General features: G+C 62.2%; 59 protein-coding genes and 2 pseudogenes (1 of these 61 running past the window's edge). 22 read left to right on the plus strand and 39 right to left on the minus strand.

Features of this window, described 5'->3' with window-relative positions; translation table 11 throughout:
• The 3 genes from cax to AC0L2Z_RS18455 form a co-directional block, all read right to left on the minus strand.
• On the minus strand, positions 1 to 128 hold the beginning of the coding sequence (cax, locus tag AC0L2Z_RS18445; protein WP_128177060.1) for a calcium/proton exchanger. 961 nt of this gene lie to the left of the window's left edge; the window shows 128 of its 1089 coding nt (coding positions 1–128); the start codon lies at positions 126 to 128; its stop codon lies beyond the left edge, outside the window.
• On the minus strand, positions 100 to 405 hold the full coding sequence (locus tag AC0L2Z_RS18450) for a potassium channel family protein (protein WP_353842969.1): 306 nt from the start codon (positions 403 to 405) through the stop codon (positions 100 to 102). The genes cax and AC0L2Z_RS18450 overlap by 29 nt, the downstream gene beginning before the upstream one ends.
• Positions 406 to 534: 129 nt before the next feature.
• Entirely contained in the window at positions 535 to 732 is a 198-nt protein-coding gene (locus AC0L2Z_RS18455) for an aspartate-alanine antiporter-like transporter (protein WP_287171649.1), read from the minus strand.
• A 614-nt stretch (positions 733 to 1346) separates the two neighbouring features.
• Between AC0L2Z_RS18455 and AC0L2Z_RS18460 the strand changes: the two genes are divergently transcribed.
• The 5 genes from AC0L2Z_RS18460 (at position 1347) to AC0L2Z_RS18480 (ending at position 5655) form a co-directional block, all read left to right on the plus strand.
• Positions 1347 to 1853 carry a hypothetical protein gene (locus AC0L2Z_RS18460; RefSeq protein ID WP_353827865.1) on the plus strand — a complete coding sequence of 169 codons (507 nt, stop codon included), beginning with the start codon at positions 1347 to 1349 and terminating at the stop codon, positions 1851 to 1853.
• 30 nt (positions 1854 to 1883) lie between these two features.
• Positions 1884 to 3281, plus strand: coding sequence for a DUF3300 domain-containing protein (locus AC0L2Z_RS18465; RefSeq protein ID WP_128177058.1), 1398 nt, complete (start codon positions 1884 to 1886; stop codon positions 3279 to 3281).
• Positions 3282 to 3329: 48 nt separating this feature from the next.
• Positions 3330 to 4280 carry a DUF2950 domain-containing protein gene (locus tag AC0L2Z_RS18470; RefSeq protein ID WP_473628958.1) on the plus strand — a complete coding sequence of 317 codons (951 nt, stop codon included), beginning with the start codon at positions 3330 to 3332 and terminating at the stop codon, positions 4278 to 4280.
• Between the two features lie 79 nt (positions 4281 to 4359).
• A complete protein-coding gene (locus AC0L2Z_RS18475; RefSeq protein ID WP_473628959.1) occupies positions 4360 to 5196 on the plus strand; it encodes a universal stress protein in 837 nt (278 codons plus the stop codon).
• Positions 5197 to 5316: 120 nt separating this feature from the next.
• Positions 5317 to 5655, plus strand: coding sequence for a hypothetical protein (locus AC0L2Z_RS18480; protein WP_473628960.1), 339 nt, complete (start codon positions 5317 to 5319; stop codon positions 5653 to 5655).
• Between the two features lie 146 nt (positions 5656 to 5801).
• On the opposite strand, the gene AC0L2Z_RS18485 is transcribed toward AC0L2Z_RS18480, so the two are convergent.
• From AC0L2Z_RS18485 to AC0L2Z_RS18505, 5 genes are all read right to left on the minus strand, one after another.
• Positions 5802 to 7037 carry an HlyD family secretion protein gene (locus AC0L2Z_RS18485; protein WP_473628961.1) on the minus strand — a complete coding sequence of 412 codons (1236 nt, stop codon included), beginning with the start codon at positions 7035 to 7037 and terminating at the stop codon, positions 5802 to 5804.
• A complete protein-coding gene (locus AC0L2Z_RS18490; protein ID WP_287171584.1) occupies positions 7034 to 7588 on the minus strand; it encodes a hypothetical protein in 555 nt (184 codons plus the stop codon). The genes AC0L2Z_RS18485 and AC0L2Z_RS18490 overlap by 4 nt, the downstream gene beginning before the upstream one ends.
• Positions 7589 to 7987: 399 nt before the next feature.
• The gene (ccoS, locus tag AC0L2Z_RS18495) at positions 7988 to 8149 is read right to left on the minus strand and encodes a cbb3-type cytochrome oxidase assembly protein CcoS (RefSeq protein WP_128247209.1); all 162 of its coding nucleotides are present in this window, start codon (positions 8147 to 8149) and stop codon (positions 7988 to 7990) included.
• Positions 8146 to 9345, minus strand: a complete 1200-nt coding sequence (locus AC0L2Z_RS18500) for an HAD-IC family P-type ATPase (RefSeq protein WP_473628962.1) — start codon at positions 9343 to 9345, stop codon at positions 8146 to 8148. The genes ccoS and AC0L2Z_RS18500 overlap by 4 nt, the downstream gene beginning before the upstream one ends.
• Positions 9346 to 9349: 4 nt before the next feature.
• Complete coding sequence (locus tag AC0L2Z_RS18505) at positions 9350 to 10168, minus strand: DUF2189 domain-containing protein (RefSeq protein ID WP_473628963.1); 819 nt, start codon at positions 10166 to 10168, stop codon at positions 9350 to 9352.
• 299 nt (positions 10169 to 10467) lie between these two features.
• On the opposite strand from AC0L2Z_RS18505, the gene petA reads away from it, so the two are divergent.
• The 4 genes from petA to AC0L2Z_RS18525 all read left to right on the plus strand — a co-directional run bounded on the left by petA (position 10468) and on the right by AC0L2Z_RS18525 (position 14086).
• Entirely contained in the window at positions 10468 to 11028 is a 561-nt protein-coding gene (gene petA, locus AC0L2Z_RS18510; RefSeq protein WP_027151039.1) for a ubiquinol-cytochrome c reductase iron-sulfur subunit, read from the plus strand.
• Positions 11029 to 11045: 17 nt separating this feature from the next.
• On the plus strand, positions 11046 to 12350 hold the full coding sequence (locus tag AC0L2Z_RS18515; protein ID WP_128177051.1) for a cytochrome b: 1305 nt from the start codon (positions 11046 to 11048) through the stop codon (positions 12348 to 12350).
• An 89-nt stretch (positions 12351 to 12439) separates the two neighbouring features.
• Complete coding sequence (locus tag AC0L2Z_RS18520) at positions 12440 to 13312, plus strand: cytochrome c1 (RefSeq protein ID WP_287137019.1); 873 nt, start codon at positions 12440 to 12442, stop codon at positions 13310 to 13312.
• Positions 13313 to 13540: 228 nt separating this feature from the next.
• Positions 13541 to 14086, plus strand: coding sequence for an adenine phosphoribosyltransferase (locus AC0L2Z_RS18525; protein WP_091598429.1), 546 nt, complete (start codon positions 13541 to 13543; stop codon positions 14084 to 14086).
• A 164-nt stretch (positions 14087 to 14250) separates the two neighbouring features.
• Here AC0L2Z_RS18525 and AC0L2Z_RS18530 read toward each other — a convergent pair whose 3' ends face one another.
• The 7 genes from AC0L2Z_RS18530 to AC0L2Z_RS18560 all read right to left on the minus strand — a co-directional run bounded on the left by AC0L2Z_RS18530 (position 14251) and on the right by AC0L2Z_RS18560 (position 20002).
• Positions 14251 to 14721: a MaoC family dehydratase gene (locus AC0L2Z_RS18530; RefSeq protein WP_023799902.1), complete on the minus strand. Its 471-nt coding sequence runs from the start codon at positions 14719 to 14721 to the stop codon at positions 14251 to 14253.
• The gene (locus AC0L2Z_RS18535) at positions 14718 to 15215 is read right to left on the minus strand and encodes a MaoC family dehydratase (protein ID WP_473628964.1); all 498 of its coding nucleotides are present in this window, start codon (positions 15213 to 15215) and stop codon (positions 14718 to 14720) included. Before AC0L2Z_RS18535 ends, AC0L2Z_RS18530 begins: the two co-directional genes overlap by 4 nt.
• 125 nt (positions 15216 to 15340) lie before the next feature.
• Positions 15341 to 16315 (minus strand): magnesium/cobalt transporter CorA, encoded by a 975-nt coding sequence (gene corA, locus AC0L2Z_RS18540; protein ID WP_023799900.1) that lies wholly within the window; start codon positions 16313 to 16315, stop codon positions 15341 to 15343.
• A gap of 266 nt (positions 16316 to 16581) precedes the next feature.
• Positions 16582 to 17685: a redox-regulated ATPase YchF gene (ychF, locus tag AC0L2Z_RS18545; RefSeq protein WP_091598417.1), complete on the minus strand. Its 1104-nt coding sequence runs from the start codon at positions 17683 to 17685 to the stop codon at positions 16582 to 16584.
• Between the two features lie 97 nt (positions 17686 to 17782).
• Positions 17783 to 18508, minus strand: coding sequence for an aminoacyl-tRNA hydrolase (pth, locus tag AC0L2Z_RS18550; RefSeq protein WP_128169725.1), 726 nt, complete (start codon positions 18506 to 18508; stop codon positions 17783 to 17785).
• Between the two features lie 22 nt (positions 18509 to 18530).
• A complete protein-coding gene (locus AC0L2Z_RS18555) occupies positions 18531 to 19172 on the minus strand; it encodes a 50S ribosomal protein L25/general stress protein Ctc (RefSeq protein WP_023799895.1) in 642 nt (213 codons plus the stop codon).
• Between the two features lie 101 nt (positions 19173 to 19273).
• Entirely contained in the window at positions 19274 to 20002 is a 729-nt protein-coding gene (locus AC0L2Z_RS18560; protein ID WP_473628965.1) for a DUF2938 family protein, read from the minus strand.
• 105 nt (positions 20003 to 20107) lie between these two features.
• On the opposite strand from AC0L2Z_RS18560, the gene AC0L2Z_RS18565 reads away from it, so the two are divergent.
• Both AC0L2Z_RS18565 and AC0L2Z_RS18570 read left to right on the plus strand, forming a co-directional pair.
• Positions 20108 to 20785, plus strand: coding sequence for an ArsR/SmtB family transcription factor (locus tag AC0L2Z_RS18565; RefSeq protein WP_473628966.1), 678 nt, complete (start codon positions 20108 to 20110; stop codon positions 20783 to 20785).
• 245 nt (positions 20786 to 21030) lie between these two features.
• Entirely contained in the window at positions 21031 to 21456 is a 426-nt protein-coding gene (locus tag AC0L2Z_RS18570; RefSeq protein ID WP_473628967.1) for a TetR/AcrR family transcriptional regulator C-terminal domain-containing protein, read from the plus strand.
• Positions 21457 to 21535: 79 nt separating this feature from the next.
• Here AC0L2Z_RS18570 and AC0L2Z_RS18575 read toward each other — a convergent pair whose 3' ends face one another.
• Positions 21536 to 22786, minus strand: coding sequence for an MFS transporter (locus AC0L2Z_RS18575; protein WP_287180827.1), 1251 nt, complete (start codon positions 22784 to 22786; stop codon positions 21536 to 21538).
• Between the two features lie 131 nt (positions 22787 to 22917).
• Here AC0L2Z_RS18575 and AC0L2Z_RS18580 point away from each other — a divergent pair, with 131 nt between their 5' ends.
• Positions 22918 to 23784 (plus strand): AraC family transcriptional regulator, encoded by an 867-nt coding sequence (locus tag AC0L2Z_RS18580; protein WP_473532587.1) that lies wholly within the window; start codon positions 22918 to 22920, stop codon positions 23782 to 23784.
• 85 nt (positions 23785 to 23869) lie between these two features.
• Here AC0L2Z_RS18580 and AC0L2Z_RS18585 read toward each other — a convergent pair whose 3' ends face one another.
• The 7 genes and pseudogenes from AC0L2Z_RS18585 to AC0L2Z_RS18615 form a co-directional block, all read right to left on the minus strand.
• Positions 23870 to 24805 (minus strand): ribose-phosphate pyrophosphokinase, encoded by a 936-nt coding sequence (locus AC0L2Z_RS18585; RefSeq protein ID WP_023799890.1) that lies wholly within the window; start codon positions 24803 to 24805, stop codon positions 23870 to 23872.
• Between the two features lie 165 nt (positions 24806 to 24970).
• A complete protein-coding gene (locus AC0L2Z_RS18590) occupies positions 24971 to 25594 on the minus strand; it encodes a hypothetical protein (protein WP_473535073.1) in 624 nt (207 codons plus the stop codon).
• 54 nt (positions 25595 to 25648) lie between these two features.
• Positions 25649 to 26800 (minus strand): M24 family metallopeptidase, encoded by a 1152-nt coding sequence (locus AC0L2Z_RS18595; RefSeq protein WP_023799888.1) that lies wholly within the window; start codon positions 26798 to 26800, stop codon positions 25649 to 25651.
• Positions 26800 to 27594 carry a peptidoglycan editing factor PgeF gene (gene pgeF, locus AC0L2Z_RS18600; protein ID WP_473628968.1) on the minus strand — a complete coding sequence of 265 codons (795 nt, stop codon included), beginning with the start codon at positions 27592 to 27594 and terminating at the stop codon, positions 26800 to 26802. The genes AC0L2Z_RS18595 and pgeF overlap by 1 nt, the downstream gene beginning before the upstream one ends.
• Before the next feature lie 111 nt (positions 27595 to 27705).
• Positions 27706 to 28794: a class I SAM-dependent methyltransferase gene (locus AC0L2Z_RS18605; protein WP_287295684.1), complete on the minus strand. Its 1089-nt coding sequence runs from the start codon at positions 28792 to 28794 to the stop codon at positions 27706 to 27708.
• Positions 28791 to 29645 carry a prolipoprotein diacylglyceryl transferase gene (gene lgt, locus AC0L2Z_RS18610; protein ID WP_287280390.1) on the minus strand — a complete coding sequence of 285 codons (855 nt, stop codon included), beginning with the start codon at positions 29643 to 29645 and terminating at the stop codon, positions 28791 to 28793. The genes AC0L2Z_RS18605 and lgt overlap by 4 nt, the downstream gene beginning before the upstream one ends.
• A gap of 126 nt (positions 29646 to 29771) precedes the next feature.
• Positions 29772 to 29909 (minus strand): annotated as a pseudogene (locus AC0L2Z_RS18615) (type II toxin-antitoxin system ParD family antitoxin); the annotation flags it as partial.
• 175 nt (positions 29910 to 30084) lie between these two features.
• On the opposite strand from AC0L2Z_RS18615, the gene AC0L2Z_RS18620 reads away from it, so the two are divergent.
• The 4 genes from AC0L2Z_RS18620 to AC0L2Z_RS18635 all read left to right on the plus strand — a co-directional run bounded on the left by AC0L2Z_RS18620 (position 30085) and on the right by AC0L2Z_RS18635 (position 32357).
• Positions 30085 to 30387, plus strand: a complete 303-nt coding sequence (locus AC0L2Z_RS18620; RefSeq protein ID WP_287120876.1) for an accessory factor UbiK family protein — start codon at positions 30085 to 30087, stop codon at positions 30385 to 30387.
• 311 nt (positions 30388 to 30698) lie between these two features.
• Positions 30699 to 31199: a type III secretion system chaperone family protein gene (locus AC0L2Z_RS18625; RefSeq protein WP_006202532.1), complete on the plus strand. Its 501-nt coding sequence runs from the start codon at positions 30699 to 30701 to the stop codon at positions 31197 to 31199.
• A 17-nt stretch (positions 31200 to 31216) separates the two neighbouring features.
• Positions 31217 to 31576, plus strand: a complete 360-nt coding sequence (locus AC0L2Z_RS18630; protein WP_473628969.1) for a tRNA-binding protein — start codon at positions 31217 to 31219, stop codon at positions 31574 to 31576.
• A 337-nt stretch (positions 31577 to 31913) separates the two neighbouring features.
• Positions 31914 to 32357, plus strand: a complete 444-nt coding sequence (locus AC0L2Z_RS18635) for a YybH family protein (RefSeq protein ID WP_023799881.1) — start codon at positions 31914 to 31916, stop codon at positions 32355 to 32357.
• 239 nt (positions 32358 to 32596) lie between these two features.
• Here AC0L2Z_RS18635 and AC0L2Z_RS18640 read toward each other — a convergent pair whose 3' ends face one another.
• The 4 genes from AC0L2Z_RS18640 to AC0L2Z_RS18655 all read right to left on the minus strand — a co-directional run bounded on the left by AC0L2Z_RS18640 (position 32597) and on the right by AC0L2Z_RS18655 (position 36658).
• Positions 32597 to 33682 carry a glycosyltransferase family 4 protein gene (locus AC0L2Z_RS18640; protein WP_287288711.1) on the minus strand — a complete coding sequence of 362 codons (1086 nt, stop codon included), beginning with the start codon at positions 33680 to 33682 and terminating at the stop codon, positions 32597 to 32599.
• Between the two features lie 270 nt (positions 33683 to 33952).
• A complete protein-coding gene (locus tag AC0L2Z_RS18645) occupies positions 33953 to 35365 on the minus strand; it encodes an ATP-binding protein (RefSeq protein ID WP_128169736.1) in 1413 nt (470 codons plus the stop codon).
• 53 nt (positions 35366 to 35418) lie between these two features.
• Positions 35419 to 36138, minus strand: coding sequence for a response regulator (locus AC0L2Z_RS18650; RefSeq protein WP_036261013.1), 720 nt, complete (start codon positions 36136 to 36138; stop codon positions 35419 to 35421).
• Positions 36125 to 36658 carry a MarR family winged helix-turn-helix transcriptional regulator gene (locus AC0L2Z_RS18655; protein WP_031255243.1) on the minus strand — a complete coding sequence of 178 codons (534 nt, stop codon included), beginning with the start codon at positions 36656 to 36658 and terminating at the stop codon, positions 36125 to 36127. Before AC0L2Z_RS18655 ends, AC0L2Z_RS18650 begins: the two co-directional genes overlap by 14 nt.
• Positions 36659 to 36901: 243 nt before the next feature.
• Between AC0L2Z_RS18655 and AC0L2Z_RS18660 the strand changes: the two genes are divergently transcribed.
• The 3 genes from AC0L2Z_RS18660 (at position 36902) to AC0L2Z_RS18670 (ending at position 39161) form a co-directional block, all read left to right on the plus strand.
• Positions 36902 to 37795, plus strand: a complete 894-nt coding sequence (locus AC0L2Z_RS18660) for a branched-chain amino acid aminotransferase (RefSeq protein WP_091598375.1) — start codon at positions 36902 to 36904, stop codon at positions 37793 to 37795.
• 146 nt (positions 37796 to 37941) lie between these two features.
• Positions 37942 to 38259, plus strand: coding sequence for a hypothetical protein (locus AC0L2Z_RS18665; protein WP_473628970.1), 318 nt, complete (start codon positions 37942 to 37944; stop codon positions 38257 to 38259).
• Between the two features lie 260 nt (positions 38260 to 38519).
• Positions 38520 to 39161, plus strand: a complete 642-nt coding sequence (locus AC0L2Z_RS18670; RefSeq protein WP_473628971.1) for an MBL fold metallo-hydrolase — start codon at positions 38520 to 38522, stop codon at positions 39159 to 39161.
• A gap of 113 nt (positions 39162 to 39274) precedes the next feature.
• Here the strand turns inward: AC0L2Z_RS18670 and AC0L2Z_RS18675 are convergent, their stop codons facing one another.
• From AC0L2Z_RS18675 to AC0L2Z_RS18685, 3 genes are all read right to left on the minus strand, one after another.
• Positions 39275 to 39691, minus strand: a complete 417-nt coding sequence (locus tag AC0L2Z_RS18675; RefSeq protein ID WP_473628972.1) for a BA14K family protein — start codon at positions 39689 to 39691, stop codon at positions 39275 to 39277.
• A 243-nt stretch (positions 39692 to 39934) separates the two neighbouring features.
• A complete protein-coding gene (locus AC0L2Z_RS18680; RefSeq protein WP_006202521.1) occupies positions 39935 to 40147 on the minus strand; it encodes a cold-shock protein in 213 nt (70 codons plus the stop codon).
• Between the two features lie 255 nt (positions 40148 to 40402).
• On the minus strand, positions 40403 to 40615 hold the full coding sequence (locus AC0L2Z_RS18685; protein ID WP_023799871.1) for a cold-shock protein: 213 nt from the start codon (positions 40613 to 40615) through the stop codon (positions 40403 to 40405).
• A gap of 510 nt (positions 40616 to 41125) precedes the next feature.
• On the opposite strand from AC0L2Z_RS18685, the gene AC0L2Z_RS18690 reads away from it, so the two are divergent.
• Positions 41126 to 41527: a Kazal-type serine protease inhibitor family protein gene (locus tag AC0L2Z_RS18690; RefSeq protein WP_023799870.1), complete on the plus strand. Its 402-nt coding sequence runs from the start codon at positions 41126 to 41128 to the stop codon at positions 41525 to 41527.
• An 87-nt stretch (positions 41528 to 41614) separates the two neighbouring features.
• Here the strand turns inward: AC0L2Z_RS18690 and AC0L2Z_RS18695 are convergent, their stop codons facing one another.
• From AC0L2Z_RS18695 to AC0L2Z_RS18710, 4 genes are all read right to left on the minus strand, one after another.
• Positions 41615 to 43168 (minus strand): EAL domain-containing protein, encoded by a 1554-nt coding sequence (locus AC0L2Z_RS18695; RefSeq protein ID WP_473628973.1) that lies wholly within the window; start codon positions 43166 to 43168, stop codon positions 41615 to 41617.
• 169 nt (positions 43169 to 43337) lie between these two features.
• A complete protein-coding gene (locus AC0L2Z_RS18700; RefSeq protein ID WP_473628974.1) occupies positions 43338 to 43475 on the minus strand; it encodes a hypothetical protein in 138 nt (45 codons plus the stop codon).
• 50 nt (positions 43476 to 43525) lie between these two features.
• Positions 43526 to 43774, minus strand: coding sequence for a hypothetical protein (locus AC0L2Z_RS18705; protein WP_128169625.1), 249 nt, complete (start codon positions 43772 to 43774; stop codon positions 43526 to 43528).
• Positions 43771 to 44037 (minus strand): hypothetical protein, encoded by a 267-nt coding sequence (locus tag AC0L2Z_RS18710; RefSeq protein ID WP_287233126.1) that lies wholly within the window; start codon positions 44035 to 44037, stop codon positions 43771 to 43773. The genes AC0L2Z_RS18705 and AC0L2Z_RS18710 overlap by 4 nt, the downstream gene beginning before the upstream one ends.
• A 383-nt stretch (positions 44038 to 44420) precedes the next feature.
• Between AC0L2Z_RS18710 and AC0L2Z_RS18715 the strand changes: the two genes are divergently transcribed.
• Together AC0L2Z_RS18715 and AC0L2Z_RS18720 are read left to right on the plus strand one after the other, a co-directional pair.
• Positions 44421 to 44615 (plus strand): hypothetical protein, encoded by a 195-nt coding sequence (locus AC0L2Z_RS18715; RefSeq protein WP_023799864.1) that lies wholly within the window; start codon positions 44421 to 44423, stop codon positions 44613 to 44615.
• Between the two features lie 246 nt (positions 44616 to 44861).
• Positions 44862 to 46445, plus strand: a complete 1584-nt coding sequence (locus AC0L2Z_RS18720; RefSeq protein WP_473628975.1) for a tetratricopeptide repeat-containing sulfotransferase family protein — start codon at positions 44862 to 44864, stop codon at positions 46443 to 46445.
• A 7-nt stretch (positions 46446 to 46452) separates the two neighbouring features.
• Here the strand turns inward: AC0L2Z_RS18720 and AC0L2Z_RS18725 are convergent, their stop codons facing one another.
• The 5 genes and pseudogenes from AC0L2Z_RS18725 to AC0L2Z_RS18745 all read right to left on the minus strand — a co-directional run.
• Positions 46453 to 46806: a DUF1428 domain-containing protein gene (locus AC0L2Z_RS18725; protein ID WP_287233122.1), complete on the minus strand. Its 354-nt coding sequence runs from the start codon at positions 46804 to 46806 to the stop codon at positions 46453 to 46455.
• 186 nt (positions 46807 to 46992) lie between these two features.
• A complete protein-coding gene (locus AC0L2Z_RS18730; protein ID WP_287233120.1) occupies positions 46993 to 47421 on the minus strand; it encodes a VOC family protein in 429 nt (142 codons plus the stop codon).
• 189 nt (positions 47422 to 47610) lie between these two features.
• Complete coding sequence (locus AC0L2Z_RS18735; RefSeq protein WP_023799860.1) at positions 47611 to 47796, minus strand: hypothetical protein; 186 nt, start codon at positions 47794 to 47796, stop codon at positions 47611 to 47613.
• Positions 47797 to 47899: 103 nt separating this feature from the next.
• On the minus strand, positions 47900 to 49429 hold the full coding sequence (locus AC0L2Z_RS18740) for an ABC-F family ATP-binding cassette domain-containing protein (RefSeq protein WP_473628976.1): 1530 nt from the start codon (positions 49427 to 49429) through the stop codon (positions 47900 to 47902).
• Between the two features lie 439 nt (positions 49430 to 49868).
• Positions 49869 to 50315 (minus strand): annotated as a pseudogene (locus AC0L2Z_RS18745) (excinuclease ABC subunit UvrB); the annotation flags it as partial.
• Positions 50316 to 50509 lie beyond the last annotated feature (194 nt).

Consider the following 50509-nt stretch of genomic DNA (forward strand, 5'->3'; position numbering starts at 1 on the left):
AGCACAGAGAGCACAAAGAGCAGCGTGTGCGCTTCCGGCTCCAATTGCCGGACGACGAATACCACCGGAACAAACGCCAAAAGCCAGAGAACGACGTTGCTACGGATCTCTTTGATCAAGGGGCCCATTTCCAGCCTCGTTCAGGAGATTGCGGTCAGCCGCCCTCAGCGCCTGCACGGCGACCGCCGCAATGAGGCCTGTCATCACTATGCCGGCAAAACCGATTGCTATCGCCAGTAACCTCGTCAGAAGGTGCTGCGGCGAGAAATCGCCGTAGCCGATCGTAAGACCGGTCACGAAGGTGAAGTACAGAGCTTCGTCGACGCGCCAATTTTCAATACGCCCGATGATCAGCCCGCATCCCGCCATGGCGAGAAGGATGCCGGAGAAGATCGGCCAGACCACGCGAAGCTGCTGCACGAGCGCATAAAAGAAGCTGCGTCTCAACTGCCGCGATCGGGGCTTGCCGGGTAATCCTACTGCCACCGAAGTCCCTTTCTCAGGTCGGATTTCAGTTCGCCATCACGCCCACGATCACCGTCCCCCAGTTGTGAGCAGGATATGGCCGATCGGAACCGCCGGCGTATAGCCAAGGACGGCAACCGGACTACCCGAGCGGTCCTGCACCGCCGCCATGCCGGCGGTCATGGTCTGCGCCCCAGCCAGTCCCCCGAGGAGCAGTATGGGGTTCAAACGGAGCAGGTAGTGCCCGAGGTACAGTCCCGGCCCCACCGAAGAGAGGGAAGCGCATACGCAGATGCCCGACAACCAGTCCTGCCAGCAGCGCCCTCAGCGACGGAGAAATCGTGATCCCAAGCTGGCTAACGATGACGGCTGCAATGGGGGTCGCTGTTACCGCTCCTAGGCCGAGATCTTCATCCATAAAGGGGCAGAAATAATAGCAAATGGCTAGAGACATGAAGGTCAAGATTTCAGGACAGCTGCGAAGCGTGCTTACAAACCCATTCTACCACGATACCCTCCTGTTGCAGGTTCAATACTAGAACAAGCGGCCAGAAGTTCTCCGACTGCTTCCGCCGCTAAGGTAAATTGTATGATAATTATCCTAATGAAACCGCTGATTGTAATTTCAGTTAGTTTGAAGTCGTACAATACACCCTTGCGTGCCTTATTTCAAGGTGTTATCATGGAACAACTGTATCGCTATGTTATTGAAGTCTCGATTTTTTTGACGTAGACTACTACTATGGTTAAATTTTAACAGCAGACGTGAGCGAGCGCGGAGGGGCGTAATTCAAAGCTTATTTTAATTATGGTGTGTCTAAAAACTGCGCGAGAAAGTAGTTTGATAGTAGAGAGTTGAGGGCCATTGAAGGGGTGTTCCTGTGGCGCATCAATTTTCCAGTGAGTTTGGCTCTGTTCAGAGCTTGAAGCGACGGCTCACCCCGTGTGACCGGTTAAACCATATCGATGCCGCGCAAACGGTTTCCAGTGCAAGCCATATTCGCGAAGGCTCCGACAGCGGTGGCGCGGCCGGAATGCCCGACCGATGCAGATCGGACGCGCAAGGACCGCCTCTGGATGTTCAGCCCAACGCGAATTCTGCGGCGTACTGCGGAACCCTCGATTTCGAGTTCTGGCTGCGCAAATACCAAGGCGAGGAAATGGTTACGTGGCTGAAGAAGAGCGTTCATCCACTGGACCTGGTCTATCGCCTGGCGGAGGACCACTCGATCGTGCTGCTCAATGGCGGGGGTTTCGATGCTCCCAACTGGAGCGTGCGTGTCTCCTTCGTCAATCTCCAGGACGATATCCATGACGACATAGGTCGCGCCGTCCGCGCGGTTGGGCGGAGCTACGTCGACACTTTCAACACCGTGCAAAAGAAATAGCTCGGCGATCGCTACCGTAGGAGCAGCCAGATGACCCATTGTTCCAGGTTCGGCCTCGTTTCAGTCGGCCTTGCGGCCCTCCTGATGCTTTCGCCGGCGGTGGGTGCGCCAGCCTACGCACAAACGCCCACGCCCACTCCCCGACCGGCGGTCGACAGCGAACCGGCCGCCGCCACCGAGGAGCCTGCTCCTCTCACGCTCGACGAGTTGAAGGTCCTGACCGCGCCGATCGCGCTTTATCCTGACGATCTCGTCGCGCTCACCATCGCGGCTTCGCTCTATCCGCTACAGATCGTGCAGGCGGCCCGCTTTCTCGACGAAAAGGCGAAGTCTCCCGACCTCGAGCCGAGCGACAAATGGGATGGCAGCGTGATCTCGCTGCTCAATTATCCCAAGATCGTGAAGATGATGAACGACGATCTGGAGTGGACCGAACAGTTGGGCAATGCGGCCGCCAACCAGCAGAAGGATTTGCTCGTCGCCATCCAGCAGTTGCGCGACGAGGCGGTCGCCAAGGACTACCTGAAGACGACGGAGCAGGTGCAGGTTGTCAACGAAGGCGACAATGTCGTGATCAGGTCTGCCGATCCGCAGACCGTCTATATCCCGACCTATCCCCCCGAAATGCTGTACGAGCCCGACTACGTCATAGCGGGCGACCCGATCGCCTACGACCCGTACCCCTCCTATTACTATCCGACAGCGCCCTACTGGGCCGCGCTTGCTACCGGTGCGATGTGGGCCGCAGTGGTCGACTGGGACGACTGGGGAACCTGGGGCGGCGACGTGGATCTCGACGTCGATATCGGCGACAACATCGATATCGATTTCGACAATATCGACATCGACAATATCGACATCGACAGGCTGAAGGACCTCGACCTCAAGAACATCGACCGCGACAAGATCAATCTCAAGAACGCGAACATCGACCGCGACAAGCTCAAGCAGAACCTGAAGAGCAAGGACTTCAACAACATTGCCAGCAAGGCGAAGGACCGCCGGGAGTCGGGCAAGGGCAAGCAGGCGCGGGCGCATGACCTCAAGGGGAAGGATGTCCGCAAGAATGTCGCCGAAGGTTTGAAGGACCGGCCGCAGGCCAAGCTGCCGAAGTCGGGGACCAAGCGGCCCGATGCAAAACGCGTCTCGGACCAGCACAGGAAGGCGAAACCGGCGGCCAACAAACCTGCGGCGAAGAAAGTCGCTCAGAAGAAGTCCTCCAGGAAAAAGCCGGCTGCGCGCGCCGACAATCGTCCGCGCAAGCCGTCGGCGATGGGGAATCCGCGACCTGGCAGGGTTGCGACCAACCATTCGAACCGCGGTGGCTATAGCCGGGGTGGCGGCCATCGCCAGGTGCAGAGCAGAGGTGGAAGAGGAGGGGGCGGAGGCGGACGAGGCGGAGGCGGACGAGGCGGAGGACGCCGGTAGCAACTGCCGTATCGTGTGCGACATCCGGCTTATTTCAGGAACATGATCATGATCCGATACCTCATTACCGCAACTCTCGCACTTTCGCTCGGCGTTCCCGCACTTTCGGCCGGCGGCGCCCAGGAAGCACAGACCAGCACCACGCAGGATTTCGATGCCTTCATCGGCGAGACGCCCACGCCGTTCGCAACAGTCGACGAACTCGTCGAGGCGTTCCGCAAAGCGCTGGAGGAAGATGACAAGGAGGCCGTCGCCTCGCTTCTCGGACTGTCGCCCAGCGAAGTGCTGAAGTCGAAGGAAGTGGAGGCGAGCTTTCCGGAAATCCGCGAAGAGGCGGCGAAGGGCATCGCCGTCAAGGAACTGGCACCCGACCGCCGCTCGCTTCTTCTTGGTAAACAGGTATGGCCGTTTCCATTCCCTGTCGTGCAGACAGAGGGCAAATGGGCGTTCGATACCATCGCCGGGCTGGAAGAAGTCATCAACCGCAGGATCGGCGAGAACGAGCTGACCACCGTCGCCAACCTGCGCGCCTATGTCGACGCCCAGGAGGATTACAAGGAAACCGACTGGGATGAGGATGGCGTCGGCGAATATGCTCAGAAGCTGATCAGTACGCCCGGGACATATGACGGGCTCTACTGGGAACCCGGCGACGGCGTGCCGGAAAGCCCGTTCGGTTCGCTGATCAGCCAGGCCGAGTTGGCGACGGCCGCCGAGGACGGCTATTTCGGATACCGCTACCGCATATTGAACGGCCAAGGCGCGAACGTCGCCGGCGGCCAGTACGACTACGTCATCAACGGCAACATGATCGCCGGCTTTGGGCTGATCGCGATGCCTGCCGAATACGACCGCACAGGCATCATGACCTTCGTCGTAAACCAGCACGGCACAGTCTACGAAAAGGACCTGGGGCCCGATACGGCGGCGCTCGCCGAAAAGATCACGGCATTCGATCCCGACGACAGTTGGGCCGTGGTCAACGATCCGGGCGAGTGAGCAGGCCCATGCACATCGCGGATGCGTGCCTTGGGACTAGACGGCTGTCGCGTACCCTGCATTCAGAAGGTGGCCCCTAGTGAAAACGATAGCCCTGCTTCCTGTTATCACCTATCCCGAACCCAACCCTGAAATGGTAGTGCCCAGGGCGGTCGCGATGGCGGCGGCCCTCGGTGCGCAACTGCATGCGTTGGCCATCAACGTAGAGATCCGAAACATCTCGAATGCGCTGTCGCGGAGGCTGGTCGACGTCCCCAAAATGACGCGGGAGGCCGAAGCGCTGTGCCGGGATCGCGGCGAAGCGTTTCTAGCAAAGGTTGTGCTGGAAGCGAAACGGGCAGGCGTGGACACAACCACAGACGCGGTCGCGTCGAACGCTCCCTTGCTGAATGACACCGCTGCAATTCAAGCGCGTTACTATGATCTCGTTCTCTGCGCCTGGGAGGCGAACAACCCCACGAGCAGGACGACCGCGCAGGCCATTATCTTCGGGTCGGGAAGGCCGACGATCCTTCTGCCAGAGGTCGAGCCTGTCACGAAGCTGCACAGCCTTGCTATAGCCTGGGACGGCAGCCGTGTTGCGGCTCGCGCTGTGGCGGATGCACATCAGGTGTTGCGCCGCGCTTCCAAGATTACGGTGCTCACCGTGACGGGCGAGAAGTCCCTGCGGGAGACGGACGCCGCCCAACGCTTGGCTCAAGGGCTGAACCTACGCGGGCTGTCAGCCGAGGCCATGCCATTCGTATCCGAGGATTGCCCGGTCGAGGTGTCGCTTCAGGAGCGAGCGATCGAAATCGGCGCCGACCTGATGATCATGGGAGCGTTCGGTCACACCAGACTGAGGGATTTCGTGCTCGGTGGGGCTACGAAAGGCATCCTGTCGGACGTCCGGCTGCCGATAATGCTTTCGCATTGATCGTGTCGGTGACGCGTGGCGAAGCGCCATCGAGCTTATTCGGAACCGGGTGGTCAAGGAACGGCAATCAATGGTGTATATTTGGCAATGGTGTATATTTGGCCTAGGAAGGATATTCGCATGAAGGCTCGTTGGCTATTTACAGGAACAGCTTTCGCTGTCATTGCGCAATCGTCGCTTGCCTGCATGTATAGCCCTGAAGCACATGCCCAAGAGGGATCGTTCGAGGACTTTCCTTTCTTGGTGCGTTGTGAATTAAGCGGCATCGTTCGTGGTTACTACTTGTCCAAAATTGGTCCAGACGGGGTTGCCGTTTATATAACCCCCGACAATCAGGCCGGCACAATCACCATGCGAGGCAAGGCCGAGCCAGTTGGCGGAGATTGGTCGGGAAGTTGCGCCGGAAAAACACTTGAGCAACTAAGGTCGGCAGGCCAAGCGTATGACTTGCCGCATTGATCCCTTGAGACGTCGTTGTTGCTCCGCGTTATGTCGGTTCAAATCCCGTTCCATTTAATCACGAACGGCCATGGCGAGCTTAGATCGCACTTTGGTGCACATGACGGTATTTTCTTTGGCCGCATGTTCGACGGCGCGTCGGTTCCTCAATGCCCGCCCGAAAATACGAGTGTTTGCACCGGAAGAAGGAGCGCCTGGAATCTCAATATGATCGCATGCACCAGCCCGACCGTATCTATGACGTGCAGGAACAGCCAGTGCGCTGTGCCCAAATCTTTCTCGGCAAGTCGGTCGTGATTGTTGGTGTAGGCGTTGGCGATGCAACTGCTGCCTGGAGGCACGCCATCGAACCCTCCCGCGAACAGCGGCTCCAGAAAGACGGTGATCGTTCCGGGCCGGACCACCTGTTGGGCGTCGATCAACTGATCCGACGCCCGAACCTGACCGGTCGCGATGAGATCCTGAACCTCGGTGACCACCATTGGAATGATCGTCAGAGGCATCGAAATACAAGTCGCTTCGGCAACCATGCCGACCTTCATGACCTGGGCTTCGAGCTGGCTGAAGCCCCCTATAAGAGCCTTCCTTCCGGCTTCCGCCGGTATGAGAACTCCGGCGGGCCGCATAATGGGATTTACGATGTCTCCCTTGCGCAGGGTGAATTGCTCCAAAGTGCCGGCGACCCCGGCGTAGACGACGGTCTTGTCCAGTTCGACCTGGGCCTGGGCAAGCGCCGCCTCGGCGCTTTTCTTCTGCGCCGGCAGCACGGACGAAATCTGCGATTCGACGGACTGCTTGCTTGCCATGACCGCGGAAATGGCGGCCTGCCGCCCTTCCACGATGTTGGCGAGCTTTTCGATCTCGCGCTGCGCGACCGTGCTGGCGTTTCGCCGTTGAAGTTCGGTCTTGGTTTCGAGTTCGTCCAAGGCCTGCTTGTACGAGCTTTGCGCTTCCTGAATGCGGGCGTCGGCCCCTACCAGCTCGGTTTTTGCCAATTCGAAACCAGCGTCTATCTCCGATATGCGCCGTCGCGCGGTCTCGAGCGCCGCTTCCTGCTCCGAGCTGTCAAGCCTGAAGATGCGCTGGCCAGCCTCGACCTTATCCCTTATGCCCACATAGACTTCCTCGACGCGGCCGGAGCCTTCGGGGAGGATGGGAATGGTGCGAAAGAACGAAATCGCACTCGACGTCGACGGATGATAGTAGAGAATGAGCGTCAGCAGAATCACTGTCAGAGCTATGCACGCCGTTATCCCGTATCGCAGCTCATACCATACAGAATAGAGCGTGATCTCGTGACCAATCCTCTTTCCCTGTACGAAGCGGCGGACGAGAAAATCGGGCAGGACGGTCAGGACCGAACAAAGCAGAACCTCGATCATCGTTCATGACCTCCCACTGACACCGGCTGGCGCTGATGGCGGTCGGACGGCTCCGGCGCATGCGTCTTGGCGATTTCGTCGCGGGGGTCGCTTCGGGCTTTCTCCAAGGGGGTCGGAGGAGGTACGGCCTCCACTTTGACCGGCGTATAGTTGGCAAGCACCTCGGGAGCCGGCTCAGACGGCGCCTCCGCGGCGGGGGATCGAAACCGCCCCGTCGCCATCCTGGCGAGCGAGTCGGCCATGCTGGCCAGGGGCGTCCAGAAGTCGGGCACGGGGACGAGCGCCAGAAACAGCGCGGCAATCCAGAACGCATGGATGTGGGTGAACAACGCCAGCAGCGACAGCACCGCCACCAGCTGGAACTGGATCTGACTGCCGCCGTGGGACATGCGCTCCGGCAAGGAATGGAGCCAGAAGTACAAACTTCCAATCCCCATCACGGCCAGCACAAGGAAGATGACCGACCCCGTGAACAACACATCGGTCTCGCCGGGGGCCGTTATGAAAGGCGGAAGATGATGCGGCGCCGCCGGATGCATTACCTCGGACATGCCTGCCACTCCCCAATTTCGCTCGTGCGAGGACGCCCGAGCACTAGGCACAGCAACGTCCAGCGCCCAAACTTAAGGATACTCCGTCCGCATCCGAATGCAACTGAAGAGGCCAGCAGTCGCGGAGCCGCCGCCCTACGCAGGACAGCCATCTCGTTGCTATAGCAATGCCAAGGCGACCGCCAAAAGGCTAACGACCAAGGCGGCGAGGCTTGGGACAAGCACGGCGGCTCCCGAGTAGAACGCCAACGCCGCCACCCAGTCGTACGGCCTGTCACCAGCTTGAGACATTGTCAAACCCTTCCGTCCGTTCTGCTCCTTGAGAAAACGCCGTCGGCGGTCGGCGCCTTCCCGCCCTTGGGGCGAGCCTCCTGAGCGGCCGCCTCGCTTTTCCACCCATTACTGACGAAGGGGGACGTCCGCGGCGTCTGAAAGCAGCACCCTTTCGGCGGCTCCGTCGAGATCTTCATATTGGCCGCTGCGCATCGACCACAGGAACGCCGCGAGACCCGCGACGCCCATGCCCAAGGCAATTGGAACAAGCCAGAGGAGATAGTTCATGCCGCCTCCGCCACGTCGAGCCTGCGAAGAGCCGGAGATCCTGCGGGCGGAGGCTCGCCCGGAAGGCGCAATGCGTTGCCGACCACGAGAATCGATGACGTCGACATGGCGACAGCGGCCATAAGGGGCGTAACATGGCCCATCACAGCGAGGGGCACGACCAGAACGTTGTAGGCGATGGCAAGGGCGAGGTTCTGCCGCACCAGCCGGGATGCGTTCCGGGCGACTCTTATGGCATGTGGTACGGCCTCAAGGCTCGTGCCCAGGAAGACAAGGTCGGCAGCATTCCGCCCGATGTCTGCCGCCGACGAGGGCGCCATTGAGACATGCGCGGTGGCGAGCGCGGTGGCATCGTTCAGCCCGTCTCCAACCATAAGGATGCGGCGGCCGGACCGCGCCAGCTCCTCCAGACGCTCGACCTTGTCCTCGGGAAGCGCACCGTGGCGGATTTCCGGGATTCCCAACGCAGCCGCCACCCTGCAAGCCTCCTCCACTCGATCGCCGGACAGCACCTCTGTCGCCAACCCGAGGTCAGTTAGCTTTCGGATGGCACGCGTCGCGCCAGGACGGATTTCGTCGGCAATCGCAAATGAACCCGCAAGCTTTCCGTCTTTCGAAAGCCACGTGGCGGCTTCACTCGGGACGTTGGCCACGCTTGCGGAGACCCAATCCTTCCTTCCTAGCCTGTAAAACGCTTCGCCAACGCGCCCTTCGATCCCGTATCCGGCAACTTCGCGGAACCCTTCGATAGCCACTCTTGAGACTGTCATCGCGGCCACCGCGCGGCCCACCGGGTGCCTGGAAAAGGAGGCGAGTGCTGCGGCGGCCACAACATCTTGCGGAGCTACCGTGTGCCGTTCGACGCGGGCGGCGCCCGTCGTGAGCGTGCCCGTCTTGTCGAAGACCACGGTGTCGGTCTCGGCAAGGCGCTCTAGCGCGCTGCTATCCTTGAGGGTGACGCCGAGATCGAACAGCCGGCGCGCCGCCACGACCTGGACCATCGGCACGGCAAGGCCGAGCGCGCACGGGCAGGTGATGATGAGGACGGAAATCGCAATCGCTTGCGGTACCGAAAACTGGATCTGGAAAGCGCCATCCCCCATGTCGCGGCTGGCGAGCACGATTTCGCGCTCGGCAATTTCCCGCCCTGGCGCCAGCAGCAATGCGGCTTCGGCCCCCGGCGCGCAACAACTCATGGTCTCACCCCTCTGGACGTGCGACCGCCCTGTACGCATGCCGGGTTGCGTGCCCCAGCAGAGGAAAGATGACGATCATCCCGATAAGCCCTGTGACCACGCAGACTGCGAAGAGCAGGAGCACCAAGGCGCCCCAGGCCAGCATCGGCGGAAGGTTGTTCCACACCAGTTTCGCGCTGATAGCCATAGCCGTTAGCGCGTCCACGCGCCGGTCGAGCAGCATCGGCACTGCAAAGACGCTGATGGCGAAAGCGAAGGCCGCGAAGAGGCCACCTATCGCCGTCCCGATCGCAATCATCGCCCACCCATATGCGGTGCCGAAGAGCACTCCGACTATGCGGTCGAATCCGGGAAAGGGCGTCACGCCGAAGAAGAGCGCCCAGAGGAGCACTGCCGCACGCGTCCACAGAAGCAGGAGCAAACACAGTAGTAGGCCCGTGAAGAAGACCTGTGCGCCGCCGGTGGGGCGCACCAGGAGCATCGAGGCGAGGCCGATGGCGCGTCCTTCCTCTTTTGCCCGGCTCTTTTCATACAGGCCTAGCGCCAAAAAGGGGGCCACGATCATGAACCCGGCAAGCGCCGGAAACAGAATGTAGTCACGACCGAATCCGACAAGCGTCCAAACGAAGGCGACGGACAGGAGAAAGACGACAATCCCATAGGCCAGGCTCGACGCGGGCCGGATCCAGAAATCCCGCCAGCCCGCAGAGGGCCAGCGGAGTCCCTCGAAAAGCGGCAGTCCCCGGTCGAGGCGCCGGTCGCGCGTTTCGCCAATGCCCGAGGTCTCGCTGAGCAGCCAATACGACTTGTCGGTCTCGCTCATCTCACTCCTCCTCTCCTGTCGAGACAAACGCAGGCGCTGCTTCGCGGGTTGATTTCGCTCGTTTTCGCCGTGTTCGACATGTGCCCGTCGCCACGCCGTCCGCCGTCGAATTGCGTCCCCGCGACAATCTGCCCTTGTGCCTTCACCCGTCTGGACAAAAACGGGCTTCACGCATAAACCGAAGGCCAATTGCCGGAGGAATTCGCTAGCCTGTTCGCCATGCGCTGTCGGGTTGGCGTGAAAGAGCGGGGAACAAGCCTCGGCCACCGGCACGGAAGAGGCGAAAGGATCAGGCACCCGTGAGCGCAACCGACATCCAGGATCCCAACCGTCGTGATTTTCTCTACGTCGCCACGGGCATGGCCGCGGTGGTCGGCGCGGGTGCCGTCGCCTGGCCGTTCATCGACCAGATGCGCCCGGATGCCTCGACGCTGGCGCTGGCCTCGGTAGAGGTCGACGTCTCCTCGCTGACTCCGGGAACGTCGCTTGTCGTGAAATGGCGCGGCAAGCCGGTGGTGGTGCGCAATCGCACCGAACAAGAGATGAAGGACGGCGAGGCGGTCAATCTGGCCGAGCTCAAGGATCCGCTCGCTCGCAACGCCAATCTGCCGGCCGATGCGCCGGCGACCGACGCCAACCGCACCATGCCGGGCAAGGAGGCCTGGATGGTGATGGTCCAGGTCTGCACCCATCTCGGCTGCATTCCGCTCGGCCAGGAAGGCGAGTTCGGCGGCTGGTTCTGCCCGTGCCACGGTTCGACATACGACACCGCCGGCCGCGTCCGCGGCGGACCGGCGCCGGAGAACATGTCGGTGCCGGTATTCCAGTTCATTTCCGACACCAAGATCCGTATCGGCTGAGGCGAGGGGACATTTCGATGAGCGAGGGACACTCGACCTATACGCCCAAGACCGGTATCGGACGCTGGGTCGATGCCCGCATGCCGCTGCCGCGGCTGGTCTATGACAGCTTCGTCGCCTATCCGGTGCCGCGCAACCTCAATTATGCGTGGACCTTCGGCGGTATCCTGGCGCTCATGCTGGGGGCGCAGATGCTGACCGGCATCGTGCTGGCCATGCACTACGCGGCGGACAGCAGTCTCGCCTTCGATTCGGTCGAGAAGATCATGCGCGACGTGAATTCGGGCTGGCTGTTGCGCTATCTGCATTCGAACGGCGCGTCGTTCTTCTTCGTCGCCGTCTACATCCACATCTTCCGCGGCCTCTATTACGGCTCCTACAAGGCGCCGCGCGAGCTTCTGTGGATCCTCGGCTGCATCATCTATCTCCTGATGATGGCGACAGGCTTCATGGGTTATGTGCTGCCCTGGGGACAGATGTCGTTCTGGGGCGCGACCGTCATCACCGGCTTCTTCACCGCCATCCCGCTGGTCGGCGAATGGATCCAGCAGCTTCTGCTCGGCGGCTTCGCCGTCGACAACCCGACGCTGAACCGCTTCTTTTCACTGCACTATCTGCTGCCGTTCATGATCGCCGGCGTCGTCGTGCTGCATATATGGGCGCTGCATGTGGTCGGCCAGTCGAACCCGACCGGCATCGAGGTCAAATCGAAGACCGATACCGTCGCCTTCACCCCTTACGCGACCATCAAGGACGCGTTCGGGATGCTGGTGTTCCTGTTCATCTTCGCCTATTTCGTCTTCTACCTGCCGAACTTTCTCGGCCATCCGGACAACTACGTCGTCGCCGACCCGCTGAAGACGCCGGCCCACATCGTGCCGGAATGGTACTTCCTGCCGTTCTACGCGATCCTGCGCGCCATCACCTTCAATATCGGGCCGATCAACTCCAAGCTCGGTGGCGTGCTCGCGATGTTCGGCTCCATCGCCATGCTGTTCCTGGTGCCGTGGCTCGACACCTCGAAAGTGCGCTCGGCGGTCTACCGGCCCTGGTACAAGCTGTTCTTCTGGCTGTTCGTGATTGATGCCGTCCTGCTTGGTTGGCTGGGCTCGCAGCCGGCCGAGGGCAGCTATGTCTTCATGGCGCAGATGGCGACATTGTTCTACTTCGCCTTCTTCCTGGTCGTGCTGCCGGTGCTGGGCCTGGTCGAGAAGCCGCGGCGATTGCCGAACTCGATCACCGAGGCAGTTCTCGAGAAGAACAAGGCTGGCGGTGGCGGGCATCCGGCTCGCGCGACAGCCGCGCCGGAAACCAAGGGCTGAGCATGACCCCGAAAAGTGGAGACCGGTTTTCGGACAAGATCATGCTCGAGACGACGACAGCGCGCCAGAGAATCTCAAGGGGATTTGGTATGAAGACGATTCTCACCTCGCTGGCGCTGCTCGGCCTTGTGCTGGCAGGCACTGCGGCCGCGACCACCGGGGCGATCGCCCAGGAGGAGGCGCACAGCGAAGCCGCGCCGACGCATTTCCCGATACACCAGCCGAAGGAGATGGACTGGAGCTTCGCCGGGCCTTTCGGCACCTACGACAAGGCGCAGTTGCAGCGCGGGCTGAAGGTCTTCAAGGAAGTTTGCGCCACCTGCCATTCGATGAAATTGGTGGCGTTTCGCACGCTGGAAGACCTTGGCTATTCGGAAGCGCAGGTCAAGGCGCTGGCCGCCGAGTACACGATCAACGACGGTCCCAACGATGCCGGCGACATGTTCGAACGTCCCGGCATACCGTCCGACCATTTCCCGGCGCCGTTTCCCAACGATCAGGCAGCAGCGGCCGCCAATGGCGGGGCTGCCCCGCCCGATATGTCGCTGCTGGCCAAGGCGCGCGGCGTCACACGCGGTTTTCCGCGTTTCGTCTTCGACATCTTCACGCAATACGCCCAAGGCGGTCCCGACTACATCCACTCGCTGCTGACCGGCTATGACGAGCAGCCGCCGGCGGGCATGGAGATACCGGAAGGCACCCACTACAATCCGTACTTCATAGCCGGCGTCTCGCTGAAGATGCCCAACCCGCTTTCCGACGATCAGGTGACCTATGACGACGGCTCGCCGCAGACGGTCGACCAGTATTCCCGCGACGTGTCGGCCTTCCTGATGTGGGCAGCCGAGCCGCATCTGGAAGCCCGCAAGAAGACCGGCTTTCGCGTGCTGGTTTTCCTGTTGCTGTTCGGTGCGCTGGTCTATTTGACCAAGCGCAAGGTGTGGGCCGGCGTGGCGCACTGAGCTACGGAAAACCACGAAATCGAAAAGGGCGTCGAAGGGGCGCCCTTTTTGCATGTTCTGAGGACTGCCTCCGAAGACGCCTCCGAAGGTAGCCGGCTCCAGTCCTTTGCCGGACAATTTTCTTCCAGGCGCCACATCGCGGTAGCCGTCGCCGGCCGCGCCGGGTTACGATCGGCCAAAATTCCCTTTCATGTCTTCAAGTCGGACGAACGCCCGGAGAGCCGCCCCATGAAACCTTCGCTCGAGGACACGCTGCTTGCCGCGATCCGCACCATTCCAGACTATCCGAAGCCGGGCATCCTGTTTCGCGACATCACCACGCTGCTAAGCAATGCGCGCGCCTTCCGCCGCGCCATCGACGAGCTGGTGCATCCCTATGCCGGCCAGAAGGTCGACAAGATCGCCGGCATCGAGGCGCGTGGTTTCATCCTTGGCGGCGCCGTTGCCCACCAGCTCTCGGCCGGCTTCGTGCCGATCCGCAAGAAGGGCAAGCTGCCTTACGAGACGGTGCGCGTCGCCTACAGCCTCGAATACGGGCTGGACGAGATGGAGATGCACAGGGATGGCGTGTCTCCGGGTGAGAAGGTGATCCTCGTCGACGATTTGATCGCCACCGGCGGCACGGCAGAGGCAGCGGTCAAGCTGCTGCGGCAGATCGGCGCCGACATCCTCGCCGCCTGCTTCGTCATCGACCTGCCGGACCTCGGCGGTCGCGACAAGCTCGAGGCGCTCGGCGTGCCGGTCAGGACGCTGATCGGGTTCGAAGGGCATTGAGAGAGTGTTCTGCCTTCTCCCCTTGTGGGAGAAGGTGGCCTCGCGAAGCCGAGGTCGGATGAGGGGTGCTGCATGGAGTGCCGCAGTGCCAAGCTGGAGCACCCCTCATCCGTCTCGGCGCTACGCGCCGATCGACCTTCTCCCACAAGGGGAGAAGGAAGAAACTATTCCACCTTCACCAGCACGGCGCTTTCGAACTCGATGACCTTGTCGCCGGTCGAATCGAAAGCTTCCGAGCGCAGTGTCAGCACTCGCCAGCCCGGCCGCGATGCGATGGGGCGGTGGGCAAGCGCGGTGCGGGTGAAGGTCACGGTTTCTCCGGCATAGACGGGTTTTAGCCATTTGAGGTTCTTGAAGCCGGGCGATGGCCCGAATTCGGGGGCGGGCCCACCGCCGGCCCAGCTGATGCCTTCGGCCTCCACGCCGGTCTCGAGGTTCAGCTTCATCCAGGTTGCAGCTGTGTGCCAGCCGGAGGCGCACAGGCCGCCGAACACGCTGTTCTTCGCCGCCTCTTCGTCGAGATGGAATATCTGCGGATCGTATTTCCTGGCGAACGCCTTGATCGCCTCGGGCTCGAATCTATGCGACCCGAGGGTGACGGTGACGCCGATGCAGAAGAACTCGTCCAATGTCATGAGCGGCCCTGTGCGGCATCACGGGCGAGGAACATGACCGTGTTCTCGAGTTCGAAGACGCCTTCGCCACGCTGGTTGAAAAGCTCGCTGCGCAAAGTGACGAGGCCGAGCTGGGGCTTGGACCTGGACAGACGTTTGGCAAGGACGGTGGTGCTGCCGCTCAAGATGTCGCCGGCCAGCACCGGCCTCTTCCACCGGACCTGGTCGACCCCGGGGGCGCCTTGCGAGGTCGAGTCCAGCAGGAAGGCGTCGCACAGCATGCGCATGAACATCGCGCAGGTGTGCCAGCCGGAGGCCGCCAGCCCGCCAAGGATGCTGGCCCTGCCCGCCGCCTCGTCGAGATGCATCGGCTGCGCATCGAACTCTTGCGCGAATTCGACGATCTCGGCCGCACTCACCAGCTTCGTGCCGAGGTCGAGCGAGGCGCCCTCGACGAAATCCTCATAGGCCCAGGTCTTTTCATGGGCCGAGGTCTTTGCGTTCTTTCCGGTCATGGTCTGGAATCCGGTTCAAGATTGTACGATCGCCACGGATCGGGTTTCCCGGATGCAGGCGGGGCGGTCAAGTCATTTCTGGTGCGCCAGGCCATCACGCTCAACGCAATGGAAGCTCCGAGCCTCTAAAGCCAGCCGCGGCGGCGGAAATACCAGAAGGGCAGGATCGCCGAGAGGATCATCAAGCCGATGGCGAAAGGATAGCCGAAGTTCCAGGTCAGTTCAGGCATGACGTTGAAATTCATGCCGTAGATCGAGGCGACCAGCGTCGGCGGCAGGAAGATGACCGCGGCGACGGAGAAGATCTTGATGATGGCGTTCTGCTCGATCGAGATCATGCCGAGCGTCGCGTCGAGCAGGAAGTTGATCTTCTGCGACAGGAAGGTGGCGTGGTCGGCGAGCGACAGCACATCGCGCGACAAGGTCTTGATGCGCGCGCGGATGTCCTTGCTCATCTTGGTCTGGGTCGAGGCGTGGGTGAGGAAGCCGGCGAGCCGCTGCAGCGAGATCAGGCTGTCGCGGATCGAGGAGGCGATGTCCTCCTTGCGGCCGATGGCTTTCAGCAATTCCTGAAAATCGCGATTGCGCTTCGAAGCCTTGGTCGAGCTTGGCTGGAAGATGTCGCGCGAAATCGTCTCGATATCGCGGCCGGCACGCTCCAGAATGTCGGCGAGGCGGTCGACGATCGCCTCCAGCAGGCCGATCAGGATGGTGTCGCCGCTGGTGCAGCCGGTCGCCACCTTCTCGGCGCGCTGCGGAAACGTCTTGAAGGCCTTCGGTTCGTGGTAGCGCACCGTGATCAGCCTGTTGCCGGCCAGCACGAAGGTGACCGGCGACATCAGGGGATCGTCGGCCTCGGTCTGGGCCGGCAGAATGGCGGTCATGAAATAGGCGCCGTCCTCGACATAGAGGCGGCTCGAAATCTCGATCTCCTCCATCTCCTCGCGCGTCGGAATGGCAACGCCGAGCCAGGCCTCGATGGCCGCTTCCTCTTCCTTTGTCGGGCTCACAAGGTCGGCCCAGACGACCTGGTCGCTGTTTGCCAGGAGATCGTCGACAAGGCGCAGGCGATCATTGTCGACGACGAATGCCTTGATCATCGCCGGGTCTCCCTTGCTGAGGCCAAAAGGATGGGTTCGAGCGGACGCGTCGTTTCGGATTGCACCGGGCGGGGCGCTTTCGACGAAAGCAGGGGCCGGTGCAGACGCCCCTTAGACCGGGCGTTGCGGGCAGTCAAGCCGCGCCGGAGGGAGCCGCGAAGCCTCTTCCTTCTCCCCTTGTGGGAGAAGGTGGCCTCGCGAAGCGAGGTCGGATGAGGGGTGTTCCAGCTTGGCACCAGAGAAGGAAGAAGGCGCCGTCGGTGAGCTCAGGTGTTGAACTTGAACAGCATGATGTCGCCGTCCTGGACGACATACTCCTTGCCTTCGTCGCGCGCCTTGCCGGCTTCCTTGGCCGCCACTTCGCCGCCCAGCGTGACGAAGTCGTTGTAGGCGATGGTCTGGGCGCGGATGAAGCCGCGCTCGAAATCGGTGTGGATGACGCCTGCAGCCTGCGGCGCCTTGGCGCCCTTGTGCACGGTCCAGGCGCGCGTCTCCTTCGGCCCGACGGTGAAATAGGTGATGAGCTGCAACAGCTCGTAGCCGGCGCGGATGACCTTGTTTAGGCCGGGCTCGTCGAGCCCCAGGGTCGCCAAAAATTCCATTTCCTCTTCGTCGCTAAGCTGCGCGACCTCGGCCTCGATCGCCGCTGAAATCACCACGGTGCGGGCGCCCTGCGCGGCAGCCATCTGTTCGACCGCTTTGGTGTGTGCGTTGCCGGTGGCAGCATCGGCCTCGGCGACATTGCAGACATAGAGCACCGGGTGCGATGTCAGCAGGTTCAGCCCCTGCAGGATGCGCAGATCCTCCGCGGAGATATTTTTGAGCAGGATGCGGGCCGGCTTGCCGGCCTGCAGGAGTTCAAGGGCGGCTTCCATCATCGGAAGCACGGTTAGCGCCTCCTTGTCCTTGCCGGAAGCGCGCTTGCGGAACTGCACGATGCGGCGCTCGAGGCTGTCGAGATCGGCGAGCATCAGTTCGGTCTCGACGGTTTCGGCGTCGGCGACGGGATCGATGCGGCCCTCGACATGGGTGATGTCGTCATCCTCGAAGCAGCGCAGCACATGGACGATGGCGTCGACCTCGCGGATATTGGCCAGGAACTGGTTGCCCAGCCCTTCGCCTTTCGAGGCGCCGCGCACCAGGCCGGCGATGTCGACGAACGAGATGCGGGTCGGGATGATCTCCTTCGACTTGCCGATCGCGGCGATTTTTTGCAGGCGCGGGTCGGGCACCGCCACTTCGCCGGTGTTCGGTTCGATGGTGCAGAACGGATAGTTGGCGGCCTGCGCCGCCGCCGTTCTGGTCAGCGCGTTGAAAAGCGTCGACTTGCCGACGTTGGGCAAACCAACGATGCCGCATTTGAAACCCATTTTTATCCGGTCCTATCGGGAAATCGTAATTTGTTGAGGGCTATGGGCGAAAGGGGTGACGAACGTCAAGCCCTGCAGCCCCGATCCGTGGCTAGGCTCAATCCTTGCCGCCAAACAGCTTCTTCAGCATGGCGGCCATCGGGCCGGTTTCGGGCAGCTTGGCTGCCGGCTGCTGCGGCCGCGCCTGGCGAACGTGGCTTTGTGCTTTCGGCGCCTTGGGTGGCGGGCGGTCGTCGTCGCCCGTCGGCGTGAGCTTGTCGCGCAAGGCCAGCGTCACGCGATTCATGAAGGAATTGTCGTCGCCCTTGGCAAGCAGTCCGGCATCGTCGGCGATGGTGTCGAGCAGCACGTCCAGCCACTCGCGGTCGCTTTTGGCGAAATCGCCAAGCACATGGCCATGCACCATTTCCTTGACGCCGGGGTGGCTGACGCCAATGCGCACACGGCGGAAATCCTTGCCGACATGCTGCTCGAGCGAGCGGATACCGTTGTGGCCACCGGAACCGCCGCCGACCTTGACCCGCACCTTGCCGGCGGCAAGGTCGATCTCGTCATAAAAGACGGTCAGCGCCGAAGCGTCGAGCTTGTAAAAGCGCAGGGCCTCGCCGACCGACTGGCCGGACAGGTTCATGAAGGTCTGCGGCTTGATCAGGATGATTTTCTCGCCGGCAAGCGTGCCTTCGGCGACCAGGCCCTGGAACTTTTTCGACCAGGGCGAAAAGGAATGGCGGCGGGCGATTGCGTCCGCCGCCATGAAGCCGACATTGTGCCGGTTGTCAGCGTATTTCGCGCCCGGATTGCCGAGGCCTGCAAACAGCAGCATCGTCACCTCCGGGCGGAAAGGATTACTTCTCTTCGTCGGCAGGAGCCGCTTCGGGTTCAGCCGCTTCGACCGTCTCTTCAGCCTCCGGCTTCATCGCCGCGGAGCCGGCTATGGTCGCGACGGTGAAGTCGCGGTCGGAGATCACCGGCTTGACGCCGGCCGGTAGCTTGACCGCCGAGATGTGGATCGAATCGCCGATATCGGTGCCGGTGAGATCGACGGTGATGAATTCCGGGATCGCATTGGCCGGGCAGTGGAACTCGACCTCGTGACGCACGATGTTGAGCACGCCGCCGCGCTTGATGCCGGGCGACTTGTCCTCGTTGATGAAGTGGACCGGCACGTCGACATTGACTTCGGTGTCCTTGCCGATGCGCAGGAAGTCGACATGGACCGGAAAATCCTTGACCGGGTCGAGCTGGTAGTCCTTCGGCAGGACCTGGATCTTCTTGCCGTCGACATCGATCGTGGCGATCGTGGTCAGGAACCCGCCGCCATGGATCTTGTAGTAGATGTCCTTGTAGGTCAGCGCAATCGCCAGGGGAGGCTGCTTGTCGCCGTAGATTACTGCAGGCACTTTACCGTTGCGGCGAACTGCACGGGCGGACCCCTTACCGACCTGTTCGCGCGCTTCGGCCTTGAGCTCGTAAGAAGCTTGGCTCATGGCATTTCCTTTCGCGTTGTTCTGGAGCGTTCGCGGCCGGCGAGATGCCTGGGCCGTAAACGTCGAAAGCCGTCATGGCCTTACATGATCTGGTCCAAAATCTATTTGGGATCACGTGAGGCCGGACAGCCTTCCGCCGCGTTGCCTCCAAGGGTGTCTACGCGGGTGGCGGCTCTATAGCGGAAGGTGGGGCGGGGTGCAAGCCAAAGGCGGGTGGCCAATGCGGGTGGGCAGTGTCTCGCTTTTGAATTTCGTGCTTGCTCTCCATTTTCAAGAATATTGGGGTTGCGTCCTGAAAGCCGACCGCAATCGACCGGTATCAGATCGGGAACAGGTGTGCGGAAAACAACGCAGCGGCATACAGCCCGACCCCGAAGGACAGATGAGTCATGAGGCCGCGCAGACGCGCGGTGCTCGGATTGGGCGTTTTCGAGGCTGCAATTCCGGCGCCAAAGGCCGGCTGCATTACGAAAAACGGGGGCGACGACAGTGGACATGCCGACAACAAGGGCGGGAAGCAATGTCGGGTGTCGTGCCCAGTCGAGGCCCCATACTGCCATCAGCAATGCAGCAAAGACGATGCCGATCGCGTAATGCGCGACCCACCCAATCGGCGTTTCGCCGCGAATTCGGGGAGCCTGCGCGATATTCGCATGCGCGAAACGTCCCCGCGGAAAGTGGCCGATCCAGCGGCCGACCCAGGCATAATCAAGCGGCGGAATCGCCAACGTTCGTTTCAGAAACAATCCCCAAAGATCCATCACCGCCGTCGCCCCCGTTCCAATCGCGGCTGCGCGGACAACGAACTCCAACTGCTCGTTCATTTCCATGCTCCTGTCTGGTCCATGCTCCTGTCTTGGGCGTCCGGACACTAGCCAGTTGAAATAAGACATTCAATGTATTGATTGATCGTTTGATTGATTGTACCATGCGATATGAAAAACGCAGATGTCCATCATCCGATCTTTGACGAGATAGCCGATCTCGCCCGCACGCTGGGGCATGCACACCGGCTGGTTCTTCTGCGCCACATTGCCGACGGCGAAGTGGCCGTGGAGCACCTGACGCAACTTTCCGGGATCGCCTTGGCCAACACGTCGCAGCATCTTCAACAGCTCAAGCGGGCCGGCTTGGTGCAGACCCGGCGAGACGGGAAACGCGTGCTTTATCGTCTGGCCGATGGTCCGATCGAAAACGTGCTTGGGGCCCTGCGCAGCCTTGCGAACCACAGGCGCGAGCAAATCCGCGAGCTTATCGATGACACAATGAGCCGGCCGGACAGGCTGGAGAACATCTCGCGCGAGGAACTGGTGCGCCGCATACGGGACGACGAAATCGTGCTGCTCGACGTCCGGCCGCAAGAGGAATACGCGGCCGCGCATTTGCCGGGTGCGATCAACATTCCCGCGGGTGAGCTGGAAGAACGACTTGCGGAGCTTCCACGAGAGAAGGTCATCGTCGCCTATTGTCGTGGTGTCCAGTGCGTTCTCTCTGCCGACGCGCTGGCAATCCTGAGGGCGCGAGGCTGGGCATCACGTCGGTTCGAAGGTGGCTTTCCCGAGTGGCTGGCCTCAGACCTTGATGTCGACGGCATGAACTACGAAAGCGGCTGACAGAAGCCGAAGCCGGCGTCGCCGGGGCACGCCCGAGTATCGCTGGGCACTCCCGGTCACAATCTCGCCAGACCGAAGCCGGCCACCAAGGCTGCGCGTCGGGCACAGATCGAGCGGGCAGCCTACAAGCTTCTCAAGGAGAAAGGCTACGGCGGGACTTCCATGCTTGGCATAGCCAAAGAGGTAAAGGCGTCAAACGAAACCCTCTACCGCTGGTATGGCGACAAGAGGGGCTGTTCAAGACGATGGTCGAAAACAATGCAAGGGCGACGAAGGCGGCACTGGATGAGGCAATCAGGGACGAGGCCGATCCCCTGGCAACCCTGGAAGATGTTGCTCCGGTCCTGCTTTCGATGTTGCTTGGCGAGCGGGCAATTTCCCTGAACCGCGCGGCTGCATCTGACGAAGGTGACGAATTGGGTGCGACGATTGCCGCAGCCGGGCGCGATTCTGTATTTCCGCTGATCGAGAAATTGATCCAGCGCGGCTTGGAGAGCAGTGCGCTGGCCGCGCCATCTGCGCGGATGGCGGCCGATTGGTTCTTGAACCTGCTGATTGGTGATCTGCAGATCCGGCGGGCCATTCACGCTCTGTCGGTTCCTTCAGACAGGGATGTCCATTCAAGAGTGGTTGCCGCGATCAGTGCATTTAAAAAGCTTTGCGGCACGTGATGGCAAAAATCGATCTGTGCCTGTTCTCATGCGTTGGGTGAGTTGGAAGCGTGGCTTAAGGCCGAAATCCAACTCAACCTCACTCGATCGTGGGCTCTTCCTCGAGCTTCCTCGCCTCCTTCATGTTCGGCAAAAAAACCGTCAGCAGCCCGAGCAGCGGCAAATACGAGCAGACCTGAAAGACGAAGTCGATGCCTTTCAGGTCGGCGACGACGCCGAGCACGGCGGCTGCGATGCCGCCCATGCCGAAGGCGAAGCCGAAGAAGATGCCGGCGATCATGCCGACGCGGCCGGGCACCAGTTCCTGGGCGAAGACGACGATGTTCGAGAAGGCCGAGGACAGGATCAGGCCGATCAGCACGGTCAGGATCATGGTCCATTCGAAATTGGCGTAGGGCAGGGCCAGCGTAAAGGGGAGCACGCCGACGATCGAGAACCAGATCATCGGCTTCTGTCCGTAGCGGTCGCCGAACGGGCCACCGAGCAGGATGCCCAGCGCCGAGGCGCCGAGGAACAGGAACAGCATGACCTGCGACATCTGCACCGAAACGCCGAATTTATCGATGGCGTAGAAGGTGTAGTAACTGGCGAGGCTGGCAACATAGGCGTTTTTTGTCAGCACCAGCAAGGTCAGCACCGCCAGCGCGCTCATCACCTTGCGGCGCGGGAAGGGCGAAACGAAGCCTGCCGCCTTGCGGTTGGCGAGCGAGGCGCGCAGCCGGCTGTACCAGCCGCCGACCCGCCACAGCACGACGATGCCGATCAGCGATCCGGCTGCGAACCACGCAATGCTGGTCTGGCCGAACGGCACGACGATGAAGGCGGCGAGCAGCGGCCCGATGGCCTGGCCGAGATTGCCGCCGACCTGGAACAGCGATTGCGCCAGGCCGAACCTGCCGCCCGAGGCGAAGCGGGCGATGCGCGAGGATTCCGGGTGGAAGATCGCCGAGCCAATGCCGATCAGCGACGCGCCGATCAGCAGGAGCCAATAGTGTCCGGCATAGGCCAGCACGATCAGGCCGATCAGCGAGGACGCCATGCCGTAGGGCAGCGAATAGGGCATCGGCCGCTTGTCGGTGACCATGCCGATCAGCGGCTGCAGCAATGACGCCGTCACCTGGAAGGTGAAGGTCAAAAGGCCGATCTGCCAGAAATCGAGACGGTAATTGTCCTTCAGCAGCGGATAGATGGCCGACAGCAGCGACTGCATGATGTCGTTGACACAATGGCAGAAGCTCACCGCAAGGATGACGGTGAAGGCCGTCGCTTGCGCCGAAGTGTGGCTGGCCGTCGCCGGCGTGGCGGCGGAGGTGGCTGTCGTATCAGTCAACGCAGGCTCCATGGTCTTTTTGGCGGACGCTCCCGCAGGCGGCCCTTATGGCCCCGCTGCCTTATAAGTTACTTGCCGGGCGACTTCTTTCGTGGTTTGGTCCAATAGTTTCGCGAGTGGGCCAATAGCCAATGCCGCATGGCAAAGAAATCTTCAAAGCGGGCGACACCGATCTCGGCCAGTTCACCGATCTCGGGCTGCTGCGCCGCTGGCAATGGCTGGAGCAGGCCGTCGGGCCGGCGGTGGCCCTGCCGACCGAATTTCCCGACGGCTACCACGTGCCGCAGCACCGGCACAGCCGCAGTCAATTGCTGCATGCGCTTGTCGGCGTCGTGCTGGTGACGACGCGGCATGGGCGCTGGATGGTGCCGCCCGATCATGCGATGTGGATTCCTGCCGGGACCGAGCATTCCGTCGAGATGCTTGGCGACGTCAGCATGCGCTCGGTCTATGTGATGCCGGACGCCATTGCCGGGCTGCCGGATGGCTTGCGCGTCGTCGGCATCACCGATCTGATGCACAGCCTGATCGTGGAATCGGAAAAGCTGCCGCAGGGCGCCGAGTTGGAGGGGCGCGGCGGGCTGATCATGAGCCTCCTGCTGCATGAAATCCCGAACCTGCCGGAACGGCCGCTCGGCCTGCCTTTTCCTTCGGATGCAAGGCTTGCGGCACTGTGCCGGCGCTTCGTCGCAGCACCCTCGCCGCACGCGACGATCGACGAATGGGCCGATATCGTCGGCATGAGCCGGCGTTCCTTCACCCGCGCCTTTCATCGCCAGACCGGATTGTCGTTGTCGACATGGCGCCAGCAGGCCTGCCTGTTCGCGGCCTTGCCGAGGCTGGCAGACGGCGAGCCGATCACAAGGGTGGCGCTCGATCTCGGCTATGACAGCGTGCCGGCCTTCATCACCATGTTCAAGCGCATGCTGGGGGCGTCGCCACGCGGCTATATGCGCGGCTCAAGGGACAACATCAGGGTGTCGAACGGAAGCGCATGACCCCGAAAGGATCATGCGCAAAATCAAGGTGCTACAGCGTCCTTTGCGCGTCTCTGGACGCGCGGCGCTGTATCGCGGGCAGATTTCAGTCGAACAGACTCGACACCGACTCTTCGGTCGCCGTGCGCGAGATCGCCTCGCCCATCAGGTCGGCGATGGAGACGACGCGGATGTTGCTGGCGTCGAGCACCGCCTGGGTCGGCTGGATGGAATCGGTGATGACCAGTTCCTGCAGCTTCGAGGCGCCGATGCGTGCGATGGCGCCGCCGGACAGAACGCCATGGGTGGTGTAGGCGGTGACGCTGGTGGCGCCGGCGGCAAGCAGCGCATCGGCCGCATTGCACAAGGTACCGCCCGAATCGATGATGTCGTCGATCAGCAGGCAATCCTTGCCGCGCACGTCGCCGATGACGTTCATGACTTCCGATTCGCCAGGGCGCTCGCGACGCTTGTCGACAATGGCAAGCTGGGCGTCGATGCGCTTGGCGAGCGCGCGGGCACGGACCACGCCGCCGACATCCGGCGACACGACCATGACATTGGCAAGGCGCTTGTATTTCGCCTTCACATCGCGGGCCATGACCGGCACCGAGAACAGATTGTCGGTCGGGATGTCGAAAAAGCCCTGGATCTGGCCGGCGTGGAGATCCAGCGTCAAGACGCGATCGACCCCGGCTCGCGTGATCATGTTGGCGACCAGCTTGGCCGAGATCGGCGTGCGGCCCGAGGCGCGGCGGTCTTGCCTTGCATAGCCGAAATAGGGAATGACCGCTGTGATGCGCTTGGCCGACGAGCGCATGAAGGCATCGATCATGATGAGCAGTTCCATCAGGTGATCGTTGGTCGGGAACGAGGTGGACTGCAGGATGAAGACATCCTCGCCACGCACATTCTCCTGGATCTCAACGAAGATTTCCTGATCGGCGAAGCGCCTGACGCTGGCTTTGCCCAGCGGGATGTTGAGATAGCGGGCGACCGCTTCGGCCAGCACCCTGTTGGAATTGCCCGCGAAAAGCTTCATGCACCGTTCCTGGTGAAGGATGGAGACTCTGGCAGACTCTCTTGAGCCCCTTAGTCGGGGCTTTTAGCGGCCCGTGCCGGTATTGCAAGCGTCGTGATCGGAATCCGCCGGCTAATCTCAATAAACATGAACGGCGAGGAAAGCCGGCAACATGTCAGTCCGCCGTCAGCCCGCTTGCCCGCCAAGCCATGTGGCAAACTGGTCGATCGTCTGGTCGGCGATCGCCTGCATGGTCTCCGGCGCGACCGCAGCCCAGCCTTCGCCACCATTGACCGAGGCCGCCTTCTGCTGGCCGTTGATGCGATGCAGCCGGTTGCCTGCCGGGTCATAGACGTCCCAGACATAGATGACGGTGGTATCCTTGCCTTCCGACATCGTCGAGAAATAGCCTTTCAGCACGTGCGTCGGGGTCTGGCCGGCGCTTCCTGCCAAGGTGATGCCGCGCTGCTTGGCTCGCGTCTGAAGCTGCGCGGTCAATGGCGTCGCGGCTTCCACCGAGGCGCCGACGATCGGCGCCACCTGCAGACGGGTGCGTGCGATGACGGCGGCGCTTTTTGCCGGCAGCTCGGTTGCGGGCTGCGCAGGGGCCGAAGGCTGTGTTGTCGCGGACGGCTGGGCGGTGGTCGCAGGTGCGATGGGTGTTGCAGCCGTGCCGCTTCCGGCCGTTGGCACGGTCTGTGTCGACTGCGGGGCGATGGCCGAGGGTTCGAGAACGTCCTTCGCGTTGGTGCAGGCGGCCAGCGCCAGCGCCGCGAGCAATGACACGGTCGTCGCATGCGATCGCCTCATTTGCCTCAAAACTCCCTGGCGATGAACGCCTCTTGCATTCTTACCATTATGGATTCATTGCACAATCAAGTCGAGATCATGGCGGGACAGCGGCTTCGGCTGCGATTCAGTCGTCAGATAGGTGCGGCCAAGCGTCATTGCCGTCTCGGTTTCGGAGTCCATGATGATCATATGGGCGAACAGCGTCATGTTCGGCGCGATCGGTTCGGGATTGCCCTGATAGAACATCGGCATGTCCATCCATGATGGGGTGAAGCGGGCGCCGAGCGAATAGCCGCAGGCGTTGAGCCGGTGCTTGGTCAAATTGTGGGTTTCGAGCGTGCGGGCATGCGCGTCGAACACGTCGCCGAAGGTATTTCCGGGCGTCATCGCCTTTTCGACCGCCAGAAGTGCGGCGCGCGCAGCATCGAACAGCTCCTGGTGACGTTTCGACACCTTGCCGGTCAGCACGGTGCGCATCATCGCCGCATGGTAATGGTGGAAGACGCCGGCCCATTCGAGCGTCAACTGGTCGTTCTTGCTCAGCTTGCGGCGGCCAGCCTTGTATCGGCAAAGCAGTGCGTCCACGCCAGAGCCGATGATGAACTCGTTGGCCGGATAGTCGCCGCCGCCGGCAAAGATCGCGCCCTGCATGGCGGCGAGGATCAAGGCTTCGTCGCCACCCTGCTTGATCAGCGGCAGGGCCGCGTCCAGAGCGTCGTCGGCGAGATTTGCGGCCTTTTCCACCTTGGCGATCTCGGCCGGGCTCTTGAACAGGCGCAGCCGGCTGATGATGCCGGACGCGTCGGCGATCTGGCCAAAGGTCTGCAATTGCTCGTCCAGGCGCCGGCCATTGTAGGCGGTCAGGCCGTGGGTGTCGTATTCGACGCCGATGCGGGCGCCGAGCAGGTCGAGGTCGTTGAGCAAATTGCGCAGGTCGATCGCCGGATTGGCGCCGTCGCGGTCGGTCCACAGCACGATGTTGTCGATGATCGAGGTGTGGCGCGCCTGGCGCAGATCGGCCGAGCGCGTGAGCAGGATCATCGAGCCGTCCGCCTTCACCACCAGGCACTGGAAGAAGCAGAAGCCGAACGTATCGTAGCCGGTCAGCCAGTACATGCTCTCCTGCGCAAACAAAAGGACGGCATCGAGCTTCTTCTCGGCGATCTCGATCATCAGCCGATCGCGCCGCGCGTCAAATTCCGACCGTTCGAAATGCAGCGCCATTATTCTGTCTCCAAAACGATTGCCGAAATCTGCCGCCCGTAATCCGGCTCCTTGCGATGGGTGCTGCGCCGGTAGGAATAGAACAGATCCTCCTCGGCGTAGGTGCAGCGGCCGAGCCCATCGGCGGTGACGCCGGCCCGGGTCAGCCGATCGACCGTATAGCGGTTGAGGTCGAACATTGCATGTCCCGGCTTCGCCGATGGCGCGAAATAGCTGATATTGTCGACATCGGCCTCGATGAAACGAGCGATGAATTCCGGGCCGACTTCATAGTTTTCCGGGCCGATGGACGGACCGAGCACCGCAACGATGCGCTCGCGCCGGGCGCCGAGGCTTTCCATCGCCGCAATGGTGTTTTCCAGCACGCCTGACAAGGCGCCCTTCCAGCCGGCATGGGCTGCGCCGACGATTCGCGCCTCGGCATCGGCGAACAGCACCGGTCCGCAATCGGCCGTCGAGGCGCCCACCGCAATCCCCGGCCGGTCGGTGACGACGGCGTCGGCCTTCGGCCGCTCGCCGGGAAAGGGCTCCCTGGCGATGACGACATCGGGCGAATGGATCTGGTGGGCGGTCAACAGACGGCTTGATGGCACGCCCATCCAGTCGGCGACGCGGCGGCGGTTCTCGGCGACCTGCGTCTGGTCGTCGCTCGAGCCGGTGCCGATGTTGAGGCCCTGATAGATGCCGCTGGAGACGCCGCCGACGCGGGTGAAATAGCCGTGGCGAATGCCTTGCGCCCGCGCTTTCTCCAGCAAGGGCGACCGAACGGGATCCGGTTTGGTCTGATTCAGCATGGCTGCGTTGTTGTCCGTGAGAGCGATTTCGTCAAGCGACAGTCGAAAGATGGCGACAGTCCAACGGCGACAGTCGGAAGGCGGGAGAGTGGGAGAGGCGGCAGTGAAAAGTCAATCCGCCGTTGCAAAGGGCGGAACGGCGATGCCGGCAGGCAGGACGGCAAGCACCTTGAACAGGTCGCCCATGGCTTGCGGGCCGGCGAGGCGTTCGACCTCGCCCGCAATCTTTTCGCGAGCCGCCTCATTGGCATTGGCGCCGAGCTGGCCGGCGCGTTCGAGAAGCCCCATTTCCACCAGGAATTCGCCTTGCGTGGAGAGATGGGCATCGAGGCCATGCGCCCGCACTATCGCGGCAAGGGCGGCGAAATCGACATGGGCGGTGAGGTCGGCTTCGCCCGGATTGGCCAGCACATCTTCGTGATCGTGCTTGCGCAAGGCCTGCAACGTGTCGCCGATCCCTGGCTGGAGGTAGCCATAGTCGAGGAACAGGCCGGCGCCGCCGAGCCCGGCCAAGCGCTCGGCGATGGTCGCCATCAGCGCGGCTCGGGCCGGCGCGACCTCGACGATCGCGCCCTGTGGCGCGTTTTCGGCATCGTCCGGCAACAGTGTTGGATCGACCGAGCCGGCGCCGGCGAAGACGTGCAATTGGTCGGCGCCATCGAGGCCGATCATCCGTTCGCGCCAGCCTGTTCCGGCGCGGACGAACTGGCGGATCGGCACCGCGTCGAACAATTCGTTGCCGACGATGAAAAGCGGGGTCTGCGGCAGCGTGTCGATGCTTTCGTGCCAGCCGATCGCGGCCGGCGTGGCGACAAGCGTTTGCCTTTGGACATCGGCCAGTCGCGGACTGGTCTCGATCATGGCGAACGACGCACCGGCGGTCAGCGCCGGATCGAGCCGCGAAAGCGTGCGCAGGATGTCCTTCATCAGCGTGCCGCGGCCGGGGCCGATCTCGGCGATGGTGACCGGCATCGGCCGGCCGGTCGCCAGCCAGGCTTCGTAGAGCCAGACGGCGATCAGCTCGCCGAACATCTGGCTGATCTCCGGCGCGGTGACGAAGTCGCCGGCAGCCCCGAACGGATCGCGCGTCGTATAATAGCCGTCCAGCGGATCGAACAGGCAGAGCGCCATGTAGTGGTTGACGGGGATCGGCCCCGCCGCACCGATCAGCTCCACGATGCGGGTTTTCAGTCGGGTCATACCGGCTGTGGCTGTGTTACCGGCTTTGCAGTCACCATCGCCCAGATGCCGGCCAGCAGCATCGGCAGCGACAGCACCATGCCCATCGTCAGCCAGTTGGTGCCGAGGAGGTAGCCGAGCTGCTGGTCGGGCTCGCGGAAGAATTCGACGAGGATGCGCGAGAGACCGTAACCGGCGATGAAGGCGCCGCCGACGAAGCGCGGCGTCTTCAGCTTGAGCCTGGAATGGGTGAGGAAGCGCAGGACCAGGAACAGCACCAGGCCTTCGAGCAGCGCCTCGTAGAGCTGGCTCGGATGGCGCGCAAAGGGCCCGCCATTTGGGAATTCGACCGCCCATGGCACGTCGGTCGGCCGGCCCCAGAGTTCGGAGTTGATGAAATTCGCCATGCGGACGAGGCCAAGGCCGACCGGCACGCCGGCCGCCACCACGTCGAACAGCGACCATGTGCGGATGCCGCGCGACCAGGAAAACAGCGTCATGGCGAGAATGACGCCGAGCAGCCCGCCATGGAAGGACATGCCGCCCTGCCAGACGGCAAGGATATCGAAGGGTTGAGCGATGTAGCGCGGCAGGTCGTAGAACAGCACGTAGCCGACACGCCCGCCAAGCACCACGCCGATAGCCGCCCAGACGATGAAGTCGTCGAGATCCTCGGGCTTCATGGGCACGGTGCCGTCGGGCCAGAGCCTTGCATTGGTGACGAGCCGCTTGGCATACCACCAGGCGAAGAGAATGCCGACGATATAGCCGACGCCATACCAATGCACCGCCAGCGGTCCGATCTGGACGATGACCGGGTCGATGTTGGGGAAGGGCAGGGCGGCCAGCGGCAGCATAAGATATTCGCTCAACAGGATCTCCCGGTTGCGATCACGTTCGGGCGCGGACCATGCGGCAGGGTTTTGGCCCGGTCAAGGCGACGCTGGCGCGGCAAATACGGCTTCGGGAAGCAGGCTGATCGTGCCGGTACTGCCGCCTCACAGCTTGGTCCCGGCCAATGCCCTGTATTTGGCCTCCAGGCGGTCAAGCACCTCTTCCGCAGGCTTCACCCGCCCTGCGTCGGCATCGCCGAGGCCCTTGGCGAGCGCGGCGTCGCGTGCGGCAAGACGCTGGTCCAAATTCGCACTGAAAGCCATTGCAGTCCCCGTCAGAATGCTCTTCCTTGGATGGTACCAGCTATGGCTTGCGAGACTAGGTCAAATTGCATCGACTTGATGACGCAGCAGCCTCAACGTTCTTGCATTCCGCGTCGCGCGCCACTACGTCAAATCGAGCAAGCGAGGATTTGCCATGTCGACCGGACCGAACCGCATTCTCGATGAGTTCGCCAAGCTGATGACCGACGCTGCGGGTGCCGCGCAAGGCGTGCGCCGCGAAGTGGAAACCGCCTTCAAGGGGCAGGCCGAGCGTGTTCTCAACTCGATGGACCTGGTGCAGCGCGAAGAATTCGAGGCCGCCCGCGACATGGCGGTAAAAGCCAGGGAAGAAAACACCCGTCTCGCTGCGCGCATCGAGACGCTTGAGGCAAAGCTCGCCGATCTGACCGGGCAGGCCGCGCCTGCGGCTGCGGCAAAGCCCAGGTTAAAAAAATAACGTTAAACTTTTCCACAAAGCACAATCGCAAAAAGCGCTTTGTCGTGAATCGCTTACCGGCATTGCGTGAATCTTTGTGACAGCGGCTTTCCACATGCGAATGACGCAGTGCGAAAAATTGGGCTGGTCACGCGACTCCCGATCAATAGACTGAATTTGTTGCATGATTCGGAGCAGGGTCATGCGCCGGGCGGTGGGGTCCGGTCTGGGGTCTTTGTGCGTTGACGAAGTCCCGGCCGTCCGAGTTCTAGACAAAATTGTTCGTTGTGGGTGCCCCGCCGGCCGAGGCGAAGGAACGACAGGAAGCATTCATGGAACTTCTCGAACTCGAATTCTCGCGCGAAATCCATCCGGTGGATGTTATCGAGCAGGTGGCGCACAACAACGACTGGTCCTTCGAACGGGCCGGCGACGACGAGATTTCGATTTCGGTTGCCGGAAGCTGGACCGACTACCACGTCTCATTTTCCTGGATGGAGGATTTCGAGGCGCTGCACCTGGCCTGCGCTTTCGACATCAAGGTGCCGGAGGCGCGCGCGCTCGAAGTGATGCGGCTGCTTTCGCTGATCAACGAGCAGATGCTGTTCGGCCATTTCGACCTCTGGGAGCAGGAGGGCGCGATCATGTTCCGCCAGTCGCTGCTGCTCGCCGGCGGGGTCGAGCCGTCGAGCCAGCAGGTCGAGGTGCTGCTGTCGTCGGCGCTGGAAGCCTGCGAATGCTACTTCCAGGCGTTCCAGTTCGTCGTCTGGTCGGGAACCTCGGCCAAGGATGCGCTGGCCGGCGTCCTGTTCGAGACCTACGGAAACGCCTGATCCAGGACCTTCCCTCCATGAGTTCGAGCAGCCAGCGCAAGCCCGAGATCAGCTTCGCCGATTTCGACCGTGTCGACATTCGCGCCGGCACGATCGTCGAGGCCGAGCCGTTTCCGGAGGCGCGCAAGCCGTCGATCAAGCTGAAGATCGATTTCGGCGCCGACATCGGAGTGAAGAAATCGTCGGCGCAGATCACCAAATACTATGCGCCCGAGACGCTGATCGGCCGGCAGGTGTTCGCGGTGGTCAATTTTCCGCCGCGGCAGATCGGCCCCTTCATGTCGGAAGTGCTGACGCTTGGCTTTCCCGACGGGGAGGGTGCGGTCGTCCTCGGCGCGATCGAACGCAGGGTGCCTGACGGCGGCCAACTGTTTTAGCTTCGTCATCCACGGGCGGAGCGGGAGCGAAGCCGACGCGCAGACTTTCCTTGGCTGCTCCAGGGTTTGATTTCAAGAAGCGCGTGGTTTCCCCAAAAGTCGTTATCACCAGAAACCTCGGCCGCAGTATCGCGACCACGCCGAATGCCCGCGAAATGAACCAAGCGTGCCCGCAGTCTTGACCTGCACGTGATTGCCGTTCTCGGCGACAACATCGATTTGAGGTTTTCGTTGTGGGCGGCCACCCCAAACGGACTAGTCGACAGCCCAACGGCCCAGGCGTATTGTTTTGACGCGGCATCTGTCGGGCTGTGCCGCCAATTCTCGGGAGGATACGATGGTTCGACTGCTGACTGCGATTTTCGCTGTGCTTTCCCTTTGCCTCTTTTCGTGGTCGCCCGCCAACGCTGACCCCGTCGACGATCAGGTGAAAGCCGCTTACGTGGCCTGGGACGCTGCGTTCAACAAAGCAGACGCAAAGGCGGTTGCGGCGTTCTACACCGACGACGCGATCTTCTTGCCCGCCACCCATGACGTCATCAAGGCACCGGACGGAGTCGAGAAATTCTTTGGCGGCCTCTTCGGCATGGGAGTGACAGGCCACAAGCTCGAACTGATCGAAGCAGGAGGTGACGGCAACCTGCTGTTTGGCACGGCGAAATGGTCGGCCAAGGGTAAAGACGCCAATGGTGCGGATCAGCCGTGGGCCGGGGTGGCAACCCACGTCTTCGAAAAGCAGGCAGATGGCAGCCTGAAACTCCGGCTGCACACCTTCAACTAATCAACGGCGTTCTCTGCTTTCCGACGGGAGGGGTGCGCTACCGGGTCGCTGCCTCAGCTGCGCAGTCACGATCCAGACGGACGCCATGAGCTGGACCCTGGCTCGTGCAAGTAATTGAAATCGATCAGCGCCTCCGCTTCCCTGTTTTCGGCAACGCGTTCCGGATGAACCTGTGGAGCAAGTGCGGCCCGCCGCCGCCTCAACCCAACAAGTTCTTCACCGAAGGGGCCGCTCGCAGGTCACGAAATGGATCCTCGTGTCTGCGCGCCGGCGTTGCCGCCGCTTCGCCCGTGGATGACGAAAGGTGGTGTCAGTTTTCGCTGGGTGCCCAGCGCCTCTCCAACCGTTTCCAGGAACATCTCCGCGCAGGCCTTCCAGCTATAGCGCATTGCCCGTTGGCGCGCTTCGGCGCGGTCGACATCGAGCGCGGCGAGCGCGGCCTCACGCAAATCGTTCGATACGGCTCCGCCGACGCCGTCGCCGACAATGTCGATCGGCCCGGTCACCGGATAGGCTGCGACCGGCGTGCCGCTGGCCAGCGCCTCGATGATGACATTGCCGAACGTGTCGGTGCGGCTGGGAAAAATGAAGACATCGGCCGAGGCATAGATTTCGGCCAGTTCGTCGTTCGGGCGGTGGCCAAGGAAATGGGCATCGGGATATCTGGCCTTGAGCCTGGCCAACTCAGGTCCCTCGCCGACGACCACCTTGCTGCCGGGCAAATTCAGGTCGAGGAAGGCGGCCAGGTTCTTTTCGATCGCGACGCGGCCGACGCAGAGGAAGATCGGTCGCTTGAGCCCCATATCCTTTTTCTTGTCCGGCCGGAAATGGTCGGTATCGACGCCGCGCGTCCATGGCCTGAGCTTGGTGAAGCCGCGCGCCGCCAGATCGTCCGCTAAAGACTGGGTGGCGACCAGCGTGCCTTGCCCGGAATTGTGGAAATCGCGAAGCCAGCGATAGGCCCAGGCTTCCGGTATTGGCAGCCGCGCGCTCAGATATTCCGGAAAGCGCGTGTGATAGCTTGTGGTGAACGGCCGGCCGGCCTTGCGGCAATAGCGCCGCGCCATGATGCCGAGCGGGCCCTCGGTGACGATATGGATATGATCGGCATTGCGCGCTTCGATCAGGCGCGCCACGCGGCCTGGCGTCGTCAGCGCCAGCCGGATGTCCGGGTAGGTCGGCAGCGGCAAGGTGCGAAAGATATTCGGGGTCAGGAAGTCCGTCTCGACATCGAAGGATTTCAGGGTTTCTGAAAGCCGTTCCAGCGTATGGACAACGCCGTTGACTTGCGGGCGCCAGGCGTCGGTGACCATCAGGATGCGCATAGCAGGCCTTTGCTTGAAAGGTCGTCGGTTTCCTTGATGCGGGGCCGCAAGGCCGAATCAATCAGGATCACGCGCTTCATGCGCGCTCTTCAGCATGGTTTCATGACGGGCCGATGAAGGCATAGCCGATGGCCGTCTACAACACCTGAAAGCACGATGCGTAAGTTCAAAGTGTTAGAGCGTGCTTTGTGCGTCCAATTGGACGCACGTCGCGAGGGTTCAAAGTGTAGAGCGTACTTTGTGCGTCCAATTGGACGCACGTCACTCTAATCAGGCAGGAACCTTGATGACGGCGCGCAAGCCGCCGAGCGGGCTCTTGTCGAGCATGATGTCGCCGCCATGGCTGCGGGCAATGTCGCGTGCGATGGCAAGGCCAAGGCCGGTGCCGCTGGCATCGAGGTTGCGGGCTTCGTCAAGTCGCACGAAAGGCTTGAACACGTGCTCGCGCTTTTCAGGCGGAATGCCCGGACCGTCGTCGTCGATGGTGACGAGCAGCGAGCCGCGGCCGTGGTTGGCGTTGATCTCAACCGTCTTGGCATAACGGAAGGCGTTGCCGACGACATTGGACAACAGCCGGGCAAAGGCGTGGGGCCGCACGTGCACATTTGGATCGCCGGCGAGCGAAGTCGACAGTTTGCGCTTGCGCAGCGTCGCCTCCTCGCCGAGCTTGTCGAAATAGGCTTCAAGGTTGAAACGGCCGGCGTCTTCCGTTGCCTCGCCGCGGGCAAAGGCGAGATAGCCTTCCAGCATGGACTGCATGTCGTCGATGTCCTGGCCGAGCGCCTCGGTGTCGGCCTTGGTGCCGGTCAGCGCAAGCTGCAGCTTGAAGCGGGTGAGGATGGTCCTCAAATCGTGACTGACGCCGCTCAGCATGGCGGTGCGCTGTTCGAGCTGGCGTTCGATGCGTTCGCGCATCTGGATGAAGGCAAAGCCGGCGCGGCGAACCTCGTCGGCGCCGCGCGGACGGAAATCGAGCGGCATCGGCCGGCCCTTGCCGAAACTTTCGGCGGCCTCGGCCAGCGTCAGGATCGGCCGGATCTGGTTGCGAAGGAACGGGATGGCGATCATCAGCAGCACCAGCGAGGTGCCGACCATCCAGATCAGGAAAATGTGCGTGTTCGAGGCATAGGCCTGGCTGCGGCGCACGAAGGCGCGCAGCACCTTGCCTTCGAGCTGGACGCGGACCTCGATGATATTGGAATTGCCGACCGTATCGATCCAGAACGGACGGTTAATCTGATGGGTGATCTCGGACGAGAGAATTTCGTCGAGGATCGAGAAGAACGGCTTTGGACCGGGCGCCGGCAGAGGATCGGGCGGCAGCAAGTCGATCTTCAGCTGCATGCGATCCTGCGCGATGCGGATGATGTTGGCGTAGTCGGCGTCGTGCGGATAGGTTTCCACCAGGTCGACGATCGCGGCAATGTCGCGGACCGTGGCCTGCGACAGGCGCTGCGTCACGGTCTGCCAGTGGCGTTCCATGAAGACAAAGGCGAGGACCGATTGCAGCAGGATCATCGGCGCGATGACGATGATCAGCGAGCGGGCATAGAGCCGCTTCGGCATGTAAAGCGAAACGAGGCGCCAGAACCGTTTCCAGGCAAGCGGCACGGCCTTCAGCGCTCGCCTGGCGCGAGCGCTCAAGCCGCGATCTCCCGGCCGTTCCAGTTGCGTGGTCGCCATTCGCCCTTTTTGCTCATCCGCAGCCGCTCGACAAGGGGGCTGCGGGCGGCAGTCTATTCCACGCTGAGCCGATACCCAATACCGCGCACGGTCTGCAGCCAGACCGGATTGGACGGATCGCGCTCGATCTTGCGGCGCAGCCTGTTGATCTGGACGTCGATGGTGCGCTCGCCGACTTCGGATTCGTCGCCGACAAGTTCATGACGCGGTATCGTTTCGCCGGCCCGGGCCGCGAAGATCGCCAGGATCTCCTGCTCGCGGTCGGTCAGCTTCAGAGCCTCGCCGCCGCGCTTGAGTTCCCGCCTGGCGATCTGGAACGTGTAAGGCCCGAAAACCAGCTGCTCGACCTTGGGCGTCGTTGCAGGACCGCCGCGGCGCAGGATGTTGTTGATGCGCAGGATCAATTCTCGGGGATCGAAAGGCTTCGGCAGATAGTCGTCGGCGCCGGCCTCGAGCCCGGTGATCCGGCTGTCGGTCTCGGACAGCGCGGTAAGCATCAGGATCGGCACGTTCTTGGTTGCCCGCAATGCCTTGGCGAGATCGACGCCGGTTTCGCCCGGCATCATGATATCGAGCACGAGCAGATCGAAATCGAGGCCGGCGAGCTTGCGCCGCGCTTCGCCGGAATTTCCGGCAACGGTGACACGAAAGCCGTTTTCGGTCAGATATTGTTTGAGAAGATTGCGGATACGGGTATCGTCATCAATCACCAGCAGATGCGGCGCATCGTCGTCCGGTGCTGCCGGTTGATCAACCCTTTCAATGGTCTCCATGGCTTTTCCCTGACGTTTTTGCGGGCACAATGTCGATCTGCGCCCTTAGTTCCGGATTGACCATCGCTTCCAGGAAGCGCTCGATCAAGGCGCGTTCGGTGGCTCCGGAATCTTCCAATGCAGCATGGATGCGGCGTGACTGTGGCCGTGCCAGCGCCAGCGCCAGGGCGCGGCCCTTGGCTGTCGGATAGAGCTCGCGCTGGCGGCGGTCGCGCGGACCCTGCAACTGGACGATGTGGTCGGTATCGATCAGTTGCTTGAGCACGCGCGCCAGGCTCTGCTTAGTGATCTTCAGCACGTCGAGGAGTTCGGCGACGGTCAGGCCCGGCCTGCGATTGACGAAATGCAGAACCCGGTGATGGGCGCGGCCGAAACCATAATCGGACAGGATCTGGTCCGGATCGGAGGTAAAATCGCGATAGGCGAAGAAGAACAGTTCGATGATGGCAAAGTCGATGCCGTCCTCGTCGGTGATCGCCGTCCTGATCGGTTTTCCGGCTGGGTGGCTGCGATCCGTCATCATTTCTCCGTGCGAAAGGGAAATTATGTCAGTACTATTGACGTAATTTCCCGGCAATGGTAATTTTTGACAAGCTTTTCGGCGGATTGCGAACGAAAAGGCAAGGGAAAGCCGTTTTTCCGGAACTTCCTGTGTTTGCCAGACCTTATATATCCGCCTACGCTTCGAGATGCCGGCCGCCCGATGCGGCTGACAGGAAACGCGCAAAGATAATGTGCGGGCGGCCGCCCGCGGGAGGTTACCATGGCATCCGTTCCCTTTGACCAAATGGACGGCTTTATCTGGATGAACGGCGAGTTCGTCCAATGGGCCGACGCCAAGATCCACGTGCTGACCCATGGCCTGCACTACGCCAGCGCGGTGTTCGAGGGCGAACGCGCCTATGGCGGCGAGATTTTCAAGCTGACCGACCACAGCGAGCGCCTGCACGAATCGGCACGCCTGCTCGGCTTCAAGATTCCCTATTCGGTTGCCGAGATCGACGACGCCTGCCGCACGCTGTTGAAGAAGCAGGGTTTTCAGGATGCCTATGTCCGGCCGATCGCCTGGCGCGGCAGCGAACAGATGGGCGTCTCGGCGCAAAACAGCCGGATCAACTGCGCCATCGCCATCTGGCAGTGGCCCAGCTATTTCGATCCGGCACAGAAGCTGAAGGGCATCCGCCTCGATCTGGCCGAATGGCGCCGCCCCGATCCGCGCACCGCGCCGTCGAAATCGAAGGCTGCCGGCCTCTACATGATCTGCACCATGTCCAAGCATGCCGCCGAAGCCAAAGGCTATGCCGACGCCATGATGCTCGACTGGCGCGGCCAGGTTGCGGAAGCAACCGGCGCCAACATCTTCTTCGTCAAGGACGGCAAGATCCACACACCCACCCCCGATTGCTTCCTCGACGGCATCACCCGCCGTACAGTCATTGGTCTTGCCAAGGATCGCGGCTTCGAGGTGATCGAGCGCACCATCATGCCAGAAGAACTCGAAGGCTTCCAGCAGTGCTTCCTCACCGGAACGGCGGCCGAGGTGACCCCCGTTTCAGAGATCGGTCCATACCGATTCGAGGTGGGCGAAATCGCCAAGACTCTGATGAACGACTATTCTGCAGCCGTTCAACCCAAGCATGCGATTGCCGCAGAATAACGAAAGTCACAACTTTTTTTAACAAGTAGGGGCGGTTTTCGGACTGCCCCTTTTATTTAAGCACCGCGGCATTTGACTTTCGTCCAGTTCGGCGTCTCATGATGCTGTCGGCCCGGGAGGCTGGCAGCTATGGAGGGACTGGTAATATGGACATGAACACGCTTCTTCAGATCATTGTTCAGGTGATTATGGGTGTCATTGGTGGCCAGGCGGTGGGCGCCGCGCTCAAGACAGCGGCAATGGGGCAGCTTACCAAAATCCTCGGCGGCGCCCTTGGCGGCGTCGGCGGTGCGGCCATCCTCGGCAGCCTGCTCGGCGGCGGCACGATCGATCCGGCTGCGGCCGCAGCGGCAACGGGCGGATTTGGCAGCGCGCTGAATGTGCAGAACATCCTCGGCGGTGCCGGTGGTGGCGCCATTCTGACGGCCATCATCGGCGCGGTCATGAACGCGACGAAGAAGTAAGCCAAATGCATGTCGCGCAAAAGCATGCCCTGGGGCCTGACCCGAGGGTGCGCAGTGGTTTGCGATAACGACATGCATAAATCAATAACTTAAAGCGCGTCGCATGAATCCATTCAGCCGCGACGCGCTTTAGCGGTTCCGGGTTTTGCGTGGGCGGCTTCGGCCGCCCATTTCATTTTTGCGTTGTCGCGACAGCCGGATGCGGTGGACGACGTTCGCGTGTGTCTCTAAATCAGAAGCGACACAGCGAAAGGACGATCATGGGTCAGCTCAACGCCGGCATCGTGCCGGTCACGGCCTTCCAGCAAAACTGCACCATCCTCTTCGACATGGACGACAGGCAAGGCGTCGTCGTCGATCCCGGCGGCGACATCGACAAGGTGCTGGCAGTGCTCAAGGACAATGCGATCGATGCCGGCGCGATCTGGATCACGCATGGTCACATCGACCACGCCGGCGGCGCCATGGAGCTGAAGGAGGCCCTCGGCATCGAGATCATCGGTCCGCATGAGGCCGACCGCCCGTTGCTCGCCAATCTCGAGAAGCAGGCGAAACATTACGGCATCACCGATCCGGTGAGCAACTGCGTGCCCGACCGCTTTCTCAGCGAAGGCGATACCGTCTCGTTCGGCCAGCACGTGTTCGAAGTCTTTCATTGCCCCGGCCACGCGCCCGGCCATGTCGTCTACTACAATCGTGCTGCGAAGTTCGCCCATGTCGGCGACGTCTTGTTCCGCGGCTCGGTCGGGCGCACCGACCTGCCGGGCGGCGACCACGCCGCGTTGATCGCCTCGATCAAGGACAAGCTTCTGCCGCTCGGCGACGACATCGGCTTCATCTGCGGCCATGGTCCCGGCGGCCGCTTCGGCGAGGAGCGCCGGAGCAATCCCTTCCTGATTTAACGCGTCGTGGCTGCGGAGCTTCACGCGACGCGCATCGGTCTCTTGCCTTGATATGCCGACAACAAAAAAGCGCTGGCCTTGCGGACAGCGCTTTTTTGGGGGGCAGGGAAGCCTCAGTTCGCGGTGCAGAAATGCTGTTCGCCGTCATAGCCGGTGAACGTGCCGGTGCGGGCGTTGAAAGAGCGATAGCGATCCGAACAATAGTCATACCAGCCACGGGTCCATGGCTCGGCATAGCCGTCATTGTAGACGACCCGCGGTTCCGCGTAGTAGCGGCGCACCGGGGCGGGCTGTGGATAGCGACCATAATCGTCGTAGCCGGCGTCGTAATAGCTGGGCTGCGGGTTGTTGAGCGCACCAACGATCAGAGCGCCGGCCGCGAGGCCAAGGACGCCTGCCGCGATCGCATCGCCATTACCACGATGGTGGTGCCGGTGGCGCCAGTCACCTGCGCTGGCCGCCGGCAAGGTCGCGAGCGTGGTTGCAACAATTGCGGCGGACAGGACGGCGGTCTTGAAAATTCGGTTCATCTCGGTCTCCTTCATGCCGGCCCGGGTAATCTGCGGCCCGGGTAATCTGTGGGTAATCTGGGGGATGCGGTCCGGCTTTACCGAAGATTAATAGGCGACCGTGGCTGAACGGGGGCTGAACGAAATTGGCGGGCTGGGACCAGTCGATTCATCGATCAGGCATGGCGCATGGCACAAATATCATACGCTCGACAACGAGCGGAGCTGCGCCAGCGGACCGTCCGACGCTGTCTCGAACTCGGCTCAGCCGATCGACAGGTTGACGGCTTTCGGACCCTTGCCGCGCTTGTCCGGCTCGGTGTCGAATGTTACCTTCTGCCCATCCTCAAGACCGGGAAGACCCGACGCCTGCACGGCCGAAATATGGACGAAGACATCCTTCGCGCCATCATCCGGCGTGATGAAGCCGAAGCCTTTGGCATGATTGAAGAATTTGACGGTGCCGGTCTGCGGCATGGGAAGCTCCTTTGATCCCATCAAGTCCAGTCTCGGGCCGGCAAATGCCCGAGTGGAAATTTGTCGTTTATTTTAGCGCCATCGGCAAGAGAAAGTTTTGCGAGCAGTGGCTTGCCGCCCTGCCACGAAAAAAGGCGCGACGAAACCGCCGCGCCTTCGAAACTCGGGTCCGGCGCTGAAAGCCGGTTCAAGGCCTTTGGAGGGGCCTCGGGCTCATTCCTGGCACGTCCGCGCGGACGTGCGCGGGCCGACGATTCAGTCCGCGCGGAGATTGACCGCCTTCGGTCCCTTGCCCATGCGGTCGGGCTCGACATCGAACGTGACCTTCTGGCCATCGACGAGCGTGCGCAGGCCCGAAGCCTCGATCGCGGAGATGTGGACGAACACATCCTTGGCGCCGTCATCTGGCGTGATGAAGCCGAAGCCTTTGGTAGCGTTGAAGAATTTAACGGTGCCGGTCTGGGCCATTGGGGAAACTCCTTCACCCGTGTCAGTCTTTGTGGTTTGCCCGCCGCCTGACGCCGTGGGCAAGTCCCGGTGGTTGCTTCGGCAGTCATGCATTGGCGCATGGTCAAAACCCCCCGCCGAAAAACGGGGCCGTCAGAGATTCACAGTATCGGGGAAAGGTCGTCCAAAACGTTCCGCTCTCCGGGTCGCAAATGCCCGAACACAAAATTTATCGCACGGAAACGCGGTGGTTGCAAGGTAGCGCCAACGGCCGCTCATGGACGCCTTCGCGCACATGGCATCGACAAAGCGGGGGTGCTCGCCCGGTGGTCATAAGCCATAGCCCGGCCACGCACGGTCCAGCCGGCTGGGGGCCTGCAAACAGGGGTTGCATTCGGCGGGTGGAATGGCGAGGATCGGCTTCATTTTTGGCATGCCGTTGTCCCAAACCGCTTCGCACCCTCGGGTCAGAGTCCCGTGGGCAGCTTTGGGTGACATGCATTGGAGCGGGGGCTCGAGGGAGGCCTGGTGATGAAATTTCCTGCGGCAATCTTCTCGCGACAGGGTTTTGCCATCCTGTTGCTGTCGGCAGTACTTGCAGCCTGTACCGCGGTGGTGGTGGAGGAGGACGGACCGGGGTACCGCCCGCCTCGGCCCGAGCCGCAATTTTGCACCAGACAATATGATCCGGTCTGCGCCCGGCGCGGTGGCGACCGTCAGACCTTCGCCAATGCCTGCCTTGCCGAGCGGGCCGGATATCGCATCATCAGCGGCGGCCGGTGCCGCGACGGTGGCGGTGATGGAGAGCAGACATTCTGCACGCGCGAATACCGCCCGGTCTGCGCCCGCCGCGGCGGCGAGTTGCGCACCTTCCCCAACGCTTGCGAGGCTCGCGCCGCCGACTATCGCATCGTCGACGACGGTCCCTGCTGAGAGGCTGGTTTCCTCCCCGTCTCCGGGCGGGGAGGCTCATCCATCAACTGGGCGCAGCCGCGCGACGGCAGCTGGCGGCTCTTGCCTCTACGCCGGCAGCCCCGCCCTGCGGCAATAGGCGATGAACTCGGCCGCGGGCATAGGTTTGGCAAACAACCAACCCTGACCATAGTCGACGTCGCGTTCCATCAGGTAGTCGACCTGTGCCTGCGTCTCCACGCCCTCGGCAATGATCTTCAGCTTCAGCGTCTTGGCCATGTCGATGATATGCGGCGTGACGGAACTGGTGGCGGAATCCGTAGCGATCGTGTCGATGAACGACTTGTCGATCTTCAGCGCATCGAGCGGCAGCCCCTCGAGATGGGACAGGCTCGAATAGCCTGTGCCGAAGTCGTCGATTGCGACCGCATGGCCAAGCTCGCGGGCGCGAATGACGGTCGAACGCGCTGAATCGACGTCGACGAAACCGCGCTCCGTCGCCTCCAGCCAGATCTGCCGAGGCTGAATTCCGGTGTGCTGCAGGGCCTTTTCGATGACCGGAAGGACCCTTGCCGTTCTGACGTCGGCCGGGCTGAGATTGATCGCGATGTGGAGCGAACGATTGGCGACAAGAAGTTTTTTCAGGTCCAAAACAACAAGGGCGATGATCTGATCGGTGATTGCCGCGATCAGGCCGCTCTCTTCGGCCAGCGGGACGAAAAGATCGGGCCGGACTAGCGAGCCGTCGGGTCGTCTCCAGCGCACCAGCGCTTCGGCACCCACGCAATTGCCTGTCCTGAGCGCGACGATCGGCTGATAGTGGACGATAAACTCGTGCTTGCGCACGGCAATCTGCAATTCTCCAAGCGGCGACAGCCGCCGCCGTGACAGCCAGACAACCATGCCGATGATGAAGGCGGCGATGAAAGCGCCGAGGGGAAGCAACAGCAATTGCCGCCTACGCACGCTGTCGACAATCTGGCTTTCCGGTTCGGTGGCGACGGCGATCCAGTCCGTCCCGCGCACCGCGGCAAACAGTTGACCGTCATCCAGGCCTTTGCCCGGGTCGGCGATGATCTTGCCGATGCGGGCAGGATCAGGCCCGTTCAGCGCGCTGAGCAGGACGCCCGTGTTTGTCGCCAGGGCAAGCTGAACGTCGGGATCGACGACGATGTCGACAAAGCGCAGGGGGTCGATAAGGACATTATGGCGCTTGTACTGCAGGGCCATCAGCGGATGGTCCTGGTTGGCCAGGGGCCGTATCCGGGCAGTGACGGTAACGCCGTCTGCAGCGGTGAAATCCGGTGCGGCTTGCGTAACGCGTCCTTCGGTCGGTCCCCAGGATGTGCATTTGAGCAGGCCGTTTTCGAAATAGCCCATTTCTTCGATCGAGCGCGTGTTGATGGTGAGCCGCCGCATGCGGGCAATGTGGTCCACCGAACAGCGGTCGCCGGTGAACCGGTCGATCTCCCGCAACGCGCCGGCTGCATCCATGAGGGATATGCTGGCCCTGGCGATCGCGCGGTTGGCGAACAGCTCCAGCCGCTCGTGTTCTTCTTGAACCGCCAGGACCCATGAAAAGTGGAACATCGCCGCGATGGGCACTATCGCACCGAGCAGGGCCAGCACCACCGCAGTCACGATGATGCGCGACCTGTCCATGTGCGCCTCCCTGCATTCGGCTGCGAGCGACGATTTCGCGCGCGGCCCGCCAGGCAGCCAACTGTGATCGGGCCCGGTTCCAGCGGACCTTATAGGGCTTCGAAATTACGTGATCTTTAATCCGGCCCGCGGTGGCTGGATGAATGCAGGGCTGCTCATCCGTTTGCCGCTAGCCCTTGGATTTCGATTTCAAACCGGCTTCCGCCTGCTTGACAGCCGAGCCGAAGGGCGAGGCCGGCTTTGCTGCCGTCTTGTCCTTCTTGGGCTTGCGTGTCTCGCGGTTGCTGCGCTGTTGACCCTTGGCCATTTCCTGGTCCCTCGTGATTGATGAACATGGTGGCGATGGTTGATGGGCGGCTAGCCGTTTGGATCGTCGGCCACTTCGAGATTGTCTTCCGTGGTGACCCGCTCATGGGTCTCCTCGTTGCTGCGGATGCGGTATTGCGGCGAGCCGTCCTTGACCGGCAGCCTGCTTTTGATCTGGAACAGCTCGGCGGTCTTCTGAACAAGGCCGGTGCGGCTCTTCATGCGAACGGTCTGGCCGATCGCGAAAAGATGCGCAGGCGTGTCGGTGCGCGGGCGCGCGTTCTGCTGGAAGCGGATCATGCGGCATTCTCCTGGTCGCGCCTCAGCGCGGTTTCGAGTTCGGCGAAGTCGATGGCGACCAATTGGCTGGTCTGGCTTTTCACCGTCCTTGCCGGCAGGTGGATGAATGTGCCGACACGGCGCCAGGCAAGCCACGAGATGCCATCGACAAGCTCCTCATCGTGGTCGATGTCGTAGTCGCCGGCCGGCAATTGTCCTTCCAGGCCGCCAATCATGAAGGGTGCCTCGAAATGCGCGATGGAATGGGTAGTTCGGCCAGACATTCTCGTGCCTCGAAGTGTCGTCTTGGATCCGATTGGGTGGTGCCCACTTCGCGGCACCGGGACCTAAGATCGTGGGTCCCTGTTCGGCAATTTGGGTATCGGCAATTTGGGTATCGGCGATCTGGAATGAGTTTGGCGGGTCGAGAACTTCTGACGCCGCGAGATGCCAAGCTTGGCCCAAAAAACGATCTCAATTCACTAATCCCAAAATGCGGTTTATTCAAGAAGATTCCCGCCTGTCGCCGACATCGTCGTAAATTTACTTTTCTAGGGCTATTTGGGAAATGGTGATACGGTCCGGAAACTTCACAAGAATTGTTTGAGATTGTGCCGGAAAAATTCATCTCGGCATCGATTTTTATTTACATCTGAAAGGAAAAATCATGTTTTCCGTGAAAACACCTGATGGTTCGACCGTAACCATCAAGCCGATTGTCAAGCAGATCGCCGGGCCTGCGAAAGTCGTGTCGGCACGGCTGACGATACGAAGTGACGAGGCAGCGAGGCGCAGGATCGCCGATACCGACGGCACGCTGCGGCGGGCCAGACAGGTTGCGGAGACCAACCGCCTGATCTGACACGGCCGGCCCACGAGCCCAGGATTTCCGGCAAGCTGGCCTGCGAACCCTTGAACCTGCCGCGCCGATGGCCTAGATCGCGGCAGGCGGACAAAACACGGCAGGTTTCCCATCAACAGAGATCCGAGAAGACCGGCAGGCGCGGGCGGCAATTTCGGCTCAGGCGGACAGCCGCCGCTGGGGCTCGACCAGCGCGTGCAGCAGGCACTGCAATTGCATCAGGCGGGGCGCCGGCAGGAAGCCGAGATGCTCTACCGGCAGGTGCTGGCGCAAAAGGCCAATCATGCGGCGGCAGCACATTTCCTCGGTTTGCTTCTGCACCAGACCGGGCGCAGCGCCGAAGGACTTGATCTCCTCGAACAGTCGGTGCGTCTGCAACCCAAGAATCCAGATTTCCTCAACAATCTCGGCACGGTGATGCGCGACCTCGGCCGTGTCGGTGCAGCCGTCGATTTCTTCCGTGGCGCGGTGGCAATCCGGCCGGAGCAACTCGCGGCGCGCGACAATCTCGGCTCCTCGCTGAAGCAACTCGGCCACTTCGAGGGCGCGGAGGAGATCTATCGCGGCACCATCGGCCGCAACCCGTTCCATGTCCGCGCCCGCATCGGGCTTGCCGAAACGCTGCAGGAGGCTGGGCGGCTCGACGAGGCGCTCGCCGTCTTCCGCGAAGCATTGGCAATTCGGCCGAAGGACGCCGACCTGCTGCACGGTCTGGGCGTCGGGCTGATGGAGAAGGGCAGCCTCGCAGAGGCAGCGGAGCATTTCCGGCAGGCGCTGGCGGTCGATCCCGGCATGGCCAGGGCCTGGCTGATGCTCACCCAGGTCAAGCGCCAGCAGGAGCGCGACGCCGAGCTTGCCGGGATGGAGGCGCAGCACGCCAAGGCGCCGGAAGGCAGCCTGGCGCGCATGCAGCTTTCGTTCGGCCTCGGCAAGGCCAATGACGACCTCAAGGATTATGGCCGTGCCTTCGATTATTTCGCCGAAGGCAATGCCATCCGCCGCATGGGCATCGACTATGACGCGGACAAGACACGCGCCGAATTCGAAACGATGAAGGCGGTGTTCGACAAGGCCTTCTTCGACAAGCACAGACCGAGCGGGATTGCCGACGACACGCCGATCTTCGTCGTCGGCATGCCGCGCTCCGGCACCACGCTGGTCGAGCAGATCATCGCCAGCCACCGCCAAGTCTATGGCGCGGGCGAGCTCGGCATATTGAAGACGGCGGTGGGAAAACAGTTTCCGCCTGGTATGAAGGGCGGTTTCCCCAGCGGGATCGCCGACCTGCCCGACAAGGCCTTTGCCGAGGCAGGCCAGGCCTATCTGGACCTGCTGCACGCCCGCTATCCGGGTTTCCGGCATGTCACCGACAAGATGCCCGGCAATTTCCTTTTGGTCGGCTTCATCCATCTGATGCTGCCCAAGGCCAAGATCATCCATTGCGCGCGCGACGCGGCGGCGACCTGCCTGTCGATCTACAAGGTGCATTTCCGCGGCGACAGCCACCGCTACGGCTACGACCTCGGCGAGCTTGCCGATTTCCACAATCTCTACACCGACATCATGGCGCATTGGCGCACCGTTCTGCCTGATGTCGTGCATGATGTGCGCTACGAGGATTTCGTTGCCGACCAGGAAGGGCAGACGCGGGCGCTGATCGCCTATCTCGGCCTGCCATGGGACGATGCAGTGCTGTCGTTCCACGAGACCGACCGGCCGGTGCGCACGGCGTCGGCGGCGCAGGTGCGCCAGCCAATGTACCAGGGCTCGGTCGATCTGTGGAAGCGTTATGGCGACCGGCTCAAGCCGCTGCTCGACCGGCTGGCGTAATGCGGGCCTACAGCTCGAGGAAGGGCTGAAAGCCGCCGAAGATCATGCGCTTGCCGTCGAACGGCATCGCCGACCAGTCGGACTTCAGCCGCTCATCGGCCATCACCTTGGCCATCACCGCATCGCGGCTCTGCCGCGATTCATAGACGACCCACGAGAAGACGACGATCTCGTCGTCCTTGGCCTGCACGGCGCGCGGGAACGAGGTCATTTCGCCATAGGGCACGTCGTCGCCAATGCACTCGACATAGGCAAGCGCGCCATGCTCCATCCAGACAGTGCCGCCCAGCCGCGCCATTTCCTTGTAGGCATCGAGATTCGCCTTGGGCACGGCGAGTACGAAACCATCGACATAGGACATTGTGGTTCTCCTTGGGTTGGGTAGGGTTTTCCTTCTCCCCTTGTTCTGGGAGAAGGTGGATTGGCGCGCAGCGCCAAGACGTATGAGGGGTGTTGGACGGAGTGCCGTCATCGCAATCTGGAACACCCCTCATCCGACCGAGCTTCGCTCGGCCACCTTCTCCCGCAAGGGGAGAAGGAAAGGAGGCTACGCCGCCTTCACGGGCGCGTTCATTGCCCACTCGACACCGAAGGGATCAGTAAGCTGGCCCCAGCGGTCGCCCCAGAACATCACCTGCAGCGGCGTGCCGACCGTGCAGCCTGCGTCGACTGCGCGCTGCCACCAGGCGTCGATGTCGTCGCTGCCGAGATGCAGTTGCATGGTGAAGCCCTGCGGCTTCACCGGGGCCATTCCGTGCTCGGGATAGAAGTCGGAAATCATCAAGGTCGAACCGTTGATGTGGAGATGGATGTGCATCGTCCGGCCCTGCTCGTCCGGCGGGTAGAAGAAGACCTGCTCGGCGCCGAACGCCTTCTGATAGAATTCCGAAGCCTTGAAGGCGCCGTCCAGCTGAAGGTAGGGCGTCAATCCGCCGAGGACTTTCGCTTTAGGCTGGGTTTGGGGCTGATCGTTCATCTCTTTGCTCCTCTCTGCGTTTGGTTTGACCTTGCGGACCACAGGACGAATGAAGCGGCGGCGATCCTACACGTCAGACGCATTTTTTTAATGCCGGGACCAGATGCGCCGGGCCGCCGGCGGAGTGACCCTGGGCGACGCGCAAGGCTTATGACGGCGCCGCTGCGGCCGGTTGGTCTCTTCAACTTATCATCTTGCCTCGGACAAGGAGATTGCAATCCGACGGCTGTTTTGCGCGTCGACGACGATCTCCGGCCAGCCGATGTCCTTGCGCAGTTCGATCGGCAATGAAAGCAGGGCGCGCTCGCTGCGGTAACGGGCGCGAGCCGCCGAGTAACGGGTCGCGATGCGACCTACGGACGACAGAATGGACATGATGCTCTCTCCTCGATTGGCGCCGGCATCACCGTGTCGGCGACCCAAGGACGTGGCGCGCGGCCATGATCCGACAGCGCGTCGGATTTTTTGCCGCAAAGCTTCAACCGTCCGCTTCTGCCACCGATCGGAAGAAGTCTTCCGGGCTGTCGATCTCGGCCAGCCGCCGCTTCTTGATCAGCCAGAAGCGGTTGCCGATCGCCCTGATGAAGGAGCGGTCGTGCGATGCCAGCACGCAGCTCGCCTGATGGCCGAGCAATTCCGCCTCCAGCGCCTCCTGGCCGTCGATGTCGAGATGGTTGGTCGGCTCATCGAGCAGGTAGAAGTTGGGATTGGCAAGCCTGAGCGCCAGCATCATCAGCCGCGCCTTCTGTCCGCCCGACAGCACGCCGATCCTGCGCTCCTGCATGTCGATGCCGACGCCTGCGCCCGCCAGCAGCGAGCGGGCGCGCTGCTCGCCGACATCAAATCTGCGCGAGAGCATCGCCAGCGGCGTGTCGTCGCCGCTGAGGCCCGACAATGCCTGGTCGCTGTAGCCGAGCACCGTCGACGGCGTCACCTTCACGCCTTGTGTTGCCGTCTCTAGCTCGACGACGGCATTTCTGATCAGGCTGATCAGCCGCGACTTGCCGACGCCGTTGCGGCCGAGCAGCACGATGCGGTCGCCCTGGCAGATGTGGCACTTGCCGGTCCTGAACAGCAGCGTGCCGTCAGGCGTTTCGACCGCCACGTCGTCGATCGTGATCAGCACCTTGGCATGGGTGCCGCGATTGGCGAGCTTTATCGGGCCCGCCGATTTTTCGCGGTGCGCCGGTGCTGCGACCTCTTCGAGGCGCTGGGCGCGCTGGTTGAGCTGCTTGGTCTTGACCGTCAAAACGTCGCTGCCCGAATTGATGCCGATGTTGTTGAGCTTGGCCGCCTGCCGGCGCAATTGCTGCGCCACCTTCATGTCGCGCTGGAATTTGCGCTCGGTCGAGGCGTCGACTTCGCTCAACGGATCGCGTGCCCGCGAATAGGGCAACGAAAATACCGGCGACTGTTCGGGGCGCAGGAACAGCGTCCGGTTGGTCGTTGCGTCGAGGAACGCCCGATCGTGGCTGGCGATCACCACCGGCGCCTCGCGCGGCAGTGCGTTCAGCCAGGTTTCGAGCTGGCTGATCTTGGCGAGGTCGAGATGGTTGGTCGGCTCGTCGAGAAGCAGGACATCGGGATCGGTGACCCAGACGCGTGCGATCAGCGCCAGCCTTTGCCAGCCGCCGCTCAAGGCCCGCATCGGCCGCTCGCGCATCGGCTGCGGCACGTCGAGTGAATCGAGAACGACATCGACGCGCCATTGCTCGCTTTCGGCCTGCTCGGCCGGCAAGGCGTCGGCCACCATCTGCTGAAAGCCATGCTCGGCCAGTGCTGCGGGAACGGCTTGCTCGACATAGCCGACGCGCAGGCCGCGCGTGCGGGTGATGTCGCCTGCTGTCGGCTCCACCTCGCCGGTCAGGCATTTCAGCAAGGTGGACTTGCCGCGGCCGTTGGCGGCGACGATGCCGAGCCGGTCGCCGGTGCCGATGCTGAGGTCAAGGTTGGAAAAGAGCGGCGCACTCATGGTGACGCCGAGGGACTTGAGGCTGATCAGGGCCATGTTGGTTTCTCTGGTCTGCCCGGAATAAAGGTCCGGTTCGATGCACTTTGACGGTGCGCAGGCAGGCCAGCAGGCTCGGCGTTACGGCACCACGAAGGCAGACCAAGAAAATCGAAGCGGGAGAACCCGGACCGTCTCTGGTCAGCCCTGCAAGCAAGCTCGCAGGGCAGGGGCAGGGCCGCGCTGACGGTGGTGGTCGATATGCACGCAGCCCTCCTTTCAAGACGTTCGAGTTGTAGAACTGGCTACACCAAGGGAGGGGCCGATGGCAAGGGCGGGCGCATCCCTTCTCCCCTTGTGGGAGAAGGTGGATCGGCGCGCAGCGCCGAGACGGTTGAGGGGTGCTGGACGGAGCACCGCTTTTGCCAAGCTGGAACACCCCTCATCCGACCGAGCTTCGCTCGGCCACCATCTCCCACAAGGGGAGAAGGGAAGTTCGCTACCGTCCCGGCCTGCCCGTCTTACCCGGCCGGCGCTTTTCACGGCGGGCATCGGCTGGATCTTCGTAGGAGCCGATGCCGGCGCGCTGGCGGATAACTGGTTTGGCCGAATCGTCGCGTTCCTCCGCGCCCGTTTGGCGGGAGATCGGCTGTGGCTTGGCCGGCACTTTGCCCTCAACAGGCTTTTCAGTCCGTCGCACCGTCATTTCATCGAGCGAGTTCTTCTTGAACAGCGGCTTGGTCGGCTCGCCGGGGATGCCGAAATCGGAGCCGTGCGCCTCCTCGGCCGACTGTTTCTTGAACAGCGAGCGTGACACCGCCCCGGCGGGCGTCGGCATGTCGGTGCCCGGACCCATCGCATCGAGCGAAGGCTTGGCGAATAGCGGCTTCTTGACCGGCACGGCCCCGTCGGCGCCCATCTCGTCGAGCGCGGGCTTGCGGAACAGCCCCTTGCCGTGGGGGGGGGGGGGGGGGGGGGGGGGGGGGGGCCGGGGGGGGGTATGGGGGGGGGGGGGGGGGGGGGCGGGGGGGGGCGCCGGGGGGGGGGGGGGGGGGGGGGGTGAGGGGGGGGGGGGGGGGGGGGGATGGGGGGGGGGGGGGGGGGGTTTGGGGGGGGGGGGGGGGGGGGAGGGGGAGGGGG

This window comes from Mesorhizobium sp. WSM4850, from assembly GCF_055811735.1.

Bases quoted from the DNA above. Each gene is read 5' to 3' on its own strand.
- AC0L2Z_RS18465 (WP_128177058.1), top strand. From the start codon at position 1,884: ATGACCCATTGTTCCAGGTTCGGCCTCGTTTCAGTCGGCCTTGCGGCC.
- AC0L2Z_RS18470 (WP_473628958.1), top strand. From the start codon at position 3,330: ATGATCCGATACCTCATTACCGCAACTCTCGCACTTTCGCTCGGCGTT.
- AC0L2Z_RS18480 (WP_473628960.1), top strand. From the start codon at position 5,317: ATGAAGGCTCGTTGGCTATTTACAGGAACAGCTTTCGCTGTCATTGCG.
- AC0L2Z_RS18485 (WP_473628961.1), bottom strand. From the start codon at position 7,037: ATGATCGAGGTTCTGCTTTGTTCGGTCCTGACCGTCCTGCCCGATTTT.
- AC0L2Z_RS18490 (WP_287171584.1), bottom strand. From the start codon at position 7,588: ATGTCCGAGGTAATGCATCCGGCGGCGCCGCATCATCTTCCGCCTTTC.
- ccoS (WP_128247209.1), bottom strand. From the start codon at position 8,149: ATGAACTATCTCCTCTGGCTTGTTCCAATTGCCTTGGGCATGGGCGTC.
- AC0L2Z_RS18500 (WP_473628962.1), bottom strand. From the start codon at position 9,345: ATGAGTTGTTGCGCGCCGGGGGCCGAAGCCGCATTGCTGCTGGCGCCA.
- AC0L2Z_RS18505 (WP_473628963.1), bottom strand. From the start codon at position 10,168: ATGAGCGAGACCGACAAGTCGTATTGGCTGCTCAGCGAGACCTCGGGC.
- AC0L2Z_RS18515 (WP_128177051.1), top strand. From the start codon at position 11,046: ATGAGCGAGGGACACTCGACCTATACGCCCAAGACCGGTATCGGACGC.
- AC0L2Z_RS18520 (WP_287137019.1), top strand. From the start codon at position 12,440: ATGAAGACGATTCTCACCTCGCTGGCGCTGCTCGGCCTTGTGCTGGCA.
- AC0L2Z_RS18525 (WP_091598429.1), top strand. From the start codon at position 13,541: ATGAAACCTTCGCTCGAGGACACGCTGCTTGCCGCGATCCGCACCATT.
- AC0L2Z_RS18530 (WP_023799902.1), bottom strand. From the start codon at position 14,721: ATGACATTGGACGAGTTCTTCTGCATCGGCGTCACCGTCACCCTCGGG.
- AC0L2Z_RS18535 (WP_473628964.1), bottom strand. From the start codon at position 15,215: ATGACCGGAAAGAACGCAAAGACCTCGGCCCATGAAAAGACCTGGGCC.
- corA (WP_023799900.1), bottom strand. From the start codon at position 16,315: ATGATCAAGGCATTCGTCGTCGACAATGATCGCCTGCGCCTTGTCGAC.
- ychF (WP_091598417.1), bottom strand. From the start codon at position 17,685: ATGGGTTTCAAATGCGGCATCGTTGGTTTGCCCAACGTCGGCAAGTCG.
- pth (WP_128169725.1), bottom strand. From the start codon at position 18,508: ATGCTGCTGTTTGCAGGCCTCGGCAATCCGGGCGCGAAATACGCTGAC.
- AC0L2Z_RS18555 (WP_023799895.1), bottom strand. From the start codon at position 19,172: ATGAGCCAAGCTTCTTACGAGCTCAAGGCCGAAGCGCGCGAACAGGTC.
- AC0L2Z_RS18560 (WP_473628965.1), bottom strand. From the start codon at position 20,002: ATGGAAATGAACGAGCAGTTGGAGTTCGTTGTCCGCGCAGCCGCGATT.
- AC0L2Z_RS18565 (WP_473628966.1), top strand. From the start codon at position 20,108: ATGAAAAACGCAGATGTCCATCATCCGATCTTTGACGAGATAGCCGAT.
- AC0L2Z_RS18570 (WP_473628967.1), top strand. From the start codon at position 21,031: ATGGTCGAAAACAATGCAAGGGCGACGAAGGCGGCACTGGATGAGGCA.
- AC0L2Z_RS18580 (WP_473532587.1), top strand. From the start codon at position 22,918: ATGCCGCATGGCAAAGAAATCTTCAAAGCGGGCGACACCGATCTCGGC.
- AC0L2Z_RS18585 (WP_023799890.1), bottom strand. From the start codon at position 24,805: ATGAAGCTTTTCGCGGGCAATTCCAACAGGGTGCTGGCCGAAGCGGTC.
- AC0L2Z_RS18590 (WP_473535073.1), bottom strand. From the start codon at position 25,594: ATGAGGCGATCGCATGCGACGACCGTGTCATTGCTCGCGGCGCTGGCG.
- AC0L2Z_RS18595 (WP_023799888.1), bottom strand. From the start codon at position 26,800: ATGGCGCTGCATTTCGAACGGTCGGAATTTGACGCGCGGCGCGATCGG.
- pgeF (WP_473628968.1), bottom strand. From the start codon at position 27,594: ATGCTGAATCAGACCAAACCGGATCCCGTTCGGTCGCCCTTGCTGGAG.
- AC0L2Z_RS18605 (WP_287295684.1), bottom strand. From the start codon at position 28,794: ATGACCCGACTGAAAACCCGCATCGTGGAGCTGATCGGTGCGGCGGGG.
- AC0L2Z_RS18620 (WP_287120876.1), top strand. From the start codon at position 30,085: ATGTCGACCGGACCGAACCGCATTCTCGATGAGTTCGCCAAGCTGATG.
- AC0L2Z_RS18625 (WP_006202532.1), top strand. From the start codon at position 30,699: ATGGAACTTCTCGAACTCGAATTCTCGCGCGAAATCCATCCGGTGGAT.
- AC0L2Z_RS18630 (WP_473628969.1), top strand. From the start codon at position 31,217: ATGAGTTCGAGCAGCCAGCGCAAGCCCGAGATCAGCTTCGCCGATTTC.
- AC0L2Z_RS18635 (WP_023799881.1), top strand. From the start codon at position 31,914: ATGGTTCGACTGCTGACTGCGATTTTCGCTGTGCTTTCCCTTTGCCTC.
- AC0L2Z_RS18640 (WP_287288711.1), bottom strand. From the start codon at position 33,682: ATGCGCATCCTGATGGTCACCGACGCCTGGCGCCCGCAAGTCAACGGC.
- AC0L2Z_RS18645 (WP_128169736.1), bottom strand. From the start codon at position 35,365: ATGGCGACCACGCAACTGGAACGGCCGGGAGATCGCGGCTTGAGCGCT.
- AC0L2Z_RS18650 (WP_036261013.1), bottom strand. From the start codon at position 36,138: ATGGAGACCATTGAAAGGGTTGATCAACCGGCAGCACCGGACGACGAT.
- AC0L2Z_RS18655 (WP_031255243.1), bottom strand. From the start codon at position 36,658: ATGACGGATCGCAGCCACCCAGCCGGAAAACCGATCAGGACGGCGATC.
- AC0L2Z_RS18660 (WP_091598375.1), top strand. From the start codon at position 36,902: ATGGCATCCGTTCCCTTTGACCAAATGGACGGCTTTATCTGGATGAAC.
- AC0L2Z_RS18665 (WP_473628970.1), top strand. From the start codon at position 37,942: ATGGACATGAACACGCTTCTTCAGATCATTGTTCAGGTGATTATGGGT.
- AC0L2Z_RS18670 (WP_473628971.1), top strand. From the start codon at position 38,520: ATGGGTCAGCTCAACGCCGGCATCGTGCCGGTCACGGCCTTCCAGCAA.
- AC0L2Z_RS18675 (WP_473628972.1), bottom strand. From the start codon at position 39,691: ATGAACCGAATTTTCAAGACCGCCGTCCTGTCCGCCGCAATTGTTGCA.
- AC0L2Z_RS18680 (WP_006202521.1), bottom strand. From the start codon at position 40,147: ATGCCGCAGACCGGCACCGTCAAATTCTTCAATCATGCCAAAGGCTTC.
- AC0L2Z_RS18685 (WP_023799871.1), bottom strand. From the start codon at position 40,615: ATGGCCCAGACCGGCACCGTTAAATTCTTCAACGCTACCAAAGGCTTC.
- AC0L2Z_RS18690 (WP_023799870.1), top strand. From the start codon at position 41,126: ATGAAATTTCCTGCGGCAATCTTCTCGCGACAGGGTTTTGCCATCCTG.
- AC0L2Z_RS18695 (WP_473628973.1), bottom strand. From the start codon at position 43,168: ATGGACAGGTCGCGCATCATCGTGACTGCGGTGGTGCTGGCCCTGCTC.
- AC0L2Z_RS18700 (WP_473628974.1), bottom strand. From the start codon at position 43,475: ATGGCCAAGGGTCAACAGCGCAGCAACCGCGAGACACGCAAGCCCAAG.
- AC0L2Z_RS18705 (WP_128169625.1), bottom strand. From the start codon at position 43,774: ATGATCCGCTTCCAGCAGAACGCGCGCCCGCGCACCGACACGCCTGCG.
- AC0L2Z_RS18710 (WP_287233126.1), bottom strand. From the start codon at position 44,037: ATGTCTGGCCGAACTACCCATTCCATCGCGCATTTCGAGGCACCCTTC.
- AC0L2Z_RS18715 (WP_023799864.1), top strand. From the start codon at position 44,421: ATGTTTTCCGTGAAAACACCTGATGGTTCGACCGTAACCATCAAGCCG.
- AC0L2Z_RS18720 (WP_473628975.1), top strand. From the start codon at position 44,862: ATGCTCTACCGGCAGGTGCTGGCGCAAAAGGCCAATCATGCGGCGGCA.
- AC0L2Z_RS18725 (WP_287233122.1), bottom strand. From the start codon at position 46,806: ATGTCCTATGTCGATGGTTTCGTACTCGCCGTGCCCAAGGCGAATCTC.
- AC0L2Z_RS18730 (WP_287233120.1), bottom strand. From the start codon at position 47,421: ATGAACGATCAGCCCCAAACCCAGCCTAAAGCGAAAGTCCTCGGCGGA.
- AC0L2Z_RS18735 (WP_023799860.1), bottom strand. From the start codon at position 47,796: ATGTCCATTCTGTCGTCCGTAGGTCGCATCGCGACCCGTTACTCGGCG.
- AC0L2Z_RS18740 (WP_473628976.1), bottom strand. From the start codon at position 49,429: ATGGCCCTGATCAGCCTCAAGTCCCTCGGCGTCACCATGAGTGCGCCG.